Origin of the sequence: Egicoccus sp. AB-alg6-2, assembly GCF_041821025.1 — a bacterium.
GTDB lineage: Bacteria > Actinomycetota > Nitriliruptoria > Nitriliruptorales > Nitriliruptoraceae > Egicoccus.
Genome location: NZ_JBGUAY010000005.1, coordinates 344,400 through 401,302 on the forward strand (window position 1 = coordinate 344,400; position 56,903 = coordinate 401,302).

Consider the following 56,903-nt stretch of genomic DNA (forward strand, 5'->3'; position numbering starts at 1 on the left):
GACCGCCTTGATCACGCGGCCCTCCGAGCGCGGGACCAACAGCCCGCTGCCGGCAGGAACCGCGGCTGCGTCGTCGCGGTCGTAGACGAGGGCGACCACGCCGACCGAGGCGGTCGCGATGCCGGCGAGTTCACGGGCCGCGTCGTCGCAGACGTCGACGAGCAACCGGGCCGCGACGGCCGCGGGTACGCACAGCACGACGTGGTCGGCCACGACCTCGCGGCCGTCGACCTCGATCCGCCAACCGTCCGGCTCACGCCGGATCGCCCCGACCGGACTGGTGAGTCGGACGCGTTCACCGAGGTCGTCCCGCAGCCGGCCGACGACCCGGGCCATCCCCCCACGCACGGTCAGGAAGACCGGCCGGTCGTCCGCGGCGGCCGACGCCCGCTGCGCCCGGAGGCCGCGGAGCAGCGAGCGGCGCGCGCCGGCGGCGTTCCAGACGGCAGGCACCGTCGCCTCGGCACTCAGGCGATCCGCGCGACCCGCGTAGACGCCGCCGAGGAGCGGTTCGACCAGCGCGTCGACGACCGCCCCACCGAAGCGCTCGCCGACCAGGTCCGCGACGCTTCGGTCACCGATCGTGCGGCGGCGCGGCAGCAGCGGTTCGGCGGCGGCTCGAACGAGCGAAGCCGGCCCGAGCACGCCGCTGCGCGCGACCGCTCGCAGGCTCGTCGGCACGCCGAAGACGGTCGCGGTCGGTAGCGGCCGCAGCCGACCGCGGATCCAGAGGTGTACCTGGCCCGTTGCGGGAGCCACCAGGTCCTCGTCTCCGAAACCCAGCGAACGGGCGAGCCGTTCGGCCTCCGGGTGCCGCGCGAGGAACGCGTCCGCGCCGACGTCCATCGGCGCGTCGCCGAGCCTGATGGTGTGGATCTCGCCGCCGAGACGGGCGCTCGCCTCGAACACCGTGACGTCCGCTTCGTCGCGTAGGTGCCACGCCGTCGCCAGGCCGGTGACACCGCCACCGACGACCGCGACGCGTGGACGACGCCGGGTCGGCGCTCCGCTCGGCACGCTCACGCGTCGGGACCGGTGCCGGGCCCGTCCTCGTCCGGGTCGTCGAGCTCGTGACCGGCGACGGTGCGCACCACGGCGGTCAGCAGATCCAGCTGGGTCGCCCGGCCGAGGTCGACACAGGTCAGCCGCGCACCCAGCTGCTCGGCGGTCGCGACGAGGTCCGCGTCGGCGCCGGTGCCCGGCGCGACCGGACACTCGACGATGTCGTGGCGGCCGTGGGCCTCGACAACACTGGTCAACGCGTCGACGGCGGTTGGCGTGCGGGTCTGCCCGCGCCAGGCGATCGAGCGCGAGGCGAGGTCGACCCGCTCCTCGATCGCGGCGGCCACCTCGCGCAGGAACATCAGGTCCTGGGGCTCGACGTCGGGTCCCGGGTCGGGCGCCGTGACCAGCACGTGCGCCCCGAGCTTCGCGCCGGGCGCGACCGCCTGTGCGAGCGCGTCGGCGAGCTGCGGCAGGGCGTACCAGGACACGACGCCGGCGTAGGCGGGCAGGGTCGCCGAGCCCTCGGCGTGCAGGTCCGGCAGCACGGGCCACGGCACCGCCGCCATGCCGACGACCAGGTCGGCCTCCTCGCCCAACCGCGCGGCCACCGCGAGATGGTCGTCCACGGTGGTGGCCACGACCTGCACGCCGGTTCGTTCACCCAGCGGGGCGGTCAGGCCGGCACCGCCGAGCAGGGCGACGGCGAACTCAGCCATCGGCCGGCTCCGCCCCGCGGCCACGCCGGTCCTCAACGCGCCCCTCACGGTGGACGAGGTCGACCACCCGCTGTAGAACCGCCGGGTCGGTGGCGGGCAGGACGCCGTGCCCGAGGTTGAAGATGTGGTCGACGGCACCGTCGGCCGCCGTGAGCACGTCGCGGACGCGCTGCTCGACGCCCTCCCAGGGTCCGAGGCACGACGCGGGTTCGAGGTTGCCCTGCATGCCGACCCCTGTCGGGATCCGGCGCCGGGCCGCCGCAAGCGGGACCCGCCAGTCGACGCCGACGACGTCGGCCGCACCGCCGGCCGCCATGGCCCCCAGCAGCTCGCCCGTGCCGACGCCGAAGTGGATCCTCGGCACCCCGAGCGCACCGACCTCATCGAGGATGTGTCGGCTGTGCGGCAGGACGTAGCGCACGTAGTCGTCGGGATGCAGCGCCCCGGCCCAGGAGTCGAACAGTTGCACGGCACTGGCGCCACGTTCGACCTGCCCGGTGAGCGACGCCAGCGTGATGCCGGCGAGGCGCTCCATCAGCCGGTGCCAGGTCGGCTCTTCGCCGTACATCAGTGCCTTGGTACGGCTGTACGACTTCGACGGTCCGCCCTCGATGAGGTAGCTCGCGACCGTGAACGGCGCACCCGCGAATCCGATCAGCGGAACGGGCAGCTCACGGACCAGGATCGACACCGTGTCGAGCACGAAGTCGACGTCGTCGGGCTCGAGGGGGCGGAGGCGGTCGAGGTCCCCGGTCGTGCGGAAGGGCCGCTCGACGACCGGGCCCACGCCCGGCTTGATCTCGACACCCACACCCAGGGCCTGCACCGGCGTGACGATGTCGGAGAACAGGATCGCGGCGTCCACGCCGTAGCGGCGCACCGGCTGCAGCGTCACCTCGGCGGCCAGCTCCGGGGTGTGCACGACCTCCTCGAAGGTGTGGCGTTCGCGGATGGCGCGGTACTCGGCGAGCGCCCGGCCGGCCTGACGCATGAACCACACCGGGACGTGGTCGTGCGGCAACCCGCGGCAGGCACGCACGAACGGGCTGTCGTCGTGCGGGCGGACGGAGGCGGCGGTGTCGAGGTCCGTGGCGGACATCTGTGGCCTTCGGATACGGCGGACGCGTGGGCGGCACGGTACCCGCGGTCAACGGTCGCACCGCGCCGTCCCGGACCATGCGCCCCGGAGCACCAGCACCACGCCGTGATGCAACAACGCGGCCGTGCGCCAGACCCGAGGTGGACCTCCGATCGGCCGCACCACCGCGCCGCGCCGACACCTCGCGTCGGCGCGTCGGCGCGTCGGCGCGCGCCCGGTCGCCGTCGGGGTGTCGGGAGGAGCCGGCCGATAAGCCGGATTCTGTCCCGCCGGTGCGTTACCGCGTCCGGCGGGGGCGACCATCTCTCTGGGGCGACGGTCTCCCGACGCCTCGTTGCGGCCCACCTGGGACTGACGGACGGCGCGAGCGCCATCCGGTCGGGCGGGCAACCCTGTCCCTGCTTGGCCTTGCTCCGGGTGGGGCTTGCCGAGCCACGACGGTCACCCGCCGTGCTGGTGAGCTCTTACCTCACCGTTTCACCCTTACCGCGAACACGCCGCGGCGGTTTGTTTTCTGTGGCGCTTTCCACGCGTTCCCGCGCCTGGGCGTTACCCAGCACCCTGCCCTGAGGAGTCCGGACTTTCCTCACCGCACGGCGAACCGTGCTGGCGCGGCCGCCTGGCCGACTCCTCCCGATACCTGCCGAGGGTAGCGCTGCGTACGACCACCGGGAGTGCGAGATCGCATCACGCCGAGGACGGCAGGGGAATGAACACGAAGTGGAGGCTGGCGCGCAGGACCTCGGTAGCGGCGGCGTCGGTGACCACCACCTCGACGTCGAACCGCGGCTTGTCGCCGGCGTCCACGGCGACGAGCGCCGGCGCGAGCACGTCGTGACCGACCTCGGCGGTCGCGACCAGCTCGCCGACGGCCGGCGCCGTGTAGCGGACCTGCAGGGCACCGACGACCGGCACCAGGCCGCGCTCGAACAGCGGCGTCACGCGGCTCGACAGCGCCAGCGCGCCGGCCAGCTCCACCGGCGCGAGTTCGGCGATCGCGTGCACGCCGCCGACGTGGTTGGCCAGCCGCTCGTCAGCCGGCAGTCGTGTACGGGCCCAGCCGGGCTGCACCTCGACGACCTCGACGCCGAGGTGACGGTTGAACGGCAGCCGCTCCCCCAGCTCGCGCACGCCGTCGATCACGGCAGCCTGTCGGTCGTCCGAGCTGGTCACCGCTGCACGCTCCCTCGCGTTCTGAGCGGCGGAACCTAGCCCGTGTCTGGTTGGATGACGGCATGGCGAACGACACCGATGACCACACCTCCACTGACCACACCCGCACGACGCGCAACCGTGCGATCGCGTGGGTCGACGGGCGTGTCCTGCCCGCCGCCGACGCGACCGTGCCGCTGACGGACGAGGGCTTCCTGCGCGGCGACGCGGTGTTCGAAGCCATGCTCGTGCGCAACGGGCGTACCCACGCCCTCGAGCCCCACCTCGCCCGGATGCAGCGGTCCGCGCGGGCGCTCGAGCTGTCGTTGCCGCCTGTCCGGCAGGTGGTTGCCGACCTGCTCGCCGCATGGGGTGAACGCGACGGCGCGCTGCGGCTGATCGTCACCCGGGGCGGCGCGGTGCGGGGCATCCTCGGCGCCGTGTCCTGGCCACCGACCATCGCGCTCGCGACGGTCTCGGTTCCCTGGCGCACCGCGATCTCCGGGGTCAAGACGCTGTCCTACGCCGCCAACCAGTGGGCACTGCGGCAGGCGCAGGCCCGCGAGGCCGACGACGCGCTGATCGTCGACGACGGCCTGCTGCACGAACTGCCGAGCGGCGCGCTCGTCCTGGTCCGCGACGGCCGGCTGTCGACGCCGGACCCGGCACGCCTGCCGATCCTTGACTCGGTGACCGTCGCCTCGCTGGCCGAGATCGTGGACGTCGAACGCACGCTTCCCGACTTGGACGCGCTGCGGTCCGCCGACGAGCTGTTCGTCGTCTCGGCGACACGCCCCGTGCTGCCGGTGCACGCCGTCGTCTTCGATGACGGCGACGAACGCGAGTACCCGGCTCCCGGGCCGGTGACGAAGACTCTGCAGGCATCGTTCGCACAACACGTCGTGGACCACCTCGACCCCTGAGCGCACGCCACCGGGCGTCCGTCCGGCCGGCTGGCGCCGCCGGGAGGATGCCCGGCGCTGGTTAGGCTCGTCGACGAGGAGGGATCCTTGTCGATGTCGAATGCATTCCAGAACGGGGACGGTCCGAAGCGCCAGCTTGTCGTGATCGCCAACCGTCTCCCGGTGAAGCAGACCGATTCCGGCTGGGAGACGTCGGCCGGGGGCCTGGTGACCGCGCTGCGGCCGGTCGTTGCGGAGACCGGTGGCGCGTGGATCGGTTGGGACGACAATCCCGACGGGGTCCCCCGCCGCGTCGACGGGCTGTCCGCGGACCTGCACGCCGTTCGGCTCGACGCCGAGGAGGTCGCGGGCCACTACCACGGGTTCTCCAACCGGACCCTGTGGCCGCTCTTCCACGATTTGGTCGTCCAGCCGGTCATCGACCGCAGCTCGTGGCAGGCGTACGAGGCGGTCAACCGCCGTTTCGCGGAGAAGACGGCCGAGGTCATCGCCGACTTCGACGAGCCGCCGGTGCTGTGGGTGCAGGACTACCACCTGATGCTGCTGCCCGACCTCCTCCGGCGCATCAGCCCGAAGAGCCCCATCGGGTTCTTCCTGCACATCCCCTTCCCTCCGCCGGAACTCGTCGCCCGCCTGCCGTGGCGCGACCAGCTGCTGCAGGGACTCCTCGCCGCCGACTCCATCGGCTTCCACACCGCCCGCTACCGCGACAACTTCGTCCGTTCGGTGCAGCAGTTGTTCAGCGGCATCACCTCGCTGGGCGACATGCTCGTGCTGCCCGACAGCCGCCAGGTCCGGGCCGTCGCCCACCCGATCTCGATCGACGCCGAGGAGTTCGCCGAGCTGGCGACCGACCCCGAGACCGAACGAGAGCTCGGTGAGCTGCGCGAGCAGTTCGCCGGCCGCCGGGTCTTCCTCGGTGTCGACCGTCTCGACTACACCAAGGGCATCCGGCACCGGCTGCAGTCCATCGAACTGCTCCTCGAGGAACATCCCGAACTGCGCAACGAGATCGCGTTCGTGCAGATCGCGGTCCCGAGCCGCGACGACGTCGAGGAGTACCGCGACCTGCGCACCCAGGTCGAGACCGAGGTGGGTCGCATCAACGGCCGCTTCACCGAGCCGGGGCACGACGTCCCGGTGCACTACTTCTACCGCGGCATCCCGCGACACAGCCTCGCCGCCTACTACCGCCTCGCCGACGTGATGTGCATCACACCGCTCAAGGACGGCATGAATCTCGTCGCCAAGGAGTTCGTGATCGTGCAGGCGGCCGCCGGCGAGGCCGGCGTGCTCCTGCTGAGCGAATTCACCGGTGCCGCGCAGGAGTTCGAGCACGACGCGGTCCGGTGCAACCCCTTCGACGTCGAGGGCACCAGCCACCTGATGGCCTCGGCGCTGGACCTCGAGCCGTCCGACCGTCGGGCGCGGATCGGGCGCATGGCAGAGGCCGTCCGCTCCTGCGACGTCTTCCGGTGGGTCGACGACGAGCTCACCGACATCGAACGCGGGCACGCCGCCCCGTGACCCTCGACCATCCACTGGAGCTGGCCGCCGAGCTCGGCCCGGCGGCGAGATGGCTGTTGGTCCTCGACTTCGACGGGGTGCTCTCCCCCATCGTCGAGCACCCCGAGGACGCCGCCGCCACCCCCGGCGTGGTCGATGCCGTCGGCATCCTCGCGCAACAGACCACCGTGGCGATCGTGTCGGGCCGGCCCATCGCCGAGCTCGACGCCAGGCTCGGCGTGTTGCCCGTCGTCTACGCCGGCGGCCACGGCGCCGAGGTCCGCACGGCCGACGGTCACCGGACCGCCTTCGTCGATCCCGATCGCGTCGCTGGACCGCTGGACACGGCGGAGGAGTCGCTCGAGGCGCTGCTGCCCGGCTCCGAGGGCTGGCAGATCGAACGCAAGGCCGCCTCCCTGGCGGTCCACCACCGGCGGGTCGACGACGCGACCGCCGACGCACTGCTGCCGCGCGTCCACGCCATTCTCGAAGCGCAACGCCAGGCCGGAGCGGGGTTCGAGGTACTGGCCGGCAAGTCGGTGGTCGAGCTGCGCCCCTCCGGCGTCGACAAGGGGCGCGCCCTGGCCTGGATCGCCGAGCGGTCCGGCGACCGGCCACCGCTCGTGCTCGGCGACGACGTCACCGACGAGGACGCGTTCCACGAGGCGGAACGGCGCGGTGGCATGGGCATCCTGGTGGCGGACGCGCCACGCGCTACCGTGGCACGTCGCCGCCTGCGCGACCCCGACGAGGTCGCCACCTTCCTGCGCGCGCTGGGGACCGGAACGGCTTCCGGCGCGCCCGACTGAGGACGACGAGGACACGGTGGGAAAGCCCACGCTGCCGGGCAGGACCCGTGCGCTGCTGGCCGACATGGCCGCGGCGCTGCGCCCGGAACCCGTCCGTATCGCCGTGCTGGTCGGTTCGCTCGCCATCAGCATCGGTCTGCACCTGGCGCTTCGCGACGGCACGGTCGCGTGGCTGCTCGTGCCGTTCGTCCTGGTGGCGGGCATCGCCGGCGGAACCCGCACCGCCCTGGCGCACGCCACGGTCGGTGCCCTGGGCCACGCCGCCCTCGACGTCGCCTTCGGCATCGGCCCCGCCGAGGTGCTGGGGCTGCTGCTGCGTTCCGCGGCGCTGCCCGGCGTCGGTCTGGTCGGCGCTGCGGCCGCCGACCTGACCCGTGCCCGTGACCAGGCGGTGCGGCGGTCGGTACGTGAGGACGCGGTGACCGGCCTGCTCAACGTCCGCGTCTTCTACGAGGAGCTGGCCCGGCTGCGTGAAGCGGGTACGCCGTTCACGGTGCTGCTGGCCGACATCCGTGGCATGCGGGCGCTCAACGAACGCTACGGACATCCCACCGGGACCGAAGCGGTGCGCGTGCTCGCGCACGTGCTGCGCCGGGCGGCCGGGGACGAGTTCACGGCCTGCCGGCTCGGCAGCGACGAGGTCGCGGTCGCCCTGGCCGGCGAGGACCGCGAACGGACCCGCGAGATCGTCCAGCGCGTCATCTCACGCCTGCACGACGAACAGGTCGTTCTCCCCGACGGCGAATGGTTCGAAGTGCATGCCGCGTACGGGCTCGCGCGCTTCCCCGAGGACGGTGTCGACGAGGTGGCCGTGCTCCGTGCGGCGGACCGGGCCAAGGAACGTGCGAAGTCGGCCGGACTCGATCGCATCGCGTCGGCCGACGGCAGCGTCGGCTGATCAGGCGCCGGCAGGCGGCTCCTGCGCCTGCGTCGGGTCGATCTCGCCCTCGGGACTGGGGCCGCCCGTCCGCAGCGACATCGCGACCTCGGCGACCAGCCGGTTCGCCTCGCCCCGCGAACCGGCCCGCCACACGCGCTTCTCGTCGTGCGTCGTCGCCTCGACGAGCCAGCTCGTCGAGGGCAGCAGCGAGGCGAACGCATGCGGCTGCGCCGGCCGACGGGCAACCTCCCACACGCGTCCGTCCGGACCGTGTGCCCTCACTGGCCGACCACGAGCAGGCGGCGGCACTGCGGGCAGGTCGTCAGCGGCGGACCCTCGAACAGCTCACCGACGTCGGCATAGCTCATCTCGATGCGGCAGGCCGTGCACGCGTTGCCGTCGAGCTGGCCGATACCGGTACCTCCGCCACGGACGGCCGCCTCCTGGTAACGGGTGAGCAGGGGCTCGGGTATGGCCGCGGCCTGGCGGTCACGGATGGCCTGGAGCTCCGCGAGCTCCGCCAGCCACTCCTTGGCGGACTCGTCCAGGGCGACCTCGAGCTCCGTGACGTGCTGTCGTTCGGTGTCGGCGGCGGCGAGCAGCTCGCGGCTGCGGGACTCGAGTTCGTCCAGGCGCTCCATCACCGCCAGCATCGCGTCCTCGTGCTCCTCGATGCGGCGCACGGTGGCGTCGACCTCGGCCTCGACCGATTTCAGTTCGCGCGCGTTGGTGACCGAACCGTCGTAGAGGCGCACCCGTTCGGCGTCGCGACGCTCGATGAGGACGTCCGTCTCGCGTTCGAGCTGGCGCTGCTCGGAGTTGGCGCGCTCGAGCTCGACCCGCAGGTCCTCGTGTTCGCGGCGCAGCTCGGCCACCCGCTCGTTGGCCGCGACCAGCTGCTGCTGCTCGGGCAGATCGTCGAGGATGTGCTGCACCTTGCGGATGCGATGGTCGGTGGCCTGCAGCTCGAGCAGTCGCTCGAGGTCGTCGGGACTCGGGTCCGCCACCGTCACCTCCAGGGGCTCGTCGGCGTGCTCGACGCTATCACCGGTGCGGTCAGGCCCCGTTCGCCAGCGGCCACGGTCAGGCGGTCGATCCAGTGCGGCAGGGCGGCGGACTCGGTCGCGTGGTGTCCGGCGTCGATCAGCGACAGGCCCTGCTCGAGGGCGTCCAGGGTGACGTGGTGGCGCAGGTCGCCGGTGACGTACACGTCGGCGCGGGCGCGCAGCGCGTCGTCGATGTGGCCGTCACCGGCACCGCCGACGACGGCGACCGTGGTGATCTCGCGGTCGGGGTCGCCGGCGAAGCGCAGGTGCGGCGCCGGCAGGCGCTCTCGCACGGCGGCCGCGACGGTTTCCAGACGCTGCGGTTTGGGCAGGACACCGATCCGGCCGAGGCCCACCTCGGCGCCCGCGACCCGCGGGTAGAGGTCGTAGACGACCTCCTCGTAGGGGTGCGTGCGCCGCAGCGCGCTGACGACGTCGCCGGCGCGGGACCGCGGCATCACGACTTCGAGGCGCCACTCGTCCTCGGCGGCGTCCTCGCCGATCCCCTCGCCGCTGTAGGGGGCGCTGCCCGGCAGCGGACGGAACGTCCCGGTTCCGCGGACCCGGAAGCTGCATCGCTCGTAGTTCCCGATCGTGCCGGCGTCGGCGCCGGCGACCGCATCGAGGACGGTGTCGAGCGCTTCCGGCGGGACGAACGTCACCAGTTTGAGGTCGCGTCCATCGCGCAGTTCGGTGGTCAGGGGCCGGACCTGCTGGAGTTCGAGCACGCGCACCACCGGGTCGGAGGTCCCCGCCCCGTCCCGGGCGACGTCGAGGTTGGTGTGCGCGGCGGCCACGGCGATCCCTGCCCGCGCCGCGGCGAGGGCGATGCGTCCGCTGGCGGTGTCGGGGGTGAGGCTCGGCAGGGGCCGGAACAGCAGCGGGTGATGGGCGAGCACGAGCGTGCCCGGCTCGGCGGCCGCTTCCGTGACGACCGCTCCGGTCACGTCGAGGGTCACCAGCACCCGTGACACGGACCAGGACCGGTCGCCGACCTGCAGGCCGACGTGGTCCCAGCTGGCCGCCTCCGCCGGTGGGTACAGCTCGTGCAGCAGTCCGAGCCAGTCCGCGACCTGCTCGCTCAATCCTCGCCCTTCGCCATCGCTTGGGCCGGGCAGCCTACGGGCTACCCTGCGCGCAGTTCGGGCGGTTAGCTCAGCTGGCTAGAGCGCCTCGTTTACACCGAGGAGGCCGGGGGTTCGAGCCCCTCACCGCCCACCGAACCCGGTCAGAGCCGCCCGAGCTCCTCGGGTGTGATCCGCACCGCACGCCGGCCGGCCGCCCGCAGTGCGGCGAGGTCGCCGGCCGCCTGCGCCCGCTTCAGACGCCCGAAGGTGAACGCCCGTCCCGGGATCTCGACGTCGTGATCGTCGTCGCCGACCACGACCAGGAACCGGCCCGTGTCCGGACCGCCCTTGTGCAGCTGCCCGGTCGAGTGCAGGTAGCGCGGCCCGATGCCGACCGTGACGGGCACGCCGAGGCGGCGGCGAAGGCGTGCGGCGGCGGCGTGCAGCGACCGCTCCTCGGCGCCGCCGGGCGTGACGAACCCGAGCAACGCGACGTAGTCGCCCGCGACGACGTCGCCCAGCACGTCGTCCGGATCGCCGGCTGGCGGGACGTCCTCGCCGGTGTCGAGGACCCGGTCGGTCGCCGTCTTGGCCGACTGCACGTCGGGCTGGTCGAAGGGATTGATGCCCAGCAGTGCGCCAGCGACCGCGGTGGCGAACTCCCATCGCACGACCTCGCCGGCGAGCTGCCCGGGACCGGACCAGGGCAGCTGCACCACGGGGTGTCCCGCCCGGGCGATCGTCTCTGCGTCGGGTGTCTCGCCGAGGACGACGACCAGGCGGTCGTCACCCCACGCGTCCATCCCGTCGAGGTCGGCCTCGAGGACCGGCAGGACGCCCATGCCCCCCTTGCCGGTCGACTCGGCCACCAGCTGTTCGACCCACAGGCCGAAGGTGCGGACCTCCTCGGGCAGGACCAGCACGAGCTTGTCGCGGCCGGCGCGGTGGGCCGCCGCGAGGGTGGCGCCCAGCACGGCGGGGCCGTTGGACTCTGGATCGCTGCTCCGGGCGGCCGCGAGCTCGTTCCGAGCCGGCGCGAGGTGTTCGTCGAGGTCGATGCCGAGCAGCGCCGCCGGCAGCAACCCGAACGGCGTGAGTGCGCTGAAGCGCCCGCCGACGTCGGGTTGGCCGTGGACCACCGTGCGGTAGCCCTGCTCCCGCGCTTCTCGCTCGAGGGCGCTTCCGGGGTCGGTGATGGGCACGATGTGGTCGCCCGCACCGGCGCCGTGGACCTCCTCGAGCCGCTGCCGGAACCGCGCGAGATGGCACGCCATCTCGATGGTGCCGCCGGACTTGGAGGCGGGGACGAGCAGCGTCGCCTGCCAGGGCAATTCCTGCTCGACCGCCCGAACGGCAGCGGGGTCGACACTGTCGAGCACGCGCAGGCGGGGGAAGCCGGCCGCCGGGCCGTAGGTGGTCGCCAGCACCTCGGGATACAGCGACGAGCCGCCCATGCCGACGAGCAGCACGTCGGTGATCCCGTCGGCGACGACGTCGGCCGCCACCCGTTCGAGCGCGGCCCTCACCTCGTCGGCACGGGACGGGGCGTCGAGCCAGCCGAGCCGATCGCTGATCTCGGTCGGGTCGTCCCGCCAGACCGTGTGGTCGCGGTCCCAGATGCGCGGGACGATCGCCATCGCCCGGGCGGTCGCTTCAGCGACGGCGTCGGTGAGGGGGCCGAGGGTCATCAGGGCGCTCCGTCGGGTGTGCGGTCGGTGAGCAGGGAGGCCAGCCTAGGGCCAGGGCCACCGACCGCCGACCGCCGGATAGCCTCGACGGACCTGCCCGTCCCCGCCACTCGCGAAGGTCTCCCCGTGTCCGACCAGCCCACTCCCGACCAGCCGCGCCAGCAGCCCCAGGTCCAGGTCGTCGTCCCCGACGACACCAAGCACGGGGAGTACGCCAACTTCCTGGTGGTCTCGCACTCGCCACACGAGTTCACCCTGGACTTCTGCCAGCTGCTGCCCGCTGGCGAGGCCGGCAAGGTGAACGCCGAGGTGGTCAGTCGCGTCCGCATCGCCCCGACCATGGTCGGTCGCGTCCTCAACGCCCTCAACACCAACCTGTCGAACTACGAGGAACGGTTCGGACAGGTCAAGGCGCTCGGCTGAGATGACGGCGACCCCGAGCACCACGCTCCCCGCAGGCATCCGGCCCGGTGGCCGTTTCGACCGCTGGCTGCGGCCGGTGCCGGCGTACGTCGTGTGCGACGTCGACGGCACGCTGGTCGGTCCGCAGGCCGACGCGACCGACGAGGTGGCCGACGCCGTCACGGTCGCGCAGGCCGCCGGTCTGCGCGTGGGTCTGGCCACCGGCCGGGCGCGGCTGGGTGTCCAGGCCCTGTGGCAGCAACTGCGGGCCGACGGGCCGCACCTGCTCCACAACGGCGCCGAGGTCCGCGCCGACGGCCGCACGGTCGCCGCCTGGTCGTTGACCGTCCAGCAGGTCGACGCCCTGCTGGACTTCGCCCGCGGCCGCGACGACGCCTACCTCGAGGTCTACACCGACGACGGCTACTGGGTCTCGTCGTGGGACGAACGGGCCCGGCCCCATTGGGACATTCTCGGTCACGAGCCCACGGGCGTACTCGGTGACGCCGGGTCGCTCGCGGGTCAGCCGATTCCGAAGATCACGATGACGGTCTTCGAGACCGCGGCCGTGCCGGCGGTCCTCGCCGGCATCACCGACCTCGGACTGGCCCCGGGGCAGGCGGACTCACCGCGGGCACCGACGTTGCACTTCGTGAACGCCACCCATCCCGACACCGACAAGGGTCGGGCACTGGCCCGGGCCGCCGAGCACCTCGGCATCGGCATGGAGCAGACCGTCGCGATCGGCGACGCGGCCAACGACCTGTCCATGCTCGCCGTCGCCGGCACCGCCATCGCCATGGGTCAGTCGCCGCCCGAGGTGCAGGCGGTCGCCCACCTCGTGGTGCCGGACGTCGATGCACACGGCGTCGCCGTCGCCCTGGATGCCGCCCGGACCTGGCGCGAGCAGGCGTGACCCCGGGCCACGAACCCCTCCCGACCGACCCGTCCGGCCCGGCGTCGACGGACGCGTGGCGACGTCCGCTGGTGACGCGCTTCGGACCGGGGGATCCCGGTTTCGACGCCGCCATCCGCGCACACGAGATCGCACTGCGTCGTGGCGAACCGGGGTACCTCGATCCGCAGAGCGGCGCGTTCGTCTTCACCGCCGCCGCCCATCTCGCCCGCGGCCGGTGTTGCGGGTCCGGCTGCCGGCACTGCCCGTACGAGGCCGGTGAACGGGTCGACTGCTGCGAGACCGGCTGCCCCGGGTGTCCGTTCACCGATGCGGATCAGCGCTTGCCGGGCACCGAGTAGTTGGGGGCCTCGTGGACCACGTCGAGGTCGTGGACGTGGGACTCGCGGGCGCCGGCGGCCGACTGACGCACGAAGACGGCCTTCTCGACCAGGCTCGGCAGGTCAGGAGCGCCGACCAGCCCCATGCCGGCCCGGAGCCCACCTTCGAGTTGGGCGGTGACCTCGGCCAGGGCGCCGCGGTAGGGCAGCAACCCGGACACCCCTTCGGGCACCAGCTTCGAGGGCTGGCTGGCCTCGCGGGCGCTGCCGGCGAGCTTGTCACTCTGGAAGTACCGGTCGGCCGAGCCGGCCCGCATGGCGTCGATCGACCCCATGCCGCGGTACTCCTTGTAGCGGCGTCCCCCGACGAGCACCTGCTCGCCGGGTGACTCATCGGTCCCCGCGAGCAGGTTGCCGACCATCACCGCGGTCGCTCCGGCCGCCAGGGCCTTGACGAGGTCTCCCGAGTACCGCACGCCGCCGTCGGCGACGGAGGTGACACCGAGCTCGGCGGCCACCTCGGCGCAGTCCATGACCGCAGTGAACTGCGGCATGCCGACCCCGGTCACAACCCGGGTCGTGCAGATCGAGCCGGGCCCGACCCCGACCTTGACCACGTCGGCACCATGATCCACGCACGCACGCACGGCGTCGCCCGTCGCCACGTTGCCGACCATCAGCGCCACGTCGGGCAGGCGGTCCTTCAGCTTGGCCGCGAACTCGAGGATCCCGGCCGCGTGGCCGTGCGAGGAGTCGATGGCCACCAGGTCGACCCCGGCGGCCGCCAACGCCTCGGCACGCTGTTCACCTTCGGGTCCGACCCCGACCGCGGCGGCGCAGAGCAGGCGGCCCCTGGTGTCCTTGGCGGCCGTTGGGTACTGGCGCACCTTCTCGATGTCCTTGAAGGTGAACATGCCGGTGAGCCGTCCGAGGCCCGGCCCCTCGCCCGCGTCGTCCTCGACGATGGGCAACTTCTCGACCCGATGTTCCTGCATCAGGTCGCGGGCCTGGTCCAGTGTGGTGCCTGGCCGCGCGGTGACGAGCCCGCGTGAGGTCATGAAGTCGGCGACAGGACGTCCCGGTTCAGCGCCGAGGCGCAGGTCACGGTTGGTGACGATCCCGACGAGGCGACCGGCGGCGTCGACGACCGGGAAGCCCGACACCTTGTAGCGCGCCATCAGTTCGAACGCGGTGTCGACGGTGTCCTCGGCGCGCAAGGTGACAGGGTCGAGGATGAAGCCCGACTCGGACCGCTTGACGGCCTCGACCATGGCGGCCTGCGCCTCGACCGAGCAGTTCTTGTGGATGACGCCGAGCCCACCCTGGCGGGCGAGGGCGACGGCCATCGGCGCTTCGGTCACCTTGTCCATCGCCGCCGACAGCAGGGGCAGGCCGAGCTGGATCCGCTCGTGCAGCCGGGTCGAGGTGTCGACGTCGCGCGGCAGCACCGCAGAGGCCTGCGGTACCAGCAGCACGTCGTCGTAGCTGAGGGCTTCGCGGATCTCGGACACGGCCACGCCGCTTCCTCCTGGCCCCCGAAGGGCCGTCGCTGCGGGATGCGGACACGGTACCCGCCGAGCCGGTCGGGCCGGGGACCGTCACCGCAGGTCGCGTCCGTGGTCGGCGGCCGGGTCGCGCCACACGGTGTGGACGTGGTTGGCGCCGTTCTGGGTGTTGTCGAGTTCGGCCAGGAACCGGGGCCCGGCGATGCGGTAGTAGTGGCCCGGCCGGTCCTCCGCCCGCGGCGCGGAGGGTCGGCCACCCGCCCAGGCGAAGCGGAGGTCACCGAAGATGTGGGGCACCACGTCGTCGAGGTAGTGGCGTCGCAGAGGTGCCGCCAACCGGTCCAGGTAGACGGCGACGAGGTCGTCCGCGACCCGCCGTGCCTCGCGGTCGAGGTCTGCCAGGCGCACCCCCGCGGTGGGCGGCAGGTCGTCGAGCAGCAGTGCGTCACCGGTCACGATGTCGTCGGGCGGCCGGCGATCGACGAGCGCGTGCGTGAGGTGGCGTTCGGGGAGGACCGCGAGCAGCTGGAAGGCGAGCTCCTCCTCGGGCGCAAGGGGCCGGCTCGTGACCACGCCCGCGTGCTCGACGCGGGCCGGGTTGGCTCCGAGGAACAGCGGGGTCGGTCGCACCCGACCGTCCGCGACGGTGGTCCGCACGGACACGTGGTGGCCGCCGAGCCGCCAGCTCCAGGCGGTGTCGGCCGGGTTGCCGTGGATGGCGACCCAGTAGTCGCCGGCATGCCGGTCGCGTCCGTCGGCGGCACCGAGGGGGTCCTCCAGACCCATGATCGCCGCCACCTGGACGTGTGCATGGTGGGACAACGTCGCCGCGAGCAGTCCATGGACGGCCTTCGCGCCGTCACGATCGAGTTGGGCGAGCGGGACCCCGTGGCGCACGCCTGGCAGGTAGGTCCACCGCAGCCGGCGGGGGTCGTCGAAGTCGAACTGCAACGATGCCCGGTGCGGTCCCGATGATTCGAGCAGTCTCGAGGCGGCCGTCGCCAGCCGGTCCACGGATTCGTCCACGTCTCGCTCCGCGTCGGCGGGGATGGGGCGTGCGAGCTAGGGGATCGCGCCGATCTCGCGGAGGGCGTCCTTCCAGGCGTCCTGGTCCCGGGCGTGCGGGACCGGACTGTTGTCGGTGTAGGCGACCATGCCGTCGCGGTCGACGATGAACGTGCCGCGGATGGCGGTCCCGAGCCGCTCGTCGAACACGCCGTACGCCTGCGCCACCTCGCCGTGTGGCCAGAAGTCGCTCAGCAGCGGGAAGTCGAACCCCTGCTCGTGTGCCCACCGTTGGTGGGTCGGCGGCGCGTCGACCGAGATGGCAAGCGTCTCGACCTCTTCGTTGCGGAACACCTCGACCGAGTCGCGGATACCGCACATCTCCGCTTCGCAGACACCGGTGAACGACAGCGGGTAGAAGACGATCACGACGTGCTTCTTGCCGCGGTAGTCGGACAGACGCACCGGTTGCCCGGTCTGGTCCCTGAGCTCGAAGTCGGGCGCTTCCTGGCCGATCTGCACGGTCACGGGGGGCTCCTGTCGACGGCGCGGTTGTGCGGCCGCGGCGCGGCAGGCTACTGGCGGCGGGAGCGGACGAACGACCGGTCAGCGCGTGCGCGTCACCTTGGTCAGGCCGCGCGGCGACTCGGGATCGCCGCCCCGCGCCACGGTGACGTGCAGGCACCACAGCTGGGCCGCCACGATCGCGACGATCGGGGACAACCACTCGGCGACACCACCGGGAACGGCGAGCACGTCGTCGGCGACGTGGCGGACGTGCTCCGGCCGGTCGGCGAGCACGAGCGTGCGTGCGCCCTGCTGCCGGAGGCCGGCGAGGGTGTCGAGCATGCCGGCGAGCCACCTGCCGTCGGTGGCGACGGCGAGCACGGGGAAGTCCGGCTCGACCACCGCACGCGGTCCGTGCGCGAAGTCCGCCGGCGACGCCGGCTGAGCCAGCACGTAGGCCAGTTCCTGCAGTTTCAGGGCCCACTCGTGGGCGGTGGCGAGTCCGGTCGCACGGCCGAGCACCGCACAACGGTCGAAGTCGGCCCAGCGCGCCGCGACCTCGGCGACGACCGCCTCGTCGGCGAGCGCGGAAGCCACGGCGTCGGGGACCCGTCCCAGGTCATCGCCGTCGTCCGCGGGGGCCAGGGCGGCGGCGATGAGGGCGACGGCCCCGAGTTGCGCCGTGTACGTCTTGGTCGCCGCAACGGCCCGCTCCGGGCCGGCACCCAGCGCCAGCACCTGGTCGGCGACCTCGGCCAGCGGTGACGCCGGCTCGTTGGTGATCGCGAGCGTCGGTCGGCCCTGGCGGCGGGCCTCGGCGAGTACGGCGACCAGGTCGGGCGACGCGCCCGACTGGGAGATGCCGACCACGACCGCACCATCGAGGCGCGGCGAAGGCGTGCCCTCGGCGAACAGCGCGGGTGCCGCGAGACCGACCGTCAGCCGGGCGCGCTGCCCCCACAGGTACTGCGCGTACCGGGCCGCGTTGTCGGAGGTGCCCCTGGCAGCGATCACGACATGGGTCGGCGCGGCGTCGCGCCACTGCCGGGCGACCGCCGCGGCCGTCGGGTGCTGCGTCGCGAACAGTCGGCGCAGCACCTCGGGTTGTTGGAGGATCTCCTCGTGCGGGGTCACCGGCCGGGCTCCTCCCCCACCGACGACGCCCCACCCAGCTCGGGCGGCAGCGGCAGACGGTCCGGCCGGGGATGCGCGGCCAGGCGACCGGCGACGAAGGTCGCGACGACCTCGAGGTCGGAGGTGAGCACCACGACGTCACCGTGTCCCCCGACGGCCAGGACGCCTCGGCGCCGCTCACCGAGCAGCCCCGCCGGGGTCGCGGTGGCGGCACGCAGCGCGGCGAAGGGGTCGGCGCCGGTGGCCGCCACCAGTTCGCGCAGAGCGCGGTCCATCGTGACGGTGCTGCCGGCGAGTGCCCCGTCCTCGTCACGGACGACCCCGTCCGCGATGGTGACGGTGCGTCCGCCGAGGACCGCTTCCCCGCCGTCGGTTCCGGCGGCGGCGATGGCATCGGTCACCAAGGCGATCCGCCGAGGCCCGAGGAGCCGCCACAGCGCCGCCACGGTCCCCGGGTGCAGGTGCACCCCGTCGACGATGAGTCCGACGACGGCGTCCGGGTCGGCGAGCAGCGCACCGATGGCGCCCGGCTGGCGGGCCGTGAATCCCGACATCGCGTTGCCGAGGTGGGTGCCGGCACGGGCGCCGGCTTCGAGTCCAGCCGTCGCCTCCTCGAAGGTGGCGTCGGTGTGGCCGAGAGCCACGACCACGTCACGACGGACGAGTTCGGCGATGATCCCGCATGCGCCGGGAAGCTCCGGCGCCACCGTCACCAGGACCAGACCGGCGTCGCGGGACCACCCCTCGATCAGTGACGGGTCCGGTGGTCGGAGTGCCTCGGGTGCGTGGGTGCCGCGTTTGGCTGGCGCGAGCATCGGCCCCTCGGCATGCACGCCGAGCGCCGTGGCGCCGACGTGGTCCGCGGGCCGTCGGGCGAGCGCGGTCAGCGCCGCCGCGACCGCCTCGGAGGACGAGGACACGATGGTGGGCACGAAGGCGGTCACGCCCTGGGCGGGCAACCGGGCGGCGAGCTCCCACAGGCGATCGGGCCGCTCACCGAGCTCGGACGTGAGGTCGATGCCGTGACCACCGTTGACCTGCAGGTCCACGAACCCGGGCGCGACGAGCAGCCCGCTCACGTCGACCGTCACGGCCGAGCTGTCGTCGGCGTCGGCGGAACGGACGGGAAGCTCGTCGACGGCGTCCGTACGGATGGCATCGATGCGGCCGTCACGCAGGACGAGGTCGCCGGTTCGTGGGCCGTCGGGAAGCGCCAGCCGACCACCGGTCAGCCGGATCGTCGACCGGGTCATCGGGACCGCCCCACCGGCGCGGAGACGGGGAGGCGACCTGTCGCGGCCGCTTCCCCGCACAGGACCGCGGCCAGTGCGTCGATGGTGGGCGGCAGGATGCCGTAGCTGCAGAGCACGGTCGGGGCAGCCGCGAGGACCTCGAGGTCGGACGGCGTGCGCAACGCCACGGCGACGACGGGGGTGCCCGCGTCGAGGACGGCGCGGACGAGTTCCGCCTGTGCGGGCTCGAGGCTGGCGGCGCTCGTCCCGAGCACGACCATGCCGGCGTCGTGGGCCGCGGACACCGCGGCGGCGGTCTCGGCGCGGTCCGGAGGGTCGGTGACGACGAGGCTGCGCACGCGGGGCAATCGCTCCCGGAGGGCGGCGGCGAGCAGCGGCGGGACGGTCGAGGTCGTGTCGGCCGGTGTCAGGTCGCGTGGCTGCGGCTGGATCACCAGGACCTCGGTCTCCTCGGACACCGAGATGGGCAGGAGCGCGTCGTCGTCGCGGACCAGGGTGATGGATCGCTGCGCCAGTTCGGCGGCGAGTACGGCGTGCTCGGTGCCACCGACGGCGTCCGGCGGCGGTGCCACCAGGGCACCCGCGCGTCGGCGCAGCGCCGTGAGCCGCCGGGCGGACGCGGTGAGACGGTCGGCGTCGAGCAGGCGCCGGTGCAACGCCAGTCGCAACCCGTCTCGGAGCCGGACGTTGGCGTCCTCGTCGTGGCCGCACAAGAGCAGGTCGACGCCGGCGTGGAGGGCGGCGACGGCGTCGACGATCTGGCCGGCGCCCTGCGTCAGGGCCTTCATGTCCAGCGCATCGGTGATGATGACGCCGTCGTGACCGAGCTCTTCGCGCAGCAGACCGGTCATCACCTCGGCCGCCAGGGTGGCCGGCAGGTCGTCGCGACCGGTGAGTGCCGGCACGGCGAAGTGTCCCGACATCACCAGGTCCGGTCCGGCCCGCAGCGCGGCGCGGAACACCGCCAGCTCGCGGGCGTCGAGCACCTCGCGGTCCACGTCGACGGCCGCGAGACGGTGGTGGGTGTCGACGGCGACGGCACCGGTCCCGGGGAAGTGCTTGAGGGTCGCGGCGACGCCGGTGGAACGCACCCCCCGGACGAACGCGGCCGCGAGCCGACCGGCGGCGACCGGCTCGTCCCCGAAGGCGCGCAGACCGAGACCCGGCGCGGTGGGGTCGCTGAGGAGGTCGCAGACGGGCGCGTAGACGACGTTGACGCCGCAGGCGGCGGCCTCGCGACCGATGGCGGCACCGACGCGTTCGGCGAGATCTGGATCGTCGGCGGCGCCCAGCGCGAGGTTGCCCGCGAACGGGGTGCTGTGGTCGCCGAGGCCGAGCAGCTGTCCGCCCTCCTGGTCGATCGCGACGAGCAGCGGCGGGGCGGCGGGCGGTCGTGCCGCCTGCATCGCGTCGGTGAGCGCGCGCAGCTGGTGCGGGGTGTCGACGTTGTCGTGGCGGAACAGGGTGACCCCGGGCACCTCGCCGGCCGCGATCTCGGCCGCCGCGTGCGCGGGCAGCTCGCGGCCAGCATACGCCCGCAGCAGGTGGGCATCGGTCGGGTGGGCCCCGGGAGGCGACCCGGTCGGGTGGGCCCCGGGAGGCGACCCGGTCGGGTGGGCCCCGGGAGGCGACCCGGTCGGGTGGGCCGTCATCCCTTCACCCCGCCGGTGAGCAGGCCCCGGACGAAGTAGCGCTGCATCGTCAGGAACACGACCAGCGGCACCACCATGGACACGAACGCTCCGGCGGTGAGCAGGTGCCAGTCCTCGCCGCGGGTGCCGACGAGCTGCTGCAGCTGGGCGGTGAGGACCGCGACGTCGGAGCTGGTGCCGAGGAAGATGTAGGCCACGAGGAAGTCGTTCCACACCCATAGGAACTGGAAGATCGCGAAGGCGGCCAGCACGGGGGCGGCGAGTGGCAGCACCAGGCGGAGGAACGCGGTGAAGTGGCTGGCCCCGTCCACGTAGGCCGCCTCCATCAGCTCCTTTGGCAGGTCCGCCACGTAGTTGTAGAGCAGGAAGATCGCCATGGGCAGCCCGAACCCGGTGTGCGCGAGCCAGGTGCCGAGGTAGGTGCCCGTCAGGTGCCAGCCCACGTAGAGCTGCAGGAGGGGGACCAGGGTCATCTGCAGCGGGACCACGAGGAGGCCGACCACCACGGCGAACAGCACCTTGCGTCCAGGGAACTCGATCCAGGCGAAGGCGTAGGCGGCGAAGGCGGCCAGGCTGATGGGGATCACCGTCGCGGGGATGGCGATGACCAACGAGTTGACGAAGGCGTCGAACATGCCGCGGTCGCCGAGCACGCTGACGTAGTTGGCCAGCGTCCACTGCGAGGTCTCGAACGGATGGGCGATGGCGGTCCACCAGCCGCTGGTCGCGATGGCGCCGGGTGCGCGCAGCGAGCTGATCAGCAGGCCCGCGGTCGGCAGCGACCACACGAAGGCGATGACCACGACCAGCAGGCGGACGAGCAGCGAACGGCGACCGGGTTCGTGGCCCCGCCGCCGGGATCCGCGGCGCCACCGCAGCGGGCGCGGCTCGCTGCGCCTTTGGGTTCGGCGTCGCTGCGAGGTCGGTGACTCGACCGTCCGCGGCGGGACCAGGGCCGTCATGCGCCCACCCCCTGCCGGTGCATGTTGCGGATGTTGACGACCATGACCGGAACGACCACCAGCAACAGGATCACGGCCAGCGCGCTGGCACGCCCGAAGTTCTGGAACTGGAACATCTCCTTGAACATGCGGGTCGCGACCACCTCGGTCTCGAAGTTGCCGCCCCGTCCCATGACCCAGACGATGTCGAACACCTTGAGGATGGCGATGAAGATCGTCGTGGCGACGGTCAGGATGGTGCCGCGGATCATGGGAACGACGATGCGCCGGAACACGGTGAACTCCCCGGCACCGTCCAGGCGGGCCGCCTCGATCACCTCGCCGGGCACCGACTTGATCGCGGCGGAGAAGATGACCATCGCGAAGCCCGTCTGCAGCCAGATCATGACCACGATCAGGGCGACCGTGTTGAGCGGGCTGATCGAGAGCACCGGGATCGCCTCGAATCCCAGCCCGGTGACGATGGCGTTGAGCAGGCCCGTCTGGGGGCGGTTCGTCGGCTGCCAGGCGTAGACGAAACGCCAGATGACGCTGGCGCCGACGAACGAGATCGCCATCGGCAGGAAGATGAACGTCTTGGCGAGCGCCTCGCGCTTGAGCCGGTCGACCAGGGCCGCGAAGCCCACGCCGATCACGACGCTGCCCAGCGTGCCGAGCACCAGCCAGAGGACGTTGTTGCGGAACGCGAGCAGCATCGCCGGGTCGGTGAGCGCGAAGCGGTAGTGGGCGAGCGTGAACTCGCCGGCCCGGTTGGTGAGGCTCTGGCGGATGGTGCCGATCGTCGGCACGACGAGGTAGATCGCGATGAGGGCGACCGCCGGACCGACGAACAGCCACGGACGCACCTGCTCCCGCACCTTATCGCCGAACACCGTGTCGATGGCGTGGTTGGCGGTCACGAACAACGCCCACACCCCACCCACGCCGACGAGCAGGGCGACGCCGGCACCTCCGAGCTTGCGCGACGCCGGGGTGAGGCCGCGCGACGCGACCGCCTCGGCCGAGGCGTCGGCGCCCAGCAGGCCGAGGATCCGGCTCACCGCACGGTCGGTCGCCAGCGGGTCGGCGAGGAATCCCACGCTCCACCACAACAGGGCGACCACGACGCCGAGGGCCGCGAGGGCCAGGAGCGCCCGGGCAACCCTGGCCGGGCGACCAGATCGCCCGTCGAAGGTGACGCTGGCCACGATGCACCCCCTCCCGGGTGGTGGGGGTGCCGGATCGACCGTCTCCGGTCGTTCCGGCACCCCTGGTGGGTGATTCCCGAGGACTCCGGACCGGCGGACCGACCAGAGCGCCCGAGCTTGTACGGCCTACTCCTCGCCGTCCCATTCCAGGGCGTCGAGTCGGGCCAGGATCTCGTCGGTGTTGCCGCCCCCTGCCCGGATCCAGTCGACCATCGCGGCGTTGAAGGCCGATCCGACCGCGGCGGGCATGCCGTCGGAGGCGTCGTCGCGCAGGGTGGACGCTGCGGCCAGGATGGCTGCGGACTCCTGCGAGGAGTAGTCCTGGTACCAGTCGTCGGGCACGCTCTCGTTGGGCGAGATGAACCCGCCGGCAGCGATCATCGGCTCGACGGCGGCCGGAGTCGCGAGGAACTCGAGCAGGGCCCGGACCGGTTCGCGGTCGTTGAACGCCACGAACTGGTCCGCGGCGCCGAGCACCGGGGTGCCGTAGGCGTCCTCGATCGGGGGCAGGACGAAGAACTTCGCGTCCTCGCCCGCGGACAGGCGCTCCGCCTCGGGGTCATCGGCCGATGCGTTCGGGTCGGCGAGGAAGAAGTCGGCGATCCAGGTGGCCTGCTTGTGGAACCAGCAGTCCGGACCGTCCTGGCCGTGGAACATCGGCAGCGGGGTCGCGCCGACCCAGGTCTCGTTCATCCAGGTCGGCCCGCCATAGGCGTAGCCGTCCGTGAAGAACAACTCGGCGGTGCGCTCGAACGCCTCGGCGACCTCGGGATCCGAGAAGTTCCGCTCGCCGGCGGCCCACTCGTCGTAGACCTCGGGCGGTGCGGTGCGCAGCAGGACGTCCTCGACCCAGTCGGTCGCGGGCCAGCCGCTGAAGTCGCCGTGCTCCACGCTGATGCACCACGGGCTGGACCCGCTCGCGACGATCTTGTCGGAGAGGGCGGTCAGCTCGTCCCAGGTGGTCGGAACCTCGTAGCCGGCGTCCTCGAACGCCTGCGCCGGGTACCAGACCACGGACTTGGTGAAGGCGCCCCAGGTGATGCCGTAGACGTCGCCGTCGGCACTGGTCATCTCCAGCCAGGCGTCCCCGAAGTCGGCACCGAGCTGGTCGCTGTCGATCCAGTCGCCGACCGGTACGAGGTGGCCGTTCCCGGCCAACGTCCGCATCAGCCCCGGTTGGGCGACCTGGGCCACGTCAGGTGGGTTGCCGCCCTCGGCGCGGGCAACCAGGGTGGTGGTGTAGTCGGCGACACCGTCGATCTGCACGGTGATACCGGTGGCGTCCTCGAAGGGGCGCACGGCCTCGGTGAACCGTTCGCCGTCCTCGGCGATCCACTGGCTGAGCACGGTGACGGTCTCGCCCTCGTAGGCGCCCTCCAGCGCGTCGGCCAGGTGGGTGTAGCCGGCGGGGACGTCGAATGCGGGCTCGCCCGCGTCGGTGTCCTCGCCGTCGTCGTCGGTCGCTGCGCTGTCGTCGTCGGTCGCTGCGCTGTCGTCGGTGTCGGCGTCCTCGTTGCCTTCGGCGCTGCTCGGTTCGCCGTCGGCCTCGGGGGCGGGGTTCGCGCACGCGCCTGCGAGCAGCGTTATGGCTGCCCCGGCCGCGAGCGCCGCTCGCATCCCTCTACGCATGGTCCCTCTCCATCCATCTCGTCTTGCCAGTGCCCGTCGGGAGTCAGCCCGGCGTGGCTGGATTCATCGCGACGACCGGTGTCGCCGCGTCTTCGAGAGGTCGCGCGGTGGCTCCCACCAACGCGGCCGCACCCACCGCACCGAGCGGACCCTCCGCCGGTGCACACCTGATGCGCTCGGGTCCCAGGAGGAACCCGGCGACTTCGGAGCGGGACGCCTGCTCCGCGAGACGCCCCCGTACGGCTTGCAACAACGGTTCGCCGATGCGACCCACGCCGCCGCCCAGCACGGCCACGTCGGCGCCGTACGCGACGACCAACCAGGTGATGGCCGTCGCCAGATGAGCGGTGACCTCGTCGGCGAGGACGCGCGCGTCGGGATCGCCGACGGTCGCGCGGCGGAACAGGTGCGCGGCCGCCTCGGCGCCCCCGGCGGGCCAGCGATCGCGCAGGGCGCCACCCGACACCAGGGCCTCGAGGCAACCGCGTTGACCGCACCGGCAGGCGGGACCAGTCGGGTCGACGACGACATGACCGATCTCGCCCGCCATGCCGTTTCGGCCCCGATGGATCCGGCCGTCGATGACGACCCCGGCCGCCACGCCGGTGCCGATGCCGAGGAAGACCAGGACGTCGGCGTCGGGGGCGAGATGCACGTGGGCGCCGAGCGCGGCCGCGCGGGCGTCGTTCTCGACCTCGACGTGGGCGTCGAAGGCGGCGGCGAGCCGGCTGCCCAGCGGAAGGCGGACGCCGTCGATGCCGAGGTTGACGGCCAGTCCGACCGAGCCGTCGACGCGGTCGACCTGGCCCGGGATGCCCACGCCGATCCGGTCGACACCGCCGGTGGGCGCCACGCGTCGGATCGCTTCGATCGTGCCGTCGACGAGCGCGGCACCGGGACGGGTCGGCACGAGTGCGTGCCCCTCGATCCCGCCGTCGGGTCCGATCCGCACCACTTCGGTCGTCGAACCGCCGATGTCCACGCCGATGGCGGTCATGGCCGCACCATCCCGAGTTCGCCGGCCAACACCAGGGCGTGCGCGCCGTCGAGCACCAGGTCCTCGGCGTCGACCGCCGCACGCACGTCGACGTCGTGGGCCAGGCGCGGCAACAGACAGTCGCCGACCACCTGCCGCACCCGCTCGGCGAGCGCTTCACCGACGCCGGGGATCTCGACCGACAGCACGACGTCGGAGACGTCGACGATGGCGATCATGTGGGCCACGACCGAACCCAGATGGTCGGCCGCGAGATCCAACGCTGCCCGCACCGGCGCCCCACCGGCCGCCAACAACGCGGCGAGATCGGTAGGCGGGTGCGCGAGGTCGAAGCCGCCCGCGGCCAGGATCGGGCGCAGGCTCGCCACGGTCTCGAGGCAGCCGTTGTTGCCGCACGAACACGGCGCCCCGTCGGGCACCACGACGAGATGTCCGACCTCGCCGGCTGCTGCCCGACTGCCCGCGTAGGGGCGGCCCCCGAGCACCAGGCCGGCGCCGACACCGGCACCGATCCGCACGAGGGCCAGGCCGTCGCGCCCCTCGGGCAACCGGCCGAACTCGACCAGTGCGGCCGCATCCGCGTCGTTGGCGACCCAGACCGACAACCCGGTCCGTGCCTGCAGTTGCGCGCCGAGCGGCCGGTCGTGCCAACCGAGGTTCGCCGCCTCGACGACGGTGCCGTCGGCGTGCACCAGGCCGGGCGTGCCGATGCCCACGCCCGCGATCGGCGCGCTCGCCTGCGCGGCGAGGTCCTCGATGAGGTCCGCGAGGGCGGCGACGAGTTCGTCGCCGTGCATCGGCTCGTGCAGCGTGCCCGACGCGAGCGGCCGACCGGCGAGGTCGCTGAGCAGCCCGACGACGACGTCGGTGCCCACGTCGATGGCGACGACCTGGCGGGCCCCTGCGTCGATGGCGAGCAGCGTGGGCCGCTTCCCGCCGGCCGACTCCCCCGGCCCGGCCTCGACCACCAGCCCGTCGTCGACGAGCTGGTCGATCAGGGAGGAGATGGTGGGGCGGGTCAGTCCGGTGAGCCGCGCGAGGTCGGCGCGGGTCACCGCCGTGCCCGAGGCGACGGCGTGCAGGACGGAGCGGCGGTTGACCTCGCGAGCCTGTTGCCCCGAGGCCGTACGGACCGAACGCAACGGTCCGACCAGCAGGTCAGCCACGTCCCGTCCTCCCCTCGGTCTCCCAACCGGCGCGTCGTCGCGCTCCCCCAGCGACGAACTTCGTTAGGAAACAAAACTAACACTGGTGAAGCGCGCCGGTCAAGGGTTTCCCGCGCCCACTTCGGCGGGTCGAGGCGGCGCCACTTCGGCGGGTCGAGGCGGCGCCCGGTCGGCTACGGCGCGGGCGGGGCCAGGGGCGCCAGCAGCGGGATCGCCGCGACCTTGTCAGGCGTGAGTTGCTCCCAGTGGATCCGCCCGGCACGCCAGTCCCCCGTGCGGGGCACTCGCAGGACCCGTTCGGGCGTGACGATCAGGTCGACCCGCACGTCGTGGTCGGCCCGGGGGATGCCTCCGGCGGGCAACACCTGCAGTTCATGCACCGTGGTGGCGACCAGCGTCCCCGGCCCGATCATCCCGGCCTCGCAGGCGAGGGCGAACTCGAGGTCACTGAAGCCGCCGCCCTTGCCGAGCCGGGTCCCGTCCTCGGCGACCGCGACACAGCCGGTGACGACCAGGTCCACCGGTTCGAGTTCGGTCACCGCGACGGTGCGGGCGCTGGCCGACGCACCCTTGATCGACGAGGCCCTCCGGGGCGTGTCGGCGAGGTGGTCGGGGTCGAGGAGGAAGAACGGGTCCTCGCCGGCCAGCCGCGGCACTGCCATGTAGACGAGCTTGCCGTCCTCGAGCGCCCGCTGGCGCACCGGCCACTGGGGACTGTCCGGATTGGCCTTCAGCGTCGCCGCCGTCTGCCACTCGTCGGTACCACGGAGCCGCTCGGCTGCCGCCTCGGCGCCCACGAAGTTGCTGATGCGGTGGTGCGCACCGGGGAAGCGGGTCACCTTCGCCGCGGCGAGCGCGTCCCACGTGCGGCTTCGCAGCGCGGCCTTGCGGTCCAGCAGGTCCCGGTCGCCGACGGCGTCGTGGTCATGGCGCTTCGGCGTCCGCGCCACGCTCAGCCCACCGTCGCCGCGGGGGGGCGATGCTCGTCGGCCGCGCCGCCCTCGTCGTCGGCGCGGTCGACGCCCGGACCTGAGGGTCCGGTCGGGTCCGGGAGGCGGAGCAACCGGGGTCGGTCGTCGACGGTCGCCGGCAGGACGCCACGCTCCTCGCGGACCTCCTCGATGCGCTCGAGTTGGCGTTCGAGCTGGCGTCGACGCGTGGTGGCGAGACCGTCGTAGGTGCGTCGGACGGTGTCGAGCTGTCGTCCGAGCTTGTCGACCTCGTCGGTGTAGCGACCCCATTGCTGCGTGAAGCCGGACAACAGCGCCACGATCTGGTCCGAGGTGCGCTGCAGGGCGACGCCGTCACAGGCCTGACGGACGACCGCGAGCACGGCGAACAGCGTCGAGGGCGAACACATGACCACACCCTGGCGAAGCGCGTCGTCGAGCAGGGTCGGGTCCTGTTCGTGCACGTAGCCGTAGACGTGTTCGTTCGGCAGGAACAGCACCACGAAGTCCAGCGTGCCCGCATCGGGATCGACGTACCCACGGATCGCCAGCTCCTTCACGCGGCCCCGGACGTCGCGCAGGAACGCCTTGCGGCACTGCTCCCGGTCGGACTCGCCGTCGCACTCGAGCATGGCGAGGTAGTTGGCCAGCGGGAACTTCACGTCCATGTGCAGGCACAGTTCACCGGGCAGCAGGAACGTCACGTCGGGACGGCTGCCCGAGGCCAGGGTGCGCTGGGTCACGTAGTTGACGCCGTGCTTGAACCCGGCCGCGGTCAGGACGTCCTCGGCCATGCGCTCACCCCACTGTCCACGGGCCTGCGACGAGGTGAGCGCCTCGCGGATGGCACCGGTCGTGGCGGCCAGCTGCGCATGTGTCCGGGTCACGCCCTGGAGTTGCTCACGGACCTGACCGAGCTGGTCGGCCCGCTCCGACTCGAGCGTGCGGACCAGGTCGACGACCTGACCGAGGGTCGTCCCCATCCGCTGCAGCTCGGCGTCGATCAGCGCCTTGCGCCCGTCGAGTTCGGCGACGCCGGTGCGGTTGGTCGCCGCCACCTGCCGGTCGGCCTCGGCCACCAGCGCCTGGATCGCGTGCTGCAGATCGTCGCGACGCGCCACCGCGGCGTGCTCGGCCGCCTGCTGCTGTTGGGCGAGCAGTTCACCACGCAGCCCGTCGATCAGGACCTGGGCGTCGTCGCGCTGCTGGCGCGACATCCACCAGGCCACGGCCAGCCCGACGACGGCCGCCGCCAGCGTGGCGGTCAGCATCGTGGTCAACATCGGTGTCCCCCTGCGCGTTCGGTGGGAGCACCGTACGAACCGGGTGTGACACGACCGCGGATTTCCTCCCGCCTGGCCATGTCGCGGCAGATCGTCGATGTCGCGGCAGATCGTCGACCGTGCGGGGCTGGCGCGACATGGACGCGGAGCTGCGACATGGCGGTGGCCCGGCCCGTCAGGCCTCGTAGTCGTCGGGGAACGGCTCCTTCTCGACCAGTTCGGGCGCCTCGGGGTCCCATTCGGGTTCGCGCCGGACCGGCTGGACCGCGGTCGACGGGAAGTCGCGGAGCGGGCCGCTCGGTTCGGCGTCCCACTTGGCGAAGGTCAGCGGGGTCTGCAGGTACAGGGCCAACAGCTCACCGGTGGCCACGATCGCATCGAGGTGCGTGCGCTCCCACCCGTGGGTGGCGTCGACGCCGAACCCGAGCAGCGCGGCGCGCGTCTCGGCGCCCGCCTCGAGGGCGGAGGCGACGTCCGAGCGGTAGAACCGGAACACGTCGCGATGCGCCTCGATGCCGTGCTCACGGGCCAGGCCGTGCAGCTTGCGCGACAGGTGGTAGTCGAAGGGGCCGTGCAGGTCCTGCATCGCGATGGAGACGCCCGTCTCCGTGGAGTGCTGGCCCGGCGCGACCACCGCGGCGTCGACCGACACCAATTCCGCGACGTCGTGGTACAGCCCCGACGATGCGCCGTGCCCGACCTCCTCGGCGGTCGTGATCAGCAGGTGGGCCCCGACCTCGAGCTCCTCGCCACGCTCGAGCAGCGCCTTGAAGGCGGCCAGGGTGGCCGCGACCCCGGCCTTGTCGTCGAGGTGCCGCGAGGTGACGAAGCCCGAGCGCGTGATGACCGGGAAGGCGACCTGTGCCACGAAGTCGCCGACCTGGATCCCGAGGTCGGCGAGATCCTGCGCGCTGGACACCCGTTCGTCGACGCGCACCTCGACGTGTTCCCAGCCGATGGGGTGGGTGTCGATGTCGTCGCCGAACGCGTGTCCCGACGCCTTGGTCGGCAGCACGGTGCCGGTGAACACGTGCTCGGGGTCGTCGGTCAGGATCGTGACCCGGCTGCCCTCGGAGAAGCGGGAGCTGTGGGTGCCGACCGGCACGATCGCGAGCCGGCCGTTGTCCTTCAACGCCTGGACCATGCACCCGATCGTGTCGGTGTGCACGACGACGGCCCGGTCCAGCGTGCCCTCCTCGCCGTCGAGGCTGCCCACCATCACGCCGCGTCGGGTGACCTCGAAGGGCAACCCGATCTCCTCGAGGCGCTCCCCGACGTGCTGCATGATCACATCGGTACGGCCGGAGGGGCTCGGGATGCGCAGCAGCTCGAGCAGGACCTCCTGCATCCATTCTACGTCGAGGTCGAGCTTCTTCACGTCACTCATGTCGTCTTTCCGCAGGTTCGTTACGGGCGGTCGGAATCGACGTCGGCGAGGGCCCGCGACGCACCCAACGCTACCCGGCGGGCAGCGTGGCGTGCCGCGCCGGCGGGTCGGCGAGTGCCTCGGCCACGGCGGGCAGGACCCGGCCGAGTGACGCGTCGACCTTGATCGCCGCGAGCGCGTCGCCACGGGTGACGCCGCGGCTCACGATCGCGATCGGCAGACCCCGACGACGTGCGGCGGTCACGAACCGGAACCCCGACCCGACCATCAACGACGAGCCGAGGACCAGCAAGGCCGCCGAGCGGTCGAGCAGGCCGAGCGCGGCGCGGAAGCGCTCGGACGGCACGTGCTCCCCGAAGAACACCACGTCGGGCTTGAGCACCCCCTCACATCGCCGGCAGGCGACGACCCGGAACCCGGCGACCACGTCTTCGGCGATGACGACGTCGCCATCGGGGCGGTGGCTCCGCGCACCGGCCGCCACCCGCTCGCGGAACCCCGGGTTGACCGCATCGAGGCGCAGTCCGAGCTCGAGTCGTGGCCGGCGGACGTCGCAGTCGAGGCACGCGACGGCGTCGAGGCGGCCGTGCAGGTCGATCACGCCGGCCGTGCCCGCGGCGGTGTGCAGTCCGTCCACGTTCTGGGTCACGACCCCGCGGACGTGTCCGGCCGCTTGCAACGCCGTCACGGCGCGGTGCGAAGCGTTCGGCCTTGCCGCGGCGATCCGGGGCCAGCCCAGGTGGCTGCGGGCCCAGTACCGCCGTCGCTCGTCGTGGCTGCCGACGAAGCGCTGGTAGGTCATCGGCGAGACGTGCCGCATGCGGCCGCTCGCGTCCCGGTAGTCCGGGATCCCCGAGTCGGTCGAGATGCCGGCCCCCGTGACGACCAGGGCCGGGCCCGCGGCGAGCAGCTCGGTGAGCGCCTCGGTCTGTCGCTGCACGGCCGGCGTCATGACGCCAGGCTACCGCCACCCCGGGCGGTGCTGGGGGCTCGCCCTGGTGGTCGGCCGCGCGCGATGGGAGGATGCTGGCCGTACCACGACGCCGCCGCGGCGCCGGTGAACCGAGGCTGACCAATGACCGGCACGGCCCCCACCCGATCCCGTCCGTCACCGTCGAACATCGCGGCGATCGTCGTCGCCGCGATCCTGCAGCTCGGCGTCGGGTTCTTCACCCTCTCCAGTGGCCTGGTCGCGCCGCTGTGGGCCGTCCTGGTGTTGGGTGTGGTCTGGATCGCCGCGGTGGTCATCCTGGTCCGGCTGGCACGGACCCGTCCGCTGCTGACGCCGCTCGTCCCGCTCGCCAACGCGGCCGTGTGGTTGGGGGTGCTGACCTTCGGTGAGGCGGTGCTGGGCTGGACCGCCTGACGCGTGCGGTCCGGCGCCCTCCCGGCCGGAGGTCGCCCGCGGGTACCTTCCACGCTCCACTCGACCAGGCCTGAGCGTTCGTGAGCGACCACGAAACCAGCACGACCGTCTGCTATCGCCATCCTGACCGCGAGGCGACGCTGCGTTGTTCGCGCTGCGACCGTCCGATCTGCACCGATGACATGATCGAGGCCCCGGTCGGCTACCAGTGCCCCGAGTGCGCCCGTGGCGGCCAACCCGTCCGCGGCCTGCGCGACCTGCTGGTTCGACCGCTGGTGAGCCAGACCCTCGTGGGTGTCATCGCGGTGGTCTACCTCGTGAGCATGGCGGCCCCGCTGACCCGCCAGTTCGGGCTGGTGCCGGCACTGGCGGGCGTCGAACCGTGGCGATTGGTGACGAGCGCATTCCTGCACGTCGGACTGATCCACATCGGCTTCAACGCGCTGCTGCTGTGGCGCCTCGGCGAGATGCTCGAGCCCGTGCTCGGTCACCTGCGGTTCGGGGCGCTCTATCTGGCCGGTCTGGCCGGCGGCGCGCTCGGCATCGTGGGCCTGGGATGGCTCACCGCGTACACCCCGCTCGCGGAGGTGCCGCTGCTCGGCTGGGTGTTCGCCACGTCCCCCGTCGGCGTCACCGTCGGCGCGTCCGGCGCGGTGTTCGGTCTGATGGGCGCCGCCATGGCCGGGATGCGTGCCCGCGGCGTCGACCCGTGGCGCACCGACGTGGGCAGCCTGGTTCTGCTCAACCTCGTGATCACCTTCGTGTTGCCGGGAATCTCGGTCGGCGGACATCTTGGCGGCCTGCTCGGCGGCTTCCTGGCCGGAAAGGTGCTGTTCGTCGAGGCCTCACGCGCCCGCGCCGCGGCCGTGCGCACGATCGTCGCCGCCATCGCCGTCCTGCTCGTGAGCATGCTGCTCTTCTGAGCCTCTGCGGGTCGGGACCGCCGGCGCCCGGTCGCGGTTGGTCCGCACCACGTAGGTGGCGACCGCGACGATGACGCCGGCGACGGCGATCCCCAGCACCCCGACCCGTGCCGTGACCGCGTCGAGGTACTGGCGCGAGGTCGAGGTCTGGTCGGTCAGCACGATGGCGACGAAGACCGCGGCGCTGAGGGTGAGCAGCCCGGTCACCGCACGCGCCCACCCGCCGTCGAGGCCATGACGCTCCCGGATGATCCGGCCGGCCTTGACGATCCGGCGCACCCGCAGGACGCGCAGGGCGCCGACGGCGCGGACGGCCCGTGCCAGGCGCAGCAACTGCACCGGCCCGAGCGCGAGCACGATCGCGGGGACCAGCAGCACCGTCAGTCCGACGAGCCAGCGATTCCGCCGCAGCCACGCCCGCTTGTCGCCCGCGAGTGCCAGCAGCACCACCGTCTCGGCCACCAGCACGCCCCCGGAGACGAGGTTGAGCGTCGCCCCGGCCGTGGCGTACGGCTCCTCGAACAGGGTCAGGAACGTGGCCGGGACCGAGGCCAATGCCGCGACGAGCACCGGCACGGCCAGTCGCGCGGCCAGCCGATCCGCACGATCGGCGCGGTCGGCGGTCGGCGTCGGCGCGGTTGACAGGGCGGCTCCCGGAGGTCACTTGGGACGGCGCGAGACGATAGCGGCGTCTCCGCCTCCGCCTCCGCGTAGACGCGGCGGCCCGCCGGCCCGGCCGGCTGACCGTGTCGCCGTTCGAATGCCGGCGACCCGGCCGCCTATCGTCCGTCGCCACCCGAGGCACATGACGGCACCGCCGGAGCGGACACGACGACAGGGACGGGCATGGCGGGCACCTTGACCAAGATCGCGGGGGCACTGGCGGCGCTCGCGCTGGTGCTGTTCGTCGTCAGCCTCGTGTTGGACGCCCTACGGTGGCTGCTGATCATCGCCGCCGTGGTGCTGCTGGTCGCGGCGCTGCTCGGCTGGCGCGGCAAGCGCGACGACGCCGGACGGGGCTAACCCGCGTCCGCGTCCTGCGACGTGGCGTGGTCGGTCGAGGGTCCGGCCGGTTCCCATCCCCGTGGCAGCGCCCGCGTGGCCGGGAAGAGCAGGTCGATGAACTTCTGCGCGGTCGGTTGCGGCTCGTGGTTGGCCAGGCCGGGGCGCTCGTTCGCCTCGATGAAGACGTAGGTGTCGCCCGCCACGTCGGGCACCAGCAGGTCGAGCCCGACGACGGGGATCTCGAGCTTCCGACTGGCGAGGACGGCCGCCTCGGCGAGGGCCGGGTGCAGCTTCTCGGTGACGTCGTGGATGGTGCCGCCGGTGTGCAGGTTGGCCGTCCGCCGGACCTCGAGCTCCTCGCCCTTCGGAAGCACGTCGTCGAGGGCGTAGCCGTTGTCGAGGCACGCCTTCTCCGTCACGGCGTCCATCGGGATCGCGGCCTCACCACCCGTGGCAGCCTCGCGACGCCGCGAGGTGGACTCGATCAGGTCGCGCACGGTGTGCTCCCCCGTACCGACCACGGTGGCTGGCCGGCGCACGGCGGCGGCGACGACCTGGTGACCGATGACCACGATGCGCAGGTCCTGACCGGCGACACACTCCTCGAGCAGCACGTTCGGGCAGTACGTCTCGGCGAAGCGCACGGCTTCGCGGAGCTCGTCGACCGTGGTCACCCCGACGGTGATGCCCTGCCCCTGCTCGCCGCGTGCCGGCTTCACGACCAGTTCGCCGAGCTCCTCGAGCAGCTGCTCGTCCTCGTCGCCGCCGGTGGCGACCCCTCCGCGTGGCACGTTGAGACCCGCCTCGGCGAGCAGCCGGTTCGTGAGTCGCTTGTCGTCGCACTTGCTCATCGCCACCGCGGTGGTCAGCTCCGACAGCGACTCGCGCGTCTGCACGCTGCGGCCCCCGTGGGTGAGCTGCAGCAGCCCACTCTCGGCGTCCAGCACCTCGACCGAGATGCCACGCCGCAGCGCCTCGTCGGCGATCAACCGCGCGTACGGATTGAGGTCGTCGAGCCGCTCGGCCGGCGCCGCCGCGAACAGGCGCTCGTTGATGGGGTTCTTGCGCTTGACGCAGAACACCGGCACCCGCACGAACCCGAGCTTCTCGTACAGCTTGATGGCCGGTGCGTTGTCGTGCACCACCGAGAGGTCGAGATACGCCCGGCCGCGCGCCTTGAACCGGTCGAGCAGGGTGCCGACGAGCGCCTTTCCGACCCCCGGTCGCGCCGACTGCGGATCGACCGCGAGGCACCACAGGCTGGTTCCGTCCTCGGGGTCGTTGAAGGCGAGGCGGTGGTCCACCCCGGTCACCGTGCCGATGATGTCGCCCGTGTCGGCGTCCTCGGCCACCAGGTAGGTGAAGGTCGCGGTGCGCTGGTTCGCCCACAGCACGTCGGTCGGGGCGACGACCATGCCGGCCGCCGTGTAGATGCGGTTGACCGCCTCGGCGTCGGTCTCGGACCGCATGTCGCGCACGATCACGCCGCGCACCGGGTCGCGTGCCGCCCGGTGCTGGTGCAGCCACATCCGGTAGGTGTGGCTCGGGTCGATGAACAGCTCCTGCGGGGCGTGCGCCACCAGCACGTGGGGCTCGCGCACGTACAGGCAGATGTCGCGCCGCCCGGGCTCCTCGCCGCCGACGACCTTGACGAGGTCCTCGTGCGTGGCGAAGGTCTGGCCGAAGATCAGCCGGCCCCAGCCGCACTCGAGGGCGACCTCGGGAACCAGGTCGGCGGTCAGATGCGGCGGCCGGACGTCCCACGACCGGGTGGAGAGCCGGTCACCGTGATTGGGCTTGGAGGCGTCGCGTACGTGCCCGCGGGCGGCCCGGATGCCCCGCTCGTAGGAGGGGTTCACCGGGTCTCCCTGGGCACCGACCCGCGACTCCCGACGCGAGGTCACGGGCGCACGTCGTGCGTCTGCAGCCACATCTCGAGCAGGGCGAGCTGCCAGAGCTTGTTGCCGCGTAGTGGCGTCAGCTGCCCGTTGGGGTCGTCGAGCAGGCGCTGGACCTCGGCCTGCTGGAACAGGCCACGCGCACGCGCTTCCGGCGCGTGCAGGGCGTCGCGGACGAGATCGAGGTACGGGCCCTGCAGGTGCTTGAGCGCCGGTACCGGGAAGTACCCCTTCGGGCGGTCGATGACCTCGTTCGGGATGACGCGTCGCGCCGCCTCCTTGAGCACGCCCTTGCCCTCCTGCGCCAGCTTGAGCTCGGGCGGGATCCGGGCCGCGATCTCCAGTACCTCGTGGTCGAGGAACGGGACCCGGGCCTCGAGCCCCCAGGCCATGGTCATGTTGTCGACCCGCTTGACGGGGTCGTCGACCAGCATGATCTGCGAGTCGAGGCGCAGCGCCATGTCGGTCGCGCTCTGGGCGCCGGGCATCGCGAAGTGCTCGGCGACGAGCGCCCGTGAGACGTCGTGGTCGATCTGGTAGTCGGGACCGACCAGGGCGGCCATCTCGGCGTGCGGACGGTCGAAGAACGCCTCGGCATAGCGGTCCACCGCGGCGGCGACGAGGTGCTCGCGGTCCGCCTCGCCGATCTCGTCGGTGAGCGCCTGCATGGGCGGATACCAGTGGTAACCGGCGAAGACCTCGTCCGCGCCCTGGCCCGACTGCACGACCTTGACGTGCTGGCTGACCTCCTGGCTCAACAGGTAGAACGCCACGGCGTCGTGGCTGACCATCGGCTCGCTCATCGCGTGGATCGCCTGGCCGAGCGCGGGCAGCATCCGCTCGGTGTCGATCCGCAGGCGGTGGTGGTTGGTGCCGAAGTGCTCGGCGATGACGTCGGAGTACTTGAACTCGTCGCCCTCCTCGCCCCCGAACGACTCGAAGCCGATCGAGAACGTGTTCAGGCCCCTCTGGCCGGCCTCGGCGAGCAGACCGACGACCAGCGACGAGTCGAGCCCGCCGGAGAGCAGCACGCCCACCGGCACGTCGGCGACCAGGCGCCACTGCACCGCCTTGCGAAGGGCATCGAGGGTGGCGTCCTCCCAGTCGCGCGCCGACCAGTCGGCGCGGTCGGGGTCGCGGGTGAAGTCGGGACGCCAGAACTCGGTGGTGGTCCGGGAACCGTCGGCCTCGATCGCGATGGTCGTCGCGGGGGGCACCTTGCGGACGCCGTTGAGGATCGTGCGTGGAGCCGGCACCACCGAGTGGAAGGTCAGGTAGTGGTGCAACGCGACCGGGTCGATGGACGTGTCGATGTCGCCGCCCGCAACCAGCGCGGGCAGGCTCGACGCGAATCGGATGCGGGAGGGCTCGTCGACGATGTACAGCGGCTTGATCCCGAACCGGTCGCGACCGAGGAAGGTGCGCCCCGTCGCACGCTCGTGGATCACGAACGCGAACATGCCCTGCAGGCGCTCGACGAACCGGTCCCCCCAGGCGTGGTAGGCCTTGAGCACGACCTCGGTGTCGGAGGTCGAGAAGAAGTCGTAGCCCTCCGACTGCAACTCCTCGCGCAGCGGCTGGTAGTTGTAGATGCAGCCGTTGAAGACCAGGGTCAGTCCGAGTCCGGCGTCGTGCATCGGCTGGTTGCCGCACGTCGACAGGTCGATGATCGACAGGCGACGGTGCCCCATCGCGATCGCCCCGGCCGACCAGATGCCCTCGCTGTCGGGACCACGCGAGATCATCCGGCCCGTCATCCGGTAGACGGCGCCCACGTCGGGCGTCGCACCGTCGAGGCGGAGTTCTCCGCTGAAACCGCACATGTCGAGGCATCCCTTCACTGGCGTGGTGCCGACGCCGATCACGCTCGACCGGCGTTTCGGACCCACGGAAGTCGATCGACGCACGGAGCGGTTGCCCCGGCCCTCCTGAGCCTGTCGCCCGCCCGCTACCCCCTCAACCCTCGGGCACTGGCCGGAAGGGAAGACCCTCGGGTTGCGCCGCGCGCGGACACCTCCAACGGCCGCGCTGCGCTGGCGCACGGGCGACGCGGAGGATGCGTCCAGACGGCCGTCGGTGGGCGCGTGCCTTGTAGATTCGCCGCCCCCTCGATGCCTGGAGCCCCACGTGCCCCCGTTCCGCCTGGTCGACGCGTTCACCGACGCCGCGTTCGCCGGTAACCCCGCCGGCGTCGTCGTTCTCGACACCCCGCAGCCGGTCGGTTGGATGCGCGCCATCGCCGGTGAGGTCCAGGCCTCCGAGACGGCGTTCCTCGTGCCCGACACCGCGAATGCGGACACCTGGAAGCTGCGCTGGTTCACGCCGACCACCGAGGTGGACCTGTGCGGTCACGCCACGCTCGCCGCCGCGCACGTGCTGTGGCAGGACGGGTTGGCGGACCTGGACGCCACCCTGCGGTTCACGACCCGCGTCGGTGACCTGCGGGCGAGGACCGATCAGGGGGAGATCCTGCTGGACCTGCCGGCCTGGCCCGTGCGGCCGCACCCGGCCCCCGCCCGACTCGAGCAGGCGCTGCGCACCGGCGGCGGACGCTACCTCGGACGCACCGCGGGCAGTGCCGGCGAGGACAACACCGGCGCGGAGCAGGCGAACGATGTCGTCCAGCTTCCGGACGAGACCGCCGTCCGGGACCTGCGCCCCGACCTCGACGAGGTGGTACGGCTCGGCGCCTCCGGGCTGATCGTCACCGCGCCCGCGGACGGCGAGGTCGACTTCGTCTCGCGCTACTTCGCCCCGACGCTGGGTGTCCCGGAGGACCCGGTCACCGGTTCGGCGCACGCGACGCTCGGGCCGTGGTGGGCCGAGCAGTTGGGCCGCAACGACCTGCGGGCCCGGCAGCTGTCGCGTCGTGGCGGGCGGCTGCGGGTCCGGGTCGACGGCGACCGCGTCCACGTCGGCGGCCTGGCGGTGACCGTCATCACCGGCGAGGTCATCGCCTGAGGTCGACGCCCAGCCGCTCCTCGAGCCAGGTCGCCGCGCGCTGCCACAACGGCTCGACGGGATCGATGACGGCCATGTGGTCGGCTGGTCCGGTGAACACCTCGACCTCGTCGCCCGCGGCGCGTACGGCGTCCGCGTAGGCCGCGGTCTGTGTCGGCGGCACGCTCTCGTCGTCCTCGCCGTGCACCAGCAGGACCGGGACACCGTGCCCGACCAGTCCCAGCGGATCGGCGAGTTCCCAACGTTCGGGGACCGTGTCCGAGCCGCCGCCGAGCAGGTCGGCCATCGCGCCGTTGCCCATGCCGGCCCGTTCGCCACCACGGAGGTCCGCGACCGGCGCGAGGCCGACCACCGCGGCGAGTGGCACGCGTGGGCCTGCGCCGACGGCGCCGGCCGGGAGCCGGGACCGACCGGCGGCCCACAGCGCCAGCTGACCACCGGCGGAGTGGCCGACCACGGCGACGCGCCCGAGATCGACGGGGGCGTCCAGGTCGCCCAGCCGGTCGACGCCGTCGGCGACGTCCTGGAGGGTCGCCGGCCAGCCGCCGCGGTCCTCCTCACGGATCACGACGTCGGGCGGCGGGACTCGCCGGTACTCGAGGTTCCACGCGGCCAGCCCGCGCCGGGCCAGGTCACGCGCCAGCGGCTCGGTGAGCGTCCGGACGTACTGGTGGCGCCAGAAGCCGCCGTGGATCAGGACGACGACCGGCCAGCCGGTGTCCGGCACCTCGCCGTCGGGCAGCCAGAGGTCACCGACCTGGTCGGCGGCGCTGCCATAGCGTCGCGTGCGCATGCTTCGCCTTCGGTCACGGACTCCGTCCGGCCGGCACGCTAACCGCTGGGCGGCGCCGGTCGCGGCGGCGCCGGGCCGTCCGCGCGTGGGACGGCGGGTGGCCTCGCCTACGCTGCCCCTCCGCCGTTCTTCGGAGCCCATCCATCGTGGCAAGCGTCGCCCTCTCCCCCGAGCGCCGTCGGCACGACCTCGGCCGCGTCCGCCAGGAGGTGTTCGACCTGGTCGTCCTGGGTGGCGGGGTCACGGGCGCCGGCGTCGCCCTCGACGCGGCGACCCGGGGGCTCACCGTCGCGCTCCTCGAGCAGCGCGACCTCGCGGCCGGCACCTCCAGTCGATCGTCGAAGCTGATCCACGGCGGTCTGCGCTACCTCGAACAGCTCAACTTCTCGCTGGTCCGCGAAGCACTCCGCGAGCGTGGGCTGCTGCTGCAGGACCTCGCGCCGCACCTGGTCCGGCCGGTCTCCTTCCTGTATCCGCTGCAGCACGGTTTCGCGGAGCGGGCGTACGTGGCCGCCGGTGTCACGCTCTACGACACGCTCGGGGGTGCCCGCCAGTTGCCACGGCACGAGCACCTCTCTCGCCGCCAGGCGATGCGCCTGGTCCCGGCGCTCCGCGGGGACGCGCTGACCGGTGCCGTCCGCTACTGGGACGCGCAGGTCGATGACGCCCGGCACACGATGGAACTCGGCCGCACCGCCGCGTCCTTCGGCGCGGCCGTCCTCACCTCGACGCGGGTGACCGACCTGCTGCGCGAAGGGGAACGGGTCGTCGGGGTCGTCGCGCGCGACCAGGAACGGGGCGAGGACCTGCACGTCCGTGGGCGGCAGGTGGTCAACGCCACCGGCGTCTGGGCCGACCGCATCCAGGAGATGGCGGGCCGTGGGCGCATCCGGGTGCGGGCGTCGAAGGGGATCCACCTCGTCGTGCCGAAGGACCGCATCCACGCCGACAGCGGCATGATCCTGCGCACGGAGAGCAGCGTGCTCTTCGTCATCCCCTGGGGTCGTCACTGGCTCATCGGGACCACCGACACCGACTGGGACCTCGATCTGGCGCACCCGGCCGCTTCGGCGCGCGACATCCAGTACCTGCTCGACCGCGTCAACGGCGTCCTTCGCACCCCGCTCACGCATGCGGACGTGGAGGGTGTCCAGGCCGGCCTGCGTCCCCTGCTCCACGGCGAGTCCGACGCCACCAGCAAGCTCTCGCGGGAGCATGCCGTTGCCCAGACCGTCGCCGGCATGATCACGATCGCGGGCGGCAAGTACACGACCTACCGCGTGATGGCCCGCGACGCCGTCGACGCGGCCGCACGCAACCTGCCCCAACGCGTCCCCCGCAGCGTGACCGACCGCACGCCACTGCTGGGCGCGCACGGCTGGCACGCCCTCTGGAACCGGCGACACCGGCTCGCGGAGGAGGTCGGGCTCCACCCCAGCCGCATCGAGCACCTGCTCGGCCGCTACGGCGCCATGGTGACCGAGGTGCTCGACCTGCTGGCGGACCGCCCGGAACTCGGCGCCCGCATCGCGGGTGCCGAGGACTACCTCAAGGTCGAGGCCGTCTACGCGGCGAGCCACGAGGGCGCGCTGCACCTCGACGACCTGCTGACGCGCCGTACCCGGATCTCGATCGAGACGTTCGACCGCGGCCTCGCGGCGGCCCACGACGTCGCACCGCTGATGGGCGAGGTGCACGGCTGGGACGCCGACGACATCAGCCGCGAGATCGAGCACTACGAGGCACGGGTGGCCGCCGAGGTCGAGTCCCAGCGCATGCCGGACGATCGAACGGCCGATGCCGCCCGTATGGGAGCCCGGGACGTGCGGGTCGGCGGGACCTGAAGCGCCGGCCGCCGGGACGGGACTCACCCGAGCACACCGAGGTCGAGATCCAGGCCGACGACCCAGTTCGGCGCGTCGACCACCTCGAGGATGCGCAGGTGGGCGGCCACCGAGCACAGCGCGTAGGCGTCCGAGGGCGCCAGTCCGTGGTCGGCCCCGAGCCGCTCGACCATGGCCAGCGTGGCCTCCCGTCCACCCGCGTACAGATCGGGTCCGACACCGGTGGTCATCAGGCGGCGACCAGCGGCGGACGACGTGCCGGCGGGCGACTCGATCTGCGGCGCCGCCAGCCTCGGGCCGCGCCGCACGCCGACGCGCAGACGCACGCGAGCCGTCGTCTCGACGGCGGTTCCGCACACCTCGCCGTCGCCCTGCGCGGCGTGTGGATCGCCGACCGAGAGCAGGGCGCCGGGCACCTCGACGGGCAGCAGCAGGGTCGCGCCGACGCCGATGTCGCGACAGTCGAGGTTGCCACCGACGTTGCGCGGCGGGATGACCGAGTGGGGCCCGTCGGCCGCCGGAGCCACCCCGATCGTGCCGAGGAACGGACGCGCCGGCAGCCGGGCCACGTCGCCGAACCGGACCACCCCGTCCGCGATCTGCGACACGACGACGTGGGGATGCGGGAAGACGTCGGCGAGCAGGCCGAACCCCGGGATCACGGCCGTCCAGCCCGTCCCGCCGGGCTCGAGGTCGAGGATCTCGACGGCCAGGACGTCCCCGGGCTCGACGCCGTGGACGAACACCGGGCCCGTGAGCGGGTTGGCCAGCGCCAGGTCCAGGGCGGTCACGTCGGCGGGGACGGCGTCGGGGCCGAGCTGGCCGCCGAAGCAGTCCGCGAGCACCATCTCCACCACGTCGCCGGGCGCGATCTCCGACCGGGGCAGCAGGGAGCGGTCCCAGCCGTGGTGTCCGTCGCGGTGGTGGAGGGTGTGCATCGTGTGACTCCGGCGTCGGCCACGCCGACGGTAGGTGCACCCGGGGTACGCCGGCCGGGGCCGACCGGTGCGGCGGTACCCTGCCGCGACGATGTCCAGGTTTCTCCTGCGCCCAGCCGCGCTCCTCAGCCACGCCCTGGTGCTGTTCGTCGCCGTGGCGTGTGTCGCGCTCGGCCAGTGGCAGCTCGATCGCCTGGCCCAGGTCCGCGCCAACAACGCCCTGCTCGAGCAACGGCTCGAAGGGGACGCCGTGGACCTCGCCTCGCTCGTCGACGAACGCCCGGTCGACGAGGAGGGCCTCGAGTACCGACGGGTCACGGCCCGGGGCACCTACCGCCCCGCGCAGGAGGTCCTCCAGCGTGGCGCCCAGCACGACAACCAGCAGGGATTCTCCGTCCTGACCCCCTTCGAGCTCGAAGACGGCGGCGTGGTGCTGGTCCGCCGCGGATTCGTCCCCGTGGCGTTCGACGAGCCCCCGGTCGCCGAAGCGGCACCGCCCGACGGTGTGGTCGAGATCGCCGGGTTGCTCGAGCGGCCCGTGCCCCAGCCGGCCGTCGGGCCGCAGGACCCGGCCGAGGGCGAACTCGCACGCGTCTTCCACACCGACACCGCACGGCTGGACCGACAGGTCGAGGGGGAGCTGTATCCGATGGTGCTGCGGGTGCAGACCGATGCGGCCGTGACCTACGACACCCTGCCGGTGCCGCCGGGGCCGCCGGTGCTCGACGAACGCAACCACTTCTCGTACGCGATGCAGTGGTTCTCGTTCTCGGTGTTGGCCCTGGTCACGTACGGCGCCTGGTTGTGGCAGCGCGCGAAGGGCCGCGACGACGAACGGGGAGCCGCCGCGCAACCCGCGCCGCCCCCCGAACGCGCCGAGCTCTCCGGCTGATCGGCCGCGGACGGTCCCGCGGGCCGTGGCCGCCCCCCGCGCGGCCACCGACCCCGCGGGGCCCTCTACCGTCCGCGCCCTCACCCGAATTCGGGTGTCTGCCGTGCCGAGCGCATGCACATGATCGCACGCTCGGATACCGAGCGGAACCGTGCGGCCATGTGCCTTCGGGTGGTGGTGCTACCACCACCGTCCGCCGCCTCAGCGGACGACCTGGACCCGTAGGCTGCAGACGATCAGGAGGCGCCCGTGCCGCAGAACTCCCGTACCACCCTGCTCATCGCCGAGGACGACTACCTCGTCCGTGAGGGGGCACGGTCGGTGCTCGCGGCGCATCCCCGACTCGAGGTACTGGGTGCGGCGTCCGACCCCGAGGGGATTCTCGAACTGCTCGAGGTGCACGACCCGGACGTGGTGATGCTGGACATCCGGATGCCCCCGACGTTCACCACCGAAGGCATCGAGCTCGCGCACCAGATCCGCGCCGAGCGCCGCGGCACCGGCGTGGTGGTGCTCTCGCAGCACGCCGACCCCGAGTACGCCCTCGAGTTGCTGCGACACGGTTCGGACGGCGTCGCCTACCTGCTCAAGGAACGCCTCGGTGACGCCGACCGGCTGGTCCAAGCCATCGAGGAGGTGCGGGCCGGCGGCTCGATCCTCGATCCGCGCATCGTGGAGGGGCTGCTCGAGGCCCAGCGTCGCCGCACGGCGTCGAAGTTGGCGGGACTGACGCCACGCGAACTCGAGGTTCTGGCGATGATGGCCTCAGGACGAGGAAACCTCGCCATCGCCCGGGAGCTCTCGATCACGGACCGATCCGTCGAGAAGCACACCAACTCCATCTTCCGCAAGCTCGGCCTGTCCGAGGAACTCGAGCTCAACCGCCGCGTCGCCGCCGTCCTGTTCTACCTGCAGCGTTCCCGCGACTGAACGCCGCATCGGCAACAGCGCCGTCACCGACGTGCCCTCACCCGGGTGGGACAGCAGCTGCAGGGAACCTCCGAGGGCGTTGACCCGGTCGCGCAGGTGGACCACGCCGCCCGAATGCGTCGTGTGCTCGGGACGGAAACCGACCCCGTCGTCGTGGACGCGTACACGCAGCATCGCGCCCTCGTGCTGCACCTCGATGCCGATTCGACGGGCCTGGGCGTGCTTGAGGGCGTTGGCGACGGCCTCGGAGATGAGGAAGTAGGCGTTGGTCTCCACCGTCTCGTCGATCCGCGGCAACGGGTCGGGCGTGAGCGTCACGTCCACGGGGGTCGACGAACGGCTCGCCAGGCTGTGCAGCGCGCCCCCGAGCCCGCGGTCGCGGAGGATGGAGGGGAACAGCGCCTGGCCCGTCGCCCGCAGCTCGTCGAGGATGCCGTCGATGGAACCCGCCAGCCCGTCGGCCACCTCGTCGACGTGATCGGGCTGTTCGCGCAACCGCTGACGGGCGGCGCCGACCTGCATCCGCAGCACCACGAGCTGCTGCTGGATCCCGTCGTGCAGGTCCTGGGCCACGCGTCGACGCTCGGCGTCCTGCACCCCGACGATGCGTCGGGCGGCTTCCTGCAGGGCTTCGGCCTGCCGGCGGATGACCACCAGCTGGGCCCGCAGCGCACGCCGCATGTGCTCGAGTGCGCCGGCGAGCGAGCCGATCTCGTCGCGCCGGTCGATCTCGAACGAGCGCTCGAGGTCGCCGCCGGCGATCGCGGTGGCGGTGTCGGTCAACTGCACGATCGGGCGGGTCATGACCCGGGCGAGCGCGAACGCGAGTGTCCCCCCCAGCGCGACGAGCAGCGCCACCATCAGCACGCGCGTGCGGGCCAACCGCCCGTCCAGCGCGGCCAGGGGGTCCGCGGTGACCAGGGCGATCGCGGCCGGCTCACCCCAGGCCCGCTCGGCGCCGATGGCGACGTAGCGGACCAGCCTGCCCTCCCCCACCTGCTGGACCGACCGTTGCAGCCGGGGGTCGCCCGGCGCCGGCTCGCCGATGCCGGCGCCGTCGGAGGACGCGATCACCCGATCGTCGACCACCAGCTCGACCCGGTCGACACCGGTGCGCCGGACGAGGTTGAGTGCCCACAGGTTCGACAGGCGTTGTCCGACGACGATCAGCAACTGCTCGTCGAGCCAGCGAACCGGAACGGCGTAGACGAGACCCCACTCGCCGTTCTCGAGTTGCACGACGCGTTGGCCGCGGAGATCGGCAAGTCCCATCAGGGCGAACTGCTCCGCCGTGGGTGGCGCGAGGGTCGTACGGCCCGGGAGGCGCTGCAGCACGTCGCCGGTGCCGAGGTCGACGACCGCACCGAGTTCGAGGTTGGCGTCGCTGGTCCCGACCGTCGAGAGCACGTCGGCCAGCCCGCGTTCGAACTCGGCCTGATTGGTGGCGGCCGACGACAGCTGCTGCGTGAGCGTGCCGAGCAGCAGGTTGATGCGCGTGCCGTCCTGCAGCACCTCGAAGTGGAGGGCGTTGCCCTGCTCCGCCGTCATCAGCTGCGCCTGGGCTTGCAGCGCCTGACGGGTCAGGCGCGTCTCGAGCGCGAGGGCGACCGTGCTGGCCAGCACCAGGACGGTCAGGAACGCCGCCAGGATCCGGAACAGCAGCGGCACGTCCCGCCCGAGCGGCGATCGCCACCTGCTCATCCGCCTCCCTCGGTCACGGGTCAGGCTGGGACGCCAGCCAGGTCTCGGCATAGCGTTGCAGGCCGGCCATCGCCTCGGCCGGGGTCTCGCGTCCCGTCAACGCCGAGTTGAGGGCCTCGGTGAACGCCTGCGCCACCTCGGGATAGGCGATCAGGGGCATGACGCGCGCGTTGGGGAGCTGCTCGACGAAGGCGGACAGCAACGGGTCGTCGGCGAACAGCGGCGCGTCGAAGACCCGGGTGCGCGCCGGCAACCGCCCCTCCTCCTCCGCCAGGCGCAGCGCGACGTCGTCCTCGATCAGGCGCAGCATCAGGTCGAAGGCGAGGTCGGGCTGATGGGCACCCCTCGGGACGAACAGGCTCGAGCCCCCGAGAACCGTCAGCGGTCGGCCCGGATCCGCCTGCGGCAGCGGCAGCACGGTCACCTCGACCTCACGCGACGGGTCGCGCGCCACCACGTTGAGGTCCCACGACCCCGTGGCGTGCGTGGCCACCTCCCCGGTGGCGAACGCCTGCACGGAATCGGCGGCGAGGTCGGGACCGTAGGGACGCGGGGCATAGCCCTCGTGAATACAGGCGACGAGGAACTCGAGCGCGGCGACCGTCTCCGGCCGGTCGAAGGTGAAGGCCGGGACGCCGGTACCGGGATCGACTCGGACCAGTTCGCCACCGAACGCGCGGATCCAGCCATAGGTCTGCCAACTGCTGGTGGAGACCGGCATCATCCACTTGGCGGCACCGGTGGTCGCCACCGCCTCGGCCGCCGCGACGAAGCCGTCAAGCGTGGCCAGGTCCGCCGGCTCGATCCCGGCCTGGCGCAAGACGCCGGCGTCGGCGAGCAGCACCAGCGCGTTGGTGTCCAAGGGCACGCCATAGGGCCGGCCCAGCCACATCACGTCCTCGATGGCGCCGGGCAGGAACTCGTCGTACGTGAGACCGGCCTGCTCCCACTGTTCGTCGACGGGTTCGGCCAGGCCCGTCGCGGCGGCCGCGAACGCGTGCCAGTGGGCGAGGTCGTAGGGCTGATCCAGCTCCTGCGAGGACGCCACCAGCTCAGGGATCTGCGAGAACGGCACGGCCTGCACCTGCACCTGCACGTTGCCGTGGTCCCGTTCGAACTGGTCGAACACCTCCCGGACCGCGGGCGCGGACGCCCAGTCGTCGGCCATGATCACGCGCACCAGCGCCGGTTCGGGCGGCGTGGCGGCGGCCGAACATCCGGCCACGAGCAGCGCCAACGCCCCACCGATGAACGCTGCTCGCACGTCTCGCCGCCCTTCTTCGTCCCCCGAGCCGACGTTCGTCGCCCCGCGAGCCCGTCCCGGCCCACGGCGGCCGTCAGGGTTGCACAGGCAACGGTCACCGTCCACTCGGACGGCGCCGCTCGCTAGCGTGCCGCCATGACCGAATTCCGCATGACGCCCTTCGTCCCGACGGCCTTCCACGACGACGCGACCCTGGACCTCGACGGCCAGGCGGCACTGGCGGCGACGACCGCCGCCGCCGGAGCCCACGCCGTCTGTGCGCTCGGGCTGACCACCGGCGAGATCGGCAGCCTGCGGGCGGAGGAGATCGGTGACGTCGTCGCGGCCACCGTCCGGGGCGCGGGCGGGCTCCCGGTCGGGGCCGGTCTGGGGCCACCCGGACCGGGGAGGTTGGCGCTCGCCCGGCGTGCAGCAGCCGCGGGCGCGGACTTCCTCGTCGCGGCCGTGCCCGGCGGCGCCGCGGCCGGTGACCACCTCGGGGAGGTGGCCGAACTCGGTCTTCCCGTCTGGCTCCACCACCATCCTGCGGCGACGGGTTGCCGCCTGGGCGGTGCCGAGCTCGCCGAGCTGACCGATCAACTCGGCGCCGAAGCGGTGCTCGTCGAGTCCGCCCCGCCCGGTGACGTGGTCGCGGCACTGGCGGGCGACGACGACCGTGCGGTGCTCGGCGGCCTGGCCGCGTTGTTCCTGCCCGAGGAGGTCGAGGCCGGCGCGACCGGGACGGCGGCCGGTTGCGCCGTGCCCGAACGCCTGGCCGAGGTCGCGCAGCGGTACCGCGCCGACGACCGCACCGCCGCCTGGGACGCCTACCTCGAGCTGCTCCCCTGGCTTCGACTCGAGGCCGGCAGTCCCGGGCTGCGCGTCCGGAAGGAGGCATGGCGGCAGCGGGGCGTACTCGGATCGGCGCGCGTCCGCGAGGGCACACCGCTCGGGAGCACCACCAAGGTCGCGATCACGCACCGCCTGCGCCAGGTCGGCGCGGACGTCCGCGCCCCGTTCCCCGGCAGCTGACCGGTGACCGAAGGAAACCCCGTGTCCCGCGCCCCCGACCACGTCGAAGCCGACGAATGGCACCGGCGCGTCGAACTGCGTGACGGCACGGCCGTGCTGCTGCGACAAATCCGCCGCGAGGACCGGGAGCGGCTCGCGGCGGGTTTCGCGCAGCTCTCACCCGCTTCGCGCTACCTCCGCTTCCACAGCGCGATCGACGCGCTCTCGGAGGAGCAGCTGACCTACCTCACCGAGGTGGACCACCGCGATCACGAAGCCGTCGTCGGCGTCGACCTCGACCGCCCCGACACGCCCGGTGTCGGGGTCGCACGCTACGTACGCGAGCCGTTCGAGCCCGAGGTCGCGGAAGCCGCGATCACCGTCGCCGATCCCTACCACGGGCAGGGGGCCGGCACGCTGTTGCTCGGCGCGCTGACCGATCGTGCCCGCGCCAACGGCATCGCGGTGTTCCGCAGCTACGTCCTCGACGGAAACCACGCCATGCTCGAGGTCTTCGACCACCTCGGCGGCATCCGACACCCCGAGAACGACCGGCTGTGGCGGGTCGACCTACCGCTGCCCGATTCGCTCAGCGAGCTGCCCGACTCCGCCGCGGGCCGCGCCTTTCTCGCGGCCGCCCGGGGACAGCGACACCTCGTCAGTCTGTTCCCGCCCGTCTGGAGCCGGCTCAAGGGCCGACTGCGTGATCGCGGCGAGGACACCGACGAGTTGGCCGAGGTCCGCGAGGACGTCGCGAACTGGCTCGAGGACGAGCCCGGGTAACGTCCCCCCGTGCTCCCCCGTCCCCCGCGCCACGAACTGCGCCGCCGTCTTCCCCGCCTGCTGGTGGGCCTGGTCCTGTGCGGGCTCGGCATCGCCGTCATGGTCGCGGCCGAACTCGGCCTCGGGCCCTGGGACGTGCTCCACCAGGGGCTGTCACGGATGACTCGCATCCCGATCGGGACGGTCGGCATCCTCGTCGGACTCGTGGTCCTGCTGGCCTGGTTGCCCTTGCGGGAGCGGCCCGGCGTCGGCACGGTGCTCAACGTCGTCGTCATCGGCGTGGTCATCGACGTGACGCTGCTCGTGCTCGACACGCCGAACGCGTCGTGGCTGCGTTGGCTGTACATGGCCGCCGGCCCGGTGCTCTTCGGGGTCGGCTCGGGGTTCTACATCGGGGCGGGGCTCGGTGCCGGGCCGCGGGACGGGATCATGACCGGGCTCGCCCGGCGTGGCCTGTCGGTCGGCTGGGTCCGCGGCTGCCTCGAGATGAGCGTCCTGGCGCTGGGCTGGCTGCTGGGCGGCACGGTCGGCATCGGCACGGTCGTGTTCGCCGCCACGATCGGACCGATCGTGCACGTCACCCTTCCGCGGCTGGCCATGCAGGACGTCCCCGAGCATCCCCCGCCGGGCGCCCGGTCGGCGAGATGACTACCGGCACAGCGGCGCGACACTCGGGTACGGGTTGACCCAACCGCCACCATGGCGACGGCCGAGGTGCAGGTGCGGCGGGGTCGTCCGCGCATTGCCCGTGTTGCCCACCGTCCCGATCTGTTCGCCAGCGGCGACGGGCGTACCGGGCGCGATGCCGGGCGTGATGGTGTCGAGGTGGGCGTTGTACCACTCGCTGCCGTCAGCGGTGCGATAGGTGACGGTGATGCCACCGAGGCTGGTGGGTGAGTCGACGGGCGTGGTGCGCACCACGACGCCGGCCGCGATCGCCACCACGGGCGCGCCGCGGTTGGCGAAGATGTCGGTGCCCTGGTGGCTGCGACCGCCGGACCGCGGATACCCCCAGTCGTTGCTGAAGTCCCGGCCGGCGACCGCGCCGACCACCGGGCAGTAACCGCCGTCCACGTTGGGACCACCACCACCCGCGGCGCCTGCGGCCGCCTGGTTCCGGGCGATCTCCTGCGCGCGGCGTTCGGCCTCCTCCTCGGCACGGCGTTCGGCGAGCTCGGACTGCAGCTCGGCCTGGCGCGCGTCGACACGGGCGAGCAGCGCTTCGGTCTCCTGCGCGTCGGCCTGCAACGAGGCCAGCACCTCGCGTTGCCGCGCCTCGTCGCGAGCGATCAGCGCGGTGAGCTCGGCAGCCTCCTCGCGCAGTCGCTCCACGACCTCGAGCGTGTCGGCGGCGTCCGCGGCCGCCTGGCTGGCACGCGACCGGGCCCGGGCGGCGTCCTCGGCCTGACCGGCACGGGCATCGCGGAGCCCGAACACCCGCTGCACCGTCGACTCCTGGGTGTCGACGACCACGCGCAGCTGCTTCAGGCCGACGGCGAAGGAGTTGGGGTCGTCGGCCCGGCGCAGGACCTCGAGAACCATCGCACCACGGGTCGCGCCGACGGTGCCGTACTTGAAGCTCTCGACGAGTTGGTGGGCGAGCACGCTCTCCTCGAGGCGCAGCTCCTCCTCGGTGCGGGCCAGGATCGCCTCGGCACGCTCGTGGGCGGCGTCGGCGGTGACCTTCCTCGCGCGGGCCTCCTCCAGGGCGGCTTCGGCGAGGGCCACCTGCCCCTCAGCGGCGCGCAGACGACCGCGCGCGTCGGCCAGCTCCATCGCCAGGTGCGCCAATTCGTCCTCGGCGTCGAGGATGTCGGCATGCACGGCGCCGAGCTGCTGGTTGAGCTGGGCGCCCTCCTGCGCGGTCCGGTCGAGTTCCTCGGCGACCTCGTCGCTGCTGCGCGGCTGCGCGCCGGCGGTGGCCGGCAGGACCGCGAGGGCCGTCGCCAGCACGGCGACGGCACGCCAACGGCTGGCGCGGCAGGCAACGGGAGCGGTCACGAGGTCCTTCACGATGGGATCGGCACGCGCCGGGGCGCGTTCGGCACGCAGGGACAGGCGCGGGCGCCCACCCGTCGACGAGACGGTACCGCCCACCTTCCCCGTTATCGGCCATCTCGGCCGCGAACTCAAGGGTCGGTACTCCCCCCTGGCAACAGCAGGCAGGCCGCGGTACCGGTCGGATCGATGGTGACGGTCAGTTCCCCACCCTCGGCGCCGATCAGCGCGCGTGCGAGCGGCAGGCCGCGCCCGCCCGTGGCGGCCGGAGCGTGGTGTTCCCCCGTCGCCGCCGGCGCTCGTGAGCGAGCGGGTCCCTCGTCGAGCACGCACACCCGAACGGCCCCGTCGGGCTCGTCAGGGAGCGCCGGCGCCACACGAACGGTGATCGTCCCGGTCCCGTGACGCAGGGCGTTGTCCAGCAACACCTGCAGCGCCTGGCCGACCGCACCGGCACGGGCCCGGACCGCGGGGACAGGCAGCGCCTCGAGGACGACCCGCCGGTCCTGCTGGGCGGCGAGTTCCTCCCACACCGGCAACCGCTCGCGCACCAGCCCCCCGAGGTCGAGGTGGTGCGCGGTGGCGTCCGGCCGGGTGAGTGCCACGAGTTCGTCGATCGTGGATGCCAACCGGTCCGCTTCGTCGAGCGCCGCCTGCACCGAGGGATCCGCGCCGGCGGCGGCCGAGGTCTCGAGGTGCAGCCGCAGCGCCGTCAGCGGGGTACGCAGCTGGTGCGAGGCGTCCGCCGCGAAGGCACCGGCCCGCTCGACGGACCTCCCGAGACGTTCCGCGGTGTCGTCGAGCGCGTCGGCGATGCGGTCCGCCTCGGGCAGCCCGCTGCGTGGCGCCCGGGCGGAGAAATCCCCCTCGCCGAGCCGGCCGGCGGAGGTGGCCAGCTGCTCGAAGGGGCGCGCCAGCCGCCGTCCGAGCGCCCACGCCGCCACGGCCGCGGATCCGGCGACGACGGCGGCGACGACGGCGATCAACAGCCAGGCCCGGCGGACCTGCGTGTGCACCGGTCCCGGGTCGGTCGTGGCGTGCAGGACCAGCGGCTGACCACACACCAGCGTGGACAGCCGCAACGCGACGGCGATCCGCTCCTCGTCGATGTGGCGGCCGGGACGTCCGGCGCCGGCGTCGGCGACCTCGGGGCCGAGCCTCGGACGCCCCGCCGGCCCGGTCGTCGCGACGAGCCGCCCGTCGGCGCCGATGACGGCGACCGCCAGGGGCAGACCGCCGGCCCTCGCGACCAGCAGCTGCAGTTCGGCGCAGTTCCGCGACGCGTCGAGGAACAGGCCGAACGGCTCGACGGTGCCCTGCAGGGCGTCGAGTGCGCGGGCCTCGAGCAGACCGCGGACGGACCAGGCCAACGGCAACGCGAACGCCAGCAGCGCGCTCAGTACCAGGGCCACCGCCGACACGAGCAGCCGCTGCCTCATCCGCTGCCACCCGCCGCGGTCTGGTCCTCGGCCTCGAAGCGCAGTCCGACACCCCTTACGGTGCTGATGTAGCGCGGCATCGCGGGGTCGTCGCCGAGCTTGCGGCGCAGGGACGAGACATGGACGTCGATGGTCTTCGACGCACCCATCCAGCGGGTGTCCCACACCTCGCGGGCCAGGTCGTCGCGTGTGACGACGTTGCCGGCACGCGAGACGAGCAACGCCAACAGGTCGAACTCCTTCGGCGCCAGGTCCAGTTCGACCCCGCCGCGCCACGCCCGCCGGGCGCCGATGTCCACGGTGACGTCGCGCACCACGACCTGGCCGACGGCGGGACGCGTCGCGGCGGCGCGGCGCAGCAGCGCCCGCAGACGGGCCTGCAACTCCGCGAGCCGGAAGGGTTTGGGGACGTAGTCGTCCGCGCCGGCGTCCAAGCCGACCACCACCTCGGTCTCGCTCGTTCGGGCCGTCAGGACCAGGATGGGCAGGTCCGCCCCGAGGTCGCGACGCAGGCGGCGGCACACCTCGATGCCGTCCATGTCGGGCAAGCCGAGATCGAGGACGACGGCATCCACCTCACGGGCGGCCACCAACGCCTCGCGGCCGGTCGCGACCCGCACCACCCGGTGACCGCTCGACGACAGGGCGGCCACGAGCGGCCGCGCGATCCCGTCGTCGTCCTCGACCAGCAACACCCGCGCCGGTGTCTCGCTCAACCTCGCCTCGCCTGGCTCGGGGACCCACGGCAGCGTACGACGGTCGGGCGCCGTGCGGTCGCCTGCCCGCCGGCGGATGGACCGCCCTCACGGAGGTTCACCAATTCCTTACCCGGCGTGTGGAACGACCTCACCGCGGCGTTCCTACCGTCGGGTTCCGACGCCATGCACGGCACCGCCGCCGCCACCGAAGGAGCACGACGTGGACCTCGACACCGCGACCCGCCGGTCCGAACACGCTGAACCCACCGACGGATCACACCGGTCGGCCACCACGCCGCTGCCCCCGCCGCCGCCCGGTGCTCGTACCGCCGAACGCGCGCCGGGTCTGCGCGCCCGCCACCTCGTCGCGGTCGCCGCCGCCGGGGCACTCGGCGCCGGTGCCGTCGTCGTGCCGGTCCAACTGCTCGACGACCCCGCCCCCGTTGCCGCGTCCGCGGACCCGGGCGACGCCGACGTCAGCGGCGCGTCGGACACGCCCGGGAGCCTCGTCGGCGGCATCGCGCAGCAGGTCGCGCCCTCGGTCGCACGCGTCGATGCCCGCGGGGCCACGGGCAGCGGCTCGGGATCGGCGGTCGTCTACCGCACCGACGGGGTGCTGGTCACCAACCACCACGTCGTGGCCGACGCCGTCGAGGTGAGCGTGACCCTGCCGGACGGCGAGCGCCTACCCGCCGAGATCGTCGGGACCGACCCCTCCTCCGACCTCGCCGTGCTGCGCGTCGACGCCACCGATCTCCCTGTGCCGATGTGGGCCGGCGCGGACGACCTCCCCGAGGTCGGCGACACCGCCGTGGCCATCGGCTCGCCCTTCGGACTCGACGGCTCGGTGACGTCGGGCATCGTCAGTGCCCTCGGCCGCACCGTCACGACACCGCAGGCCGCCCTGGTCGACCTGCTGCAGACGGACGCCGCCATCAACCCCGGCAACTCCGGTGGGGCCCTGGTCGACGGCGCCGGTCGCGTCATCGGCGTCAACACCGCCATCGCGAGCAGCAGCGGCGGCAACGACGGCATCGGGTTCGCGATCCCGGCCGGCACCGTCCGCAACGTCGCCGACCAGCTGCTGACCGACGGGGCCGTCCGGCACGCCTTCCTCGGCGTCGCGGGCCAGACGGTCGACCGGGACGTCGCCCGCCTGTACGGCCTCCCGGTCGAGCAGGGCGCGGTCCTGGCCGAGGTCCCCGACGGGCCGGCCGCCGACGCGGGTCTGCGCCCGGGGGACATCGTCATCCGCATGGACGACCACGAGGTCGCGACCATGGCCGAGCTCGCCGGCCGGATCCAGCAGTACCGACCCGGCGACGAGGTGCAGGTGACCTATCTGCGCGACGGCGAGCAGCGGACCACGACGGTCACGCTCGGCGAGCGGCCGACGGCCGGCGGCTGACGAAGAGCCGGGTCCGTGGTGCGCCGACACCGGCGCACCACGTCTCCGCGTCAGGCCAGGGTGGCGTGGCCGCCGTCGACGGGGATCACCGCACCGGTGGTGTAGGCGCCGGCGCGCGAGGCGAGATAGATCGCGATGCCGGCCATGTCCTCGGGCTGACCGACACGGCCGAGCGGGATCGCGGCCGCGACCTCCTCCTCGTGCGCCATGATGACCTTCGTCATCTTCGACGGGAACAGGCCGGGTGCGATCGCGTTGACGGTCACGTGGTCGCGGGCCAGGAACTTGGCGAGGTGCCGGGACAGCTGGTGCACGGCCGCCTTGGACGCCGAGTAGGCGTAGCTCTCGAAGGTCGGCACGTGGAACCCGCCGTCGATCGACCCGATGTTGATGACCCGGGCCGGGTCCTGCGGGGAAGCCGCCGCCCGCAGCCGCGGCGCCAACGCCTGGGTGAGCAGGAAGACCGAGCGGACGTTGAGGTCCATCACCTTGTCGTAGCCCGACTCCGGGTACTCGTCGAGCGGCGCGCCCCAGGTGGCGCCAGCGTTGTTGACGAGGACGTGGATGCGGTCCTCACGCTCGGCGAGCTGGCCGGCCAACTGCTTGACCCCCTCGGTCGTGGAGAGGTCCGCCGGGAGGGCGATGCAGCTGCCGGTGTCCGACAGTTCGCCGGCGAGTGCCTGGCAGGCCTCCACGGAGCGCGACGAGATGTACACCCGGGCGCCCGCGGCCACGAAGCCGCGCGCGATCATCTCGCCGATGCCGCGTGAGCCGCCGGTGACGACCACCACCTTGTCGCGCACCGAGAACAGCTGTCCGACGTCCATGGGTCTCCTGCCGGGATGGCCGCGACGACCGTAGTCGGCCGCGTCCGGGTGGGACGATCCGGGAGGCAGCGTCCCACTTCGCTAGCGTCGAGGGGCTCCCGTGGCTGGGGGCCTCACGGACGCCGGAGGACCGCCTTGGACGCCCCACTGCGGATCGCCAACTGCTCCGGTTTCTACGGCGACCGTCACGCGGCGGCCGCCGAACAACTCGAGGGCGGCCCCATCGACGTCCTCACCGGCGACTACCTCGCCGAGCTCACGATGCTCGTACTGTGGCGGACCCGCCAGAAGTCCGGCGTCGGGTACGCCCGCACCTTCCTGCGGCAGATGCGCGACGTCCTGGCGCCGTGCGTGGAGCGTGGGACCGCGGTGGTCGTCAACGCGGGCGGGCTCGACCCGGCCGGACTCGCGGGCGCCCTGCGGGAGCTCGCCGCGGCATTGCGCCTCGACGTGGCGGTCGCACACGTCGAGGGCGACGACCTGTACCCCAGGTTGGACGGTCTCCGGGCGGCCGGGCACCACCTCGTCAACCTCGACACCGGGCAGCCACTGGACCGGCTCTGCGGCCCCGTCGTGTCCGCCAACGCCTACCTCGGTGGTTGGGGCATCGCCGCCGCGCTCCGCGAGGGCGCCCAGGTGGTCGTCACGGGCCGGGTCTCCGACGCCAGCCTGGTGGTCGGCCCGGCCGCTGCGCACTTCGGTTGGCAGCGCACCGACTGGGACGCGCTCGCCGGCGCGGTCGTCGCCGGACACGCGATCGAGTGCGGCACCCAGGCGACGGGCGGGAACTACCCCTTCTTCACCGAGATCCCGGGTATCGAACATCCCGGCTTCCCCATCGCCGAGGTCCATGCCGACGGCTCGAGCGTCGTCACCAAGCATCCCGGGACGGGCGGCCGCGTCGACGTCAGCACGGTGACGGCGCAACTGCTGTACGAGATCGGCGCCCCCGGCTACCTCAACCCCGACGTGACCGCGCACTTCGACACGATCACGCTGCAGCAACAGGCTGCCGACCGCGTCCGCATCCACGGCGTGCGCGGTACCCCGCCACCGTCGACCTCCAAGGTCTCCCTCAACGCCGTCGGCGGGCATCGCAACCGCGTGACGTTCGTGCTCACCGGGCTGGAGATCGAGGCGAAGGCCGACCTCGTGCGGCGCCAGCTCGAGCCGGCGCTGGAGGCGGCGGGCCCCGAACTGGTCGACTGGCGGCTGGTCCGCGGCGACCACGCGGACGCCGAGGACAACGCCGCCGCCACGGCCACCCTCACCCTCACCGTGCACCACCCGCGACCCGAACCGATCGGTCGGGCGCTCGCCAGCGCCTGCGTGGAACTCGCGCTCGCGTCCTATCCCGGCTTCACGGTCACGGCACCACCGACCGACGCGGAGCCCTTCGGCCGCTCGTGGCCGGCCACCGTCCCGTCCCACCTCGTCGAGGAGGCGGTCGTGCTCCCCGACGGGCGGCGCATCGAGATCCGCCAGACCGGGGCCGACCACGGACGCGACGGGGCCGCGGATCCGCCTGCCGGCGGTGGCGGGCACGCAGCCGGAGGCGATCGCCCCGACCACGCCGACCACGCGACCCACCGGTTGCCGCTGGGGCACCTGGCCGGCGCGCGGTCGGGCGACAAGGGCGGCACCGCCAACGTCGGCTTCTGGGTCCGCGACCCCGACCACTACGCCTGGCTGCTGGGTGTCGTCGGCACCGTCGACGCCGTCCGCGCCCTACTGCCCGAGGCGGCGGACCTCCCGGTCGAGGTACATCACCTGCCAAACCTCCGGGCGGTCAACGTCGTCCTCCCCGGACTGCTCGGCGACGGGGTGGCCTCGTCGACCCGTCCCGACCCCCAGGCGAAGGGGCTGGGCGAGTACCTGCGTTCACGCCTGGTACCGGTCCCGTTGCGTCTGCTGGGCGGGGAGGCGACCGCGCCTCAGGACGTCGCCCGGTAGCGGGCCCGCTCGCCGGTGCCCGTGCGCAGCACCGTCCCGGCGTCGAAGAGCCGGTCGAGGTGCTCGCGAACCTGGTCCTCGTCGCGCCCGAGCGCCGACGCCAGCGAGGCGACCGTGCCGACGCGCTGCGCCCGCAACTCCGCGAG

At 72.8% G+C, this 56,903-nt stretch carries 53 protein-coding genes, 1 tRNA gene, 1 other RNA gene and 1 pseudogene (2 of these 56 cut by a window edge); 20 read left to right on the forward strand and 36 right to left on the reverse strand.

Translation table 11 applies throughout. The features are described from left to right. From hemG to ACERMF_RS11035, 5 genes are all read right to left on the reverse strand, one after another. A protein-coding gene (gene hemG, locus ACERMF_RS11015; RefSeq protein ID WP_373669131.1) for a protoporphyrinogen oxidase crosses the window boundary here: on the reverse strand, nucleotides 1-1,023 show its 5' portion. It extends 366 nt beyond the left edge of the window; only the first 1,023 of its 1,389 coding nucleotides appear in the window; the start codon lies at nucleotides 1,021-1,023; its stop codon lies beyond the left edge, outside the window. Continuing rightward, nucleotides 1,020-1,721 (reverse strand): hypothetical protein, encoded by a 702-nt coding sequence (locus ACERMF_RS11020; protein WP_373669132.1) that lies wholly within the window; start codon nucleotides 1,719-1,721, stop codon nucleotides 1,020-1,022. The genes hemG and ACERMF_RS11020 overlap by 4 nt, the downstream gene beginning before the upstream one ends. Beyond that, nucleotides 1,714-2,820: a uroporphyrinogen decarboxylase gene (gene hemE / locus ACERMF_RS11025; RefSeq protein WP_373669133.1), complete on the reverse strand. Its 1,107-nt coding sequence runs from the start codon at nucleotides 2,818-2,820 to the stop codon at nucleotides 1,714-1,716. The genes ACERMF_RS11020 and hemE overlap by 8 nt, the downstream gene beginning before the upstream one ends. Nucleotides 2,821-3,054: 234 nt before the next feature. Then, nucleotides 3,055-3,451: RNase P RNA component class A (gene rnpB, locus ACERMF_RS11030), an RNA gene on the reverse strand. Nucleotides 3,452-3,507: 56 nt separating this feature from the next. Then, nucleotides 3,508-3,993, reverse strand: a complete 486-nt coding sequence (locus tag ACERMF_RS11035) for a DUF4442 domain-containing protein (RefSeq protein WP_373669134.1) — start codon at nucleotides 3,991-3,993, stop codon at nucleotides 3,508-3,510. A gap of 62 nt (nucleotides 3,994-4,055) precedes the next feature. On the opposite strand from ACERMF_RS11035, the gene ACERMF_RS11040 reads away from it, so the two are divergent. From ACERMF_RS11040 to ACERMF_RS11055, 4 genes are all read left to right on the forward strand, one after another. Next, entirely contained in the window at nucleotides 4,056-4,895 is an 840-nt protein-coding gene (locus ACERMF_RS11040; RefSeq protein WP_373669135.1) for an aminotransferase class IV, read from the forward strand. Nucleotides 4,896-4,988: 93 nt separating this feature from the next. Beyond that, entirely contained in the window at nucleotides 4,989-6,422 is a 1,434-nt protein-coding gene (locus ACERMF_RS11045; protein WP_373669259.1) for a trehalose-6-phosphate synthase, read from the forward strand. Further along, a complete protein-coding gene (gene otsB / locus ACERMF_RS11050; protein ID WP_373669136.1) occupies nucleotides 6,419-7,210 on the forward strand; it encodes a trehalose-phosphatase in 792 nt (263 codons plus the stop codon). The genes ACERMF_RS11045 and otsB overlap by 4 nt, the downstream gene beginning before the upstream one ends. A 16-nt stretch (nucleotides 7,211-7,226) precedes the next feature. Then, nucleotides 7,227-8,108, forward strand: a complete 882-nt coding sequence (locus tag ACERMF_RS11055) for a GGDEF domain-containing protein (RefSeq protein ID WP_373669137.1) — start codon at nucleotides 7,227-7,229, stop codon at nucleotides 8,106-8,108. On the opposite strand, the gene ACERMF_RS11060 is transcribed toward ACERMF_RS11055, so the two are convergent. The 3 genes from ACERMF_RS11060 to ACERMF_RS11070 are packed head-to-tail and all read right to left on the reverse strand — an operon-like array spanning nucleotide 8,109 to nucleotide 10,221. Further along, nucleotides 8,109-8,345: a hypothetical protein gene (locus tag ACERMF_RS11060; RefSeq protein WP_373669138.1), complete on the reverse strand. Its 237-nt coding sequence runs from the start codon at nucleotides 8,343-8,345 to the stop codon at nucleotides 8,109-8,111. A 23-nt stretch (nucleotides 8,346-8,368) separates the two neighbouring features. Further along, nucleotides 8,369-9,097 (reverse strand): zinc ribbon domain-containing protein, encoded by a 729-nt coding sequence (locus ACERMF_RS11065; RefSeq protein ID WP_373669139.1) that lies wholly within the window; start codon nucleotides 9,095-9,097, stop codon nucleotides 8,369-8,371. Between the two features lie 2 nt (nucleotides 9,098-9,099). Next, nucleotides 9,100-10,221 (reverse strand): Nif3-like dinuclear metal center hexameric protein, encoded by a 1,122-nt coding sequence (locus ACERMF_RS11070; RefSeq protein ID WP_373669140.1) that lies wholly within the window; start codon nucleotides 10,219-10,221, stop codon nucleotides 9,100-9,102. Nucleotides 10,222-10,280: 59 nt separating this feature from the next. Between ACERMF_RS11070 and ACERMF_RS11075 the strand changes: the two genes are divergently transcribed. Continuing rightward, nucleotides 10,281-10,354 (forward strand) — tRNA-Val (locus ACERMF_RS11075). 10 nt (nucleotides 10,355-10,364) lie between these two features. On the opposite strand, the gene ACERMF_RS11080 is transcribed toward ACERMF_RS11075, so the two are convergent. Continuing rightward, nucleotides 10,365-11,891 (reverse strand): glucose-6-phosphate isomerase, encoded by a 1,527-nt coding sequence (locus ACERMF_RS11080; RefSeq protein WP_373669141.1) that lies wholly within the window; start codon nucleotides 11,889-11,891, stop codon nucleotides 10,365-10,367. Between the two features lie 126 nt (nucleotides 11,892-12,017). Between ACERMF_RS11080 and ACERMF_RS11085 the strand changes: the two genes are divergently transcribed. From ACERMF_RS11085 to ACERMF_RS11095, 3 genes are all read left to right on the forward strand, one after another. Continuing rightward, on the forward strand, nucleotides 12,018-12,314 hold the full coding sequence (locus ACERMF_RS11085) for a DUF3467 domain-containing protein (protein WP_373669142.1): 297 nt from the start codon (nucleotides 12,018-12,020) through the stop codon (nucleotides 12,312-12,314). 1 nt (nucleotide 12,315) lies between these two features. After that, a complete protein-coding gene (locus ACERMF_RS11090) occupies nucleotides 12,316-13,209 on the forward strand; it encodes an HAD hydrolase family protein (RefSeq protein ID WP_373669143.1) in 894 nt (297 codons plus the stop codon). A 71-nt stretch (nucleotides 13,210-13,280) separates the two neighbouring features. Next, entirely contained in the window at nucleotides 13,281-13,550 is a 270-nt protein-coding gene (locus ACERMF_RS11095; RefSeq protein WP_373669144.1) for a DUF5522 domain-containing protein, read from the forward strand. Here the strand turns inward: ACERMF_RS11095 and guaB are convergent. The 15 genes from guaB to ACERMF_RS11170 form a co-directional block, all read right to left on the reverse strand. Further along, nucleotides 13,526-15,046 (reverse strand): IMP dehydrogenase, encoded by a 1,521-nt coding sequence (guaB, locus tag ACERMF_RS11100; protein WP_373669145.1) that lies wholly within the window; start codon nucleotides 15,044-15,046, stop codon nucleotides 13,526-13,528. The two genes, ACERMF_RS11095 and guaB, sit on opposite strands and share 25 nt — an antisense overlap. 81 nt (nucleotides 15,047-15,127) lie before the next feature. Further along, nucleotides 15,128-16,060 (reverse strand): DUF3500 domain-containing protein, encoded by a 933-nt coding sequence (locus ACERMF_RS11105; protein WP_373669146.1) that lies wholly within the window; start codon nucleotides 16,058-16,060, stop codon nucleotides 15,128-15,130. A gap of 36 nt (nucleotides 16,061-16,096) precedes the next feature. Next, nucleotides 16,097-16,567 (reverse strand): peroxiredoxin, encoded by a 471-nt coding sequence (locus tag ACERMF_RS11110; protein ID WP_373669147.1) that lies wholly within the window; start codon nucleotides 16,565-16,567, stop codon nucleotides 16,097-16,099. Between the two features lie 78 nt (nucleotides 16,568-16,645). Then, nucleotides 16,646-17,680: an SIS domain-containing protein gene (locus tag ACERMF_RS11115; protein WP_373669148.1), complete on the reverse strand. Its 1,035-nt coding sequence runs from the start codon at nucleotides 17,678-17,680 to the stop codon at nucleotides 16,646-16,648. Then, nucleotides 17,677-18,933, reverse strand: a complete 1,257-nt coding sequence (nagA, locus tag ACERMF_RS11120; protein WP_373669149.1) for an N-acetylglucosamine-6-phosphate deacetylase — start codon at nucleotides 18,931-18,933, stop codon at nucleotides 17,677-17,679. Before nagA ends, ACERMF_RS11115 begins: the two co-directional genes overlap by 4 nt. Continuing rightward, on the reverse strand, nucleotides 18,930-20,585 hold the full coding sequence (locus ACERMF_RS11125; RefSeq protein ID WP_373669151.1) for a glycoside hydrolase family 3 protein: 1,656 nt from the start codon (nucleotides 20,583-20,585) through the stop codon (nucleotides 18,930-18,932). The genes nagA and ACERMF_RS11125 overlap by 4 nt, the downstream gene beginning before the upstream one ends. Then, the gene (locus ACERMF_RS11130) at nucleotides 20,582-21,547 is read right to left on the reverse strand and encodes a carbohydrate ABC transporter permease (protein ID WP_373669152.1); all 966 of its coding nucleotides are present in this window, start codon (nucleotides 21,545-21,547) and stop codon (nucleotides 20,582-20,584) included. The genes ACERMF_RS11125 and ACERMF_RS11130 overlap by 4 nt, the downstream gene beginning before the upstream one ends. Further along, entirely contained in the window at nucleotides 21,544-22,734 is a 1,191-nt protein-coding gene (locus tag ACERMF_RS11135; protein WP_373669153.1) for a carbohydrate ABC transporter permease, read from the reverse strand. The genes ACERMF_RS11130 and ACERMF_RS11135 overlap by 4 nt, the downstream gene beginning before the upstream one ends. Nucleotides 22,735-22,860: 126 nt before the next feature. Continuing rightward, nucleotides 22,861-24,363, reverse strand: coding sequence for an ABC transporter substrate-binding protein (locus ACERMF_RS11140; protein WP_373669154.1), 1,503 nt, complete (start codon nucleotides 24,361-24,363; stop codon nucleotides 22,861-22,863). 43 nt (nucleotides 24,364-24,406) lie between these two features. Beyond that, a complete protein-coding gene (locus tag ACERMF_RS11145) occupies nucleotides 24,407-25,360 on the reverse strand; it encodes an ROK family protein (protein WP_373669155.1) in 954 nt (317 codons plus the stop codon). After that, the gene (locus tag ACERMF_RS11150; RefSeq protein ID WP_373669156.1) at nucleotides 25,357-26,526 is read right to left on the reverse strand and encodes an ROK family transcriptional regulator; all 1,170 of its coding nucleotides are present in this window, start codon (nucleotides 26,524-26,526) and stop codon (nucleotides 25,357-25,359) included. The genes ACERMF_RS11145 and ACERMF_RS11150 overlap by 4 nt, the downstream gene beginning before the upstream one ends. 173 nt (nucleotides 26,527-26,699) lie before the next feature. Next, nucleotides 26,700-27,476 carry a 5-formyltetrahydrofolate cyclo-ligase gene (locus ACERMF_RS11155; RefSeq protein ID WP_373669157.1) on the reverse strand — a complete coding sequence of 259 codons (777 nt, stop codon included), beginning with the start codon at nucleotides 27,474-27,476 and terminating at the stop codon, nucleotides 26,700-26,702. Nucleotides 27,477-27,478: 2 nt separating this feature from the next. Further along, nucleotides 27,479-28,759, reverse strand: coding sequence for a DNA recombination protein RmuC (locus ACERMF_RS11160; protein WP_373669158.1), 1,281 nt, complete (start codon nucleotides 28,757-28,759; stop codon nucleotides 27,479-27,481). Nucleotides 28,760-28,934: 175 nt separating this feature from the next. Then, on the reverse strand, nucleotides 28,935-30,146 hold the full coding sequence (locus ACERMF_RS11165) for an osmoprotectant NAGGN system M42 family peptidase (protein WP_373669159.1): 1,212 nt from the start codon (nucleotides 30,144-30,146) through the stop codon (nucleotides 28,935-28,937). A gap of 70 nt (nucleotides 30,147-30,216) precedes the next feature. Further along, entirely contained in the window at nucleotides 30,217-31,086 is an 870-nt protein-coding gene (locus ACERMF_RS11170; RefSeq protein WP_373669160.1) for an NAD-dependent protein deacetylase, read from the reverse strand. A gap of 135 nt (nucleotides 31,087-31,221) precedes the next feature. Between ACERMF_RS11170 and ACERMF_RS11175 the strand changes: the two genes are divergently transcribed. Both ACERMF_RS11175 and ACERMF_RS11180 read left to right on the forward strand, forming a co-directional pair. Next, on the forward strand, nucleotides 31,222-31,512 hold the full coding sequence (locus ACERMF_RS11175; protein WP_373669161.1) for a hypothetical protein: 291 nt from the start codon (nucleotides 31,222-31,224) through the stop codon (nucleotides 31,510-31,512). Nucleotides 31,513-31,592: 80 nt separating this feature from the next. Beyond that, nucleotides 31,593-32,435: a rhomboid family intramembrane serine protease gene (locus ACERMF_RS11180; protein WP_373669162.1), complete on the forward strand. Its 843-nt coding sequence runs from the start codon at nucleotides 31,593-31,595 to the stop codon at nucleotides 32,433-32,435. Here the strand turns inward: ACERMF_RS11180 and ACERMF_RS11185 are convergent. After that, nucleotides 32,358-33,011: a hypothetical protein gene (locus ACERMF_RS11185; RefSeq protein ID WP_373669163.1), complete on the reverse strand. Its 654-nt coding sequence runs from the start codon at nucleotides 33,009-33,011 to the stop codon at nucleotides 32,358-32,360. The genes ACERMF_RS11180 and ACERMF_RS11185 overlap by 78 nt on opposite strands. A gap of 270 nt (nucleotides 33,012-33,281) precedes the next feature. Here ACERMF_RS11185 and ACERMF_RS11190 point away from each other — a divergent pair, with 270 nt between their 5' ends. Then, nucleotides 33,282-33,458, forward strand: coding sequence for a hypothetical protein (locus ACERMF_RS11190; protein ID WP_373669164.1), 177 nt, complete (start codon nucleotides 33,282-33,284; stop codon nucleotides 33,456-33,458). Here ACERMF_RS11190 and ngg read toward each other — a convergent pair. Next, nucleotides 33,455-35,371, reverse strand: a complete 1,917-nt coding sequence (ngg, locus tag ACERMF_RS11195) for an N-acetylglutaminylglutamine synthetase (protein ID WP_373669165.1) — start codon at nucleotides 35,369-35,371, stop codon at nucleotides 33,455-33,457. The two genes, ACERMF_RS11190 and ngg, sit on opposite strands and share 4 nt — an antisense overlap. Further along, nucleotides 35,341-37,161: an N-acetylglutaminylglutamine amidotransferase gene (locus ACERMF_RS11200; RefSeq protein WP_373669166.1), complete on the reverse strand. Its 1,821-nt coding sequence runs from the start codon at nucleotides 37,159-37,161 to the stop codon at nucleotides 35,341-35,343. The genes ngg and ACERMF_RS11200 overlap by 31 nt, the downstream gene beginning before the upstream one ends. A gap of 304 nt (nucleotides 37,162-37,465) precedes the next feature. On the opposite strand from ACERMF_RS11200, the gene ACERMF_RS11205 reads away from it, so the two are divergent. Then, complete coding sequence (locus tag ACERMF_RS11205) at nucleotides 37,466-38,299, forward strand: PhzF family phenazine biosynthesis protein (protein ID WP_373669167.1); 834 nt, start codon at nucleotides 37,466-37,468, stop codon at nucleotides 38,297-38,299. Here ACERMF_RS11205 and ACERMF_RS11210 read toward each other — a convergent pair. Next, entirely contained in the window at nucleotides 38,289-39,092 is an 804-nt protein-coding gene (locus ACERMF_RS11210; RefSeq protein ID WP_373669168.1) for an alpha/beta hydrolase family protein, read from the reverse strand. The two genes, ACERMF_RS11205 and ACERMF_RS11210, sit on opposite strands and share 11 nt — an antisense overlap. Nucleotides 39,093-39,238: 146 nt before the next feature. Here ACERMF_RS11210 and ACERMF_RS11215 point away from each other — a divergent pair, with 146 nt between their 5' ends. Next, nucleotides 39,239-40,936: a glycerol-3-phosphate dehydrogenase/oxidase gene (locus tag ACERMF_RS11215; RefSeq protein ID WP_373669169.1), complete on the forward strand. Its 1,698-nt coding sequence runs from the start codon at nucleotides 39,239-39,241 to the stop codon at nucleotides 40,934-40,936. 23 nt (nucleotides 40,937-40,959) lie between these two features. Here ACERMF_RS11215 and ACERMF_RS11220 read toward each other — a convergent pair whose 3' ends face one another. Further along, nucleotides 40,960-41,874, reverse strand: a complete 915-nt coding sequence (locus ACERMF_RS11220) for an acetamidase/formamidase family protein (protein ID WP_373669170.1) — start codon at nucleotides 41,872-41,874, stop codon at nucleotides 40,960-40,962. A gap of 91 nt (nucleotides 41,875-41,965) precedes the next feature. Here ACERMF_RS11220 and ACERMF_RS11225 point away from each other — a divergent pair, with 91 nt between their 5' ends. Beyond that, nucleotides 41,966-42,766, forward strand: a complete 801-nt coding sequence (locus tag ACERMF_RS11225; protein WP_373669171.1) for an SURF1 family protein — start codon at nucleotides 41,966-41,968, stop codon at nucleotides 42,764-42,766. 249 nt (nucleotides 42,767-43,015) lie between these two features. Then, nucleotides 43,016-43,696 carry a response regulator gene (locus ACERMF_RS11230; RefSeq protein ID WP_373669172.1) on the forward strand — a complete coding sequence of 227 codons (681 nt, stop codon included), beginning with the start codon at nucleotides 43,016-43,018 and terminating at the stop codon, nucleotides 43,694-43,696. 15 nt (nucleotides 43,697-43,711) lie between these two features. On the opposite strand, the pseudogene ACERMF_RS11235 reads toward ACERMF_RS11230, so the two are convergent. Together ACERMF_RS11235 and ACERMF_RS11240 are read right to left on the reverse strand one after the other, a co-directional pair. Further along, nucleotides 43,712-45,448, reverse strand: a pseudogene (locus ACERMF_RS11235) (HAMP domain-containing protein); the annotation flags it as partial. Then, complete coding sequence (locus ACERMF_RS11240) at nucleotides 45,411-46,661, reverse strand: extracellular solute-binding protein (RefSeq protein ID WP_373669173.1); 1,251 nt, start codon at nucleotides 46,659-46,661, stop codon at nucleotides 45,411-45,413. The gene ACERMF_RS11240 and the pseudogene ACERMF_RS11235, both read right to left, overlap by 38 nt. Nucleotides 46,662-46,796: 135 nt before the next feature. Between ACERMF_RS11240 and ACERMF_RS11245 the strand changes: the two genes are divergently transcribed. Genes ACERMF_RS11245 through ACERMF_RS11255 form a run of 3 tightly spaced genes read left to right on the forward strand, consistent with a single transcriptional unit; the run spans nucleotide 46,797 to nucleotide 49,082 of the window. Then, nucleotides 46,797-47,672 (forward strand): dihydrodipicolinate synthase family protein, encoded by an 876-nt coding sequence (locus tag ACERMF_RS11245; RefSeq protein ID WP_373669174.1) that lies wholly within the window; start codon nucleotides 46,797-46,799, stop codon nucleotides 47,670-47,672. A gap of 21 nt (nucleotides 47,673-47,693) precedes the next feature. Next, nucleotides 47,694-48,434: an N-acetyltransferase family protein gene (locus ACERMF_RS11250; RefSeq protein WP_373669175.1), complete on the forward strand. Its 741-nt coding sequence runs from the start codon at nucleotides 47,694-47,696 to the stop codon at nucleotides 48,432-48,434. Between the two features lie 9 nt (nucleotides 48,435-48,443). Beyond that, entirely contained in the window at nucleotides 48,444-49,082 is a 639-nt protein-coding gene (locus tag ACERMF_RS11255) for a YitT family protein (protein ID WP_373669176.1), read from the forward strand. Here ACERMF_RS11255 and ACERMF_RS11260 read toward each other — a convergent pair whose 3' ends face one another. The 3 genes from ACERMF_RS11260 to ACERMF_RS11270 all read right to left on the reverse strand — a co-directional run bounded on the left by ACERMF_RS11260 (nucleotide 49,083) and on the right by ACERMF_RS11270 (nucleotide 52,587). After that, a complete protein-coding gene (locus tag ACERMF_RS11260; RefSeq protein ID WP_373669177.1) occupies nucleotides 49,083-50,435 on the reverse strand; it encodes a murein hydrolase activator EnvC in 1,353 nt (450 codons plus the stop codon). It lies immediately after the preceding gene. Between the two features lie 128 nt (nucleotides 50,436-50,563). After that, nucleotides 50,564-51,871 (reverse strand): sensor histidine kinase, encoded by a 1,308-nt coding sequence (locus ACERMF_RS11265; protein ID WP_373669178.1) that lies wholly within the window; start codon nucleotides 51,869-51,871, stop codon nucleotides 50,564-50,566. Continuing rightward, the gene (locus ACERMF_RS11270) at nucleotides 51,868-52,587 is read right to left on the reverse strand and encodes a response regulator transcription factor (protein WP_373669179.1); all 720 of its coding nucleotides are present in this window, start codon (nucleotides 52,585-52,587) and stop codon (nucleotides 51,868-51,870) included. Before ACERMF_RS11270 ends, ACERMF_RS11265 begins: the two co-directional genes overlap by 4 nt. 202 nt (nucleotides 52,588-52,789) lie before the next feature. Here ACERMF_RS11270 and ACERMF_RS11275 point away from each other — a divergent pair, with 202 nt between their 5' ends. Beyond that, the gene (locus ACERMF_RS11275; protein WP_373669180.1) at nucleotides 52,790-53,977 is read left to right on the forward strand and encodes a S1C family serine protease; all 1,188 of its coding nucleotides are present in this window, start codon (nucleotides 52,790-52,792) and stop codon (nucleotides 53,975-53,977) included. 50 nt (nucleotides 53,978-54,027) lie between these two features. Here ACERMF_RS11275 and ACERMF_RS11280 read toward each other — a convergent pair whose 3' ends face one another. Beyond that, nucleotides 54,028-54,804, reverse strand: a complete 777-nt coding sequence (locus ACERMF_RS11280; RefSeq protein ID WP_373669181.1) for an SDR family oxidoreductase — start codon at nucleotides 54,802-54,804, stop codon at nucleotides 54,028-54,030. Between the two features lie 135 nt (nucleotides 54,805-54,939). Here ACERMF_RS11280 and ACERMF_RS11285 point away from each other — a divergent pair, with 135 nt between their 5' ends. Beyond that, the gene (locus tag ACERMF_RS11285) at nucleotides 54,940-56,757 is read left to right on the forward strand and encodes an acyclic terpene utilization AtuA family protein (RefSeq protein ID WP_373669183.1); all 1,818 of its coding nucleotides are present in this window, start codon (nucleotides 54,940-54,942) and stop codon (nucleotides 56,755-56,757) included. Here the strand turns inward: ACERMF_RS11285 and ACERMF_RS11290 are convergent. Next, nucleotides 56,739-56,903, reverse strand: the 3' portion of a protein-coding gene (locus tag ACERMF_RS11290) for a hypothetical protein (RefSeq protein ID WP_373669184.1). The gene runs 810 nt beyond the window's last position; only the last 165 of its 975 coding nucleotides appear in the window; its start codon lies beyond the right edge, outside the window; the stop codon is at nucleotides 56,739-56,741. The genes ACERMF_RS11285 and ACERMF_RS11290 overlap by 19 nt on opposite strands.

Bases quoted from the DNA above. Each gene is read 5' to 3' on its own strand.
- ACERMF_RS11020 (WP_373669132.1), bottom strand. From the start codon at position 1,721: ATGGCTGAGTTCGCCGTCGCCCTGCTCGGCGGTGCCGGCCTGACCGCC.
- hemE (WP_373669133.1), bottom strand. From the start codon at position 2,820: ATGTCCGCCACGGACCTCGACACCGCCGCCTCCGTCCGCCCGCACGAC.
- ACERMF_RS11040 (WP_373669135.1), top strand. From the start codon at position 4,056: ATGGCGAACGACACCGATGACCACACCTCCACTGACCACACCCGCACG.
- ACERMF_RS11045 (WP_373669259.1), top strand. From the start codon at position 4,989: ATGTCGAATGCATTCCAGAACGGGGACGGTCCGAAGCGCCAGCTTGTC.
- ACERMF_RS11080 (WP_373669141.1), bottom strand. From the start codon at position 11,891: ATGACCCTCGGCCCCCTCACCGACGCCGTCGCTGAAGCGACCGCCCGG.
- ACERMF_RS11090 (WP_373669143.1), top strand. From the start codon at position 12,316: ATGACGGCGACCCCGAGCACCACGCTCCCCGCAGGCATCCGGCCCGGT.
- nagA (WP_373669149.1), bottom strand. From the start codon at position 18,933: ATGACCCGGTCGACGATCCGGCTGACCGGTGGTCGGCTGGCGCTTCCC.
- ACERMF_RS11125 (WP_373669151.1), bottom strand. From the start codon at position 20,585: ATGACGGCCCACCCGACCGGGTCGCCTCCCGGGGCCCACCCGACCGGG.
- ACERMF_RS11130 (WP_373669152.1), bottom strand. From the start codon at position 21,547: ATGACGGCCCTGGTCCCGCCGCGGACGGTCGAGTCACCGACCTCGCAG.
- ACERMF_RS11140 (WP_373669154.1), bottom strand. From the start codon at position 24,363: ATGCGTAGAGGGATGCGAGCGGCGCTCGCGGCCGGGGCAGCCATAACG.
- ACERMF_RS11145 (WP_373669155.1), bottom strand. From the start codon at position 25,360: ATGACCGCCATCGGCGTGGACATCGGCGGTTCGACGACCGAAGTGGTG.
- ACERMF_RS11160 (WP_373669158.1), bottom strand. From the start codon at position 28,759: ATGTTGACCACGATGCTGACCGCCACGCTGGCGGCGGCCGTCGTCGGG.
- ACERMF_RS11165 (WP_373669159.1), bottom strand. From the start codon at position 30,146: ATGAGTGACGTGAAGAAGCTCGACCTCGACGTAGAATGGATGCAGGAG.
- ACERMF_RS11175 (WP_373669161.1), top strand. From the start codon at position 31,222: ATGACCGGCACGGCCCCCACCCGATCCCGTCCGTCACCGTCGAACATC.
- ACERMF_RS11190 (WP_373669164.1), top strand. From the start codon at position 33,282: ATGGCGGGCACCTTGACCAAGATCGCGGGGGCACTGGCGGCGCTCGCG.
- ACERMF_RS11200 (WP_373669166.1), bottom strand. From the start codon at position 37,161: ATGTGCGGTTTCAGCGGAGAACTCCGCCTCGACGGTGCGACGCCCGAC.
- ACERMF_RS11210 (WP_373669168.1), bottom strand. From the start codon at position 39,092: ATGCGCACGCGACGCTATGGCAGCGCCGCCGACCAGGTCGGTGACCTC.
- ACERMF_RS11220 (WP_373669170.1), bottom strand. From the start codon at position 41,874: ATGCACACCCTCCACCACCGCGACGGACACCACGGCTGGGACCGCTCC.
- ACERMF_RS11225 (WP_373669171.1), top strand. From the start codon at position 41,966: ATGTCCAGGTTTCTCCTGCGCCCAGCCGCGCTCCTCAGCCACGCCCTG.
- ACERMF_RS11245 (WP_373669174.1), top strand. From the start codon at position 46,797: ATGACCGAATTCCGCATGACGCCCTTCGTCCCGACGGCCTTCCACGAC.
- ACERMF_RS11265 (WP_373669178.1), bottom strand. From the start codon at position 51,871: ATGAGGCAGCGGCTGCTCGTGTCGGCGGTGGCCCTGGTACTGAGCGCG.
- ACERMF_RS11280 (WP_373669181.1), bottom strand. From the start codon at position 54,804: ATGGACGTCGGACAGCTGTTCTCGGTGCGCGACAAGGTGGTGGTCGTC.